The organism is Oryzobacter faecalis (genome assembly GCF_046764005.1).
Taxonomy (GTDB): Bacteria; Actinomycetota; Actinomycetes; order Actinomycetales; family Dermatophilaceae; genus Oryzobacter; species Oryzobacter faecalis.
Map to the genome: position 1 here is coordinate 1 of NZ_JBKOFW010000013.1, position 54,850 is coordinate 54,850.

The following is a 54,850-nucleotide window of genomic DNA, read 5'->3' on the forward strand; positions in this document are numbered from 1 at the left end:
TGGGAGAGTAGGACGCAGCCGGACAAACATTCCCAAAAAGGGGAGGACCACACCAGTCCTCCCCTTTTTGCATTCCCGTGGAAGGCCGCCGCGCGCAGTGCTGCGGCGGCGATCCGTATGCTGAGCCGCGACGCCCGCGCGGGCGCCGGCAGACGAAGGAGACACGACGTGCCCGAGAACGACGGACGTCAGGGCGGCAGCCGTGACGGCTCGCGCGGCAGCGGCGGCTCGGGTCGTCCTCCCCGCGGACCCTCCGGGCGGGCACCGGGCGGGGACCGCCGTCCGTCCGGCGACCGCCCGCGCGGAGGCGGCGGTGACCGTCCCTCGTCCGGTGGCCGCCCCCGACGAGGTGGTGGGGATGACCGGCCCCAGCGCGGCGGGCCGCGGTCCGAGGACCGCGCGCGTGGCGGTCGGGGCCGCGAGGAGCGCGATGACCGCGGCGGCAGCCGGCTCGCACCGAAGGGGCCGAAGCTCCCCGAGCCCAGGATTCCCGAGGGAGTGACCGGGAAGGAGCTCGACCGCTCGGTCCACCAGCAGCTGCGCACCCTGTCCAAGGAGAACGCGGAGGGCGTCGCGCAGCACCTCGTCATGGTCGCCGCCCTGCTCGAGGCCGACGAGCTCGACGCCGCCCTGGCGCACGCCGAGACGGCCGTGCGGCGCGCCGGCCGGGTCCCCGCGGCGCGTGAGGCGCTCGGCATGGTGGCGTACCGGACCGGCGACTTCGCCCGTGCCCTCACCGAGTTCCGCACCGTGCGCCGCCTCAGCGGGTCCTCGCACCTGCTGCCGCTCATGGTCGACTGCGAGCGTGGTCTCGGCCGCCACGGGCGGGCCCTCGACCTCGCCGCCAGCCCCGAGGCAGCGAGCCTGTCCGAGGCGGACCGCATCGAGCTGGCCATCGTCGTGTCCGGGGTGCGGCGCGACCTCGGCCAGGACGACGCCGCCCTCCTCGCCCTCCAGATCCCCGCCCTCAAGCGTGGCCCGAAGGCCGGCGTCCACCGGCTCCACTACGCCTACGCCGACGTCCTCGAGGCCCTGGGACGCCCCGACGAGGCCCGGGAGTGGTTCCTCAGGGCCGTCGAGGGAGATGTGGACGGCGAGACCGATGCCGTCGAACGGCTCGAGGAGCTCGACGGCATCGAGCTGACCGACACCGGCGACGACGAGCTCGACGACGTCATCGACCTCGCCGAGCTGGGGCTCGCGCCACCGGGCGCCTCGGCGCCCGCGGACGAGCCGCGCTCCGACGGGTGAGCCGGCATCCCGGAGGGCGCCCCCTCGTCGCCGGCTACGCAGCGGTCGTCTGCGACCTCGACGGCGTGGTCTACCGCGGTCCCGCGCCGGTCGAGGGGGCCGTCGAGTCGCTGTCCGCGGCGACCGTCCCCGTGCTCTACGCGACGAACAACGCCTCGCGCCCCCCGACCGTCGTCGCCGAGCACCTGCGCGAGCTCGGGCTGGACTGCACGTCCGAGCGGGTCGCGACGAGCTCGGAGGCCGGGGCGTGGCTGCTCGCCGACCGGCTCGGCCCCGGCGCCGAGGTCATGGCCGTCGGGGGCGTGGGCGTCGGCCTGGCCCTGGCCGCCGCGGGGCTCACCCCGGTGACACCGGCCGACCGGCGCTCCGGCCGGGCCCGGCCGGTGGCGGTCCTGCAGGGCTATGGGGCCGAGGTCACGGCGAGCGAGCTCGCGGAGGCCGCGTACGCCGTGCAGGGTGGCGCGCTCTGGGTCGCGACGAACACCGACGCGACGCTGCCCACGGACCGTGGGGTGGCCCCGGGCAACGGCTCGCTCGTCGCCGCGGTCGCGCGGGCGGTCGGACGCGGCCCCGACCTCGTCGCCGGGAAGCCGGAGGCGCCCCTGTACCTGCTCTGCGCCCGCCGCCTGGGGCTGGCCGTCTCGAGCGTGCTCGCCGTCGGCGACCGGCTCGACACCGACATCGAGGGCGCCGTGGCCGCGGGGGCCGACTCGCTGCTCGTCCTCACCGGCGTCGACGACCTCCAGGCCGTCCTCGAGGCCCCGCGGCACCGCCGGCCCACCTGGGTCGCGCCGGACCTCCGCGCCCTCCACGTCGACCCCTCCGCCGGGCCGGCCGGCACCGGCCTCGTCGACCTCGCGGCAGCCGTGGCCGCCGTGCACGACGCCCGGGACCGCTCGGCCGACCCCGCCGAGGTCTCCGCCCTCGCGGCCGAGGCCGAGCACGTGCTCGCGCAGGTCACGCACCGGTAGCGTGGCTCGCACAGGTGGCCGACCGGGCCGCCGCAGCGAGGAGGACCCATGGCCAAGCGATCCATCCAGGGCTTCGTCGAGCTCGCCTCCGGGCTCGGCGAGCTGACCCGCAGCCGCGCCCAGGAGGCGGCCACGGAGCTGCTCACCCTCACCGGGGTCGAGGGCTCGGGGAAGAAGGCCGCCAAGCAGGCCGGCAGGCTCGCCGAGGACCTCCTCGTCGCGGCCGAGGCCAACCGCAAGCAGGTGGTGCGGCTCGTGCGCAGCGAGGTCGAGTCGGCGATCAGCCGGGTGGACGTCGGGCGCCTCGTCAGCGAGGTCCAGGGCCTCGGGGCCACCGTCGCCGCGCTGGCCGCGCAGGTCGACGACCTCGCCCGCTCCGCCGCAGGGCGCCCGTCCTCCCCGGTGGCCAGGGTCGTCGAGGTCGAGCCGGAGCCCGCCCGCGTGGCCCCTCGTCCAGCCGCCCCCGCGCGCAAGGCCCCGGCCACGACGACTGCGAAGGCCCCGGCCAGGAAGGCGCCGGCCAGGAAGGCGCCGGCCAGGAAGGCCCCCGCCGCAAAGGCTTCGACGACGAAGGCCGCGTCGACGACCCCGGCCCGGAAGGCCCCGGCCAAGAAGACCACGAAGACGACGGCCGCGAAGACGACGCCCACGAAGGCCACGGCGAAGAAGGCCACGAAGGCCACGGCGAAGAAGGCCACGAAGGCCCCGGCGAAGAAGGCCACGAAGGCCACGGCGAAGAAGGCCACGAAGGCCCCGGCGAAGAAGGCCACGAAGGCCCCGGCGAAGAAGGCCACGAAGAGCGCGGCGAAGACCTCGGCCGGCGGGACCTCATCGTGAGCGAGCAGCACCACGACGACGACGCGCCCGACGCCACCTCGGCCGGGACCGCCGAGGACGTGCCCGCGCCCCCGGAGACCGGCGACCTCGTCATCGACGCCGCCCTGGGCGACCTCGCGGCGGCTCCGCCGGAGGACCTCGACGCCCAGCTCGCGTCGGGCGAGGCGGTGCAACGCACCCTCCAGTCACGCCTGTCCGACCTCGGCGGCTGACATCGCGCGGCTGGACGCCGAGCTGGTCCGCCGCGGTCTCGCGCGCTCCCGGGGGGAGGCGCGCGACCTCGTGGCCGGGGGAGCGGTCACGGTGGCGGGGCGCCCGGTGACCAAGGCGGCGCATCCGGTGGCCGAGGAGGACGAGCTCGCGGTCACTGCCGAGGGCCCACGCTGGGTGGGGCGGGCGGCGCACAAGCTCCTGGCCGCGCTCGAGACCTGGGCGCCGGAGGGGCTGGAGGTCGAGGGGCGCCGCTGCGTCGACGTCGGCGCCTCGACCGGGGGGTTCACCCAGGTGCTCCTCGCGGCCGGGGCCGCGCACGTCGTGGCGGTCGACGTCGGGCACGGCCAGCTCGCCGCCGAGGTGGCCGCCGACCCGCGGGTCGAGGAGCGCAGCGGCACGACGGTCAGGGGCCTGACCGCCGAGGACGTCGGCGGCCCGGCCGACCTCGTCGTCGCCGACCTGTCCTTCATCTCCTTGACCCTCGTCCTCGGCGACCTCGCGGGGCTGCTGCGGCCGGGCGCGGGAGACCTCGTCGTCCTCGTCAAGCCGCAGTTCGAGGTCGGGCGGGGGCGGCTGAACAACCAGGGCGTCGTCACCGACGTCGTGGACCGGGAGCGCGCGGTCCTCGGCGTCCTCGACGCGGTCCAGGAGCAGGGCCTGCACGTCCACGGACTGCGGACCAGCCCGATCCACGGCACGACGGGCAACACCGAGTACCTCCTGTGGGCGCGGTCGGTGCCGTCGGCCACAATGGGCGGGCAGCAGGTCCGCGCCCTCGCGCACGACCTCACGACCGACTCCCCGGGAGGCCGCCGATGACGACGACGCCGCCGCAGCGCCGCGTCCTCCTCGTCACGCACGTCGGCCGGCCCGAGGCCCAGCAGCTGGCCGCGGGCGTGGCGAGCCGGCTGATCGCCGCCGGTATCGGCGTCGTCGCGCCCTCCGACGAGCTCGTCGGCACCCCCCTCTCGACCGTCGAGGGCGTGGTCGCCGCCCCGCACGACCCCGGTGCCACCGGCCCCTGTGTCTCCGCTGCCGAGGGCTGCGAGCTCGTCGTCGTCCTCGGCGGAGACGGCACGATCCTGCGTGGTGCCGAGCTGTCCCGCGGCACGAGCGCCCCCGTCCTCGGCGTCAACCTCGGCCACGTCGGCTTCCTCGCCGAGGCCGAGCGCGAGGACCTCGACGCCACCGTCGAGCGCATCTGCGCGCAGGACTACACCGTCGAGGAGCGCACGACCCTCGAGGTCGTCGCCCGCGAGGACGGGCACGTCGTCTTCGAGTCGTGGGCGCTCAACGAGGTCACCGTCGAGAAGGCCTCGCGTGAGCGGATGCTCGAGCTCACCGTCGAGATCGACGGACGGCCGCTGTCCACCTGGGGCTGCGACGGCGTCGTCATGGCGACCCCCACGGGGTCCACCGCGTACGCGTTCTCCGCGGGCGGGCCGGTCGTGTGGCCCGACGTCGAGGCCCTCCTCGTCGTCCCGATCAGCGCCCACGCCCTGTTCTCGCGCCCCGTCGTCGTCGGCCCCACCTCGCGGCTCGTCGTCGAGGTCGTCCCGGGCACCTCGGGCAGCGGCGTCGTCTGGGCCGACGGCCGGCGCGCCGTCGACCTCCCCCCCGGTGCGCGCATCGAGGTCCAGCGGAGCACCGAACCGGTGCGCCTGGCCCGGCTCTCCACCGGAGTCTTCACCGACCGCCTCGTCGAGAAGTTCGCGCTGCCCGTGCAGGGCTGGCGCGGCGCGGCCCGGCGCCTCCAGGCCGAGGAGGACCCCGCCCCGTGATCGAGGAGATCCGGATCCGCGACCTCGGGGTCATCGACGAGGCCGTCCTGCCGCTCCACCGCGGGCTCACCGTCCTCACCGGCGAGACCGGCGCCGGCAAGACCATGGTCGTCACCGCCCTCGGGCTGCTCCTCGGCGGACGCGGCGACTCGGCCCTGGTGCGCACCGGCGCCGACCGCGCCGTCGTCGAGGGCGTGCTCGACCTCCCGGACGCCCACCCCGCCCTCGAACGGGCCGCCGATGCCGGGGGCGACACGAGTGACGGTCTCGTCCTCGTCCGCTCGGTCTCCGCCGACGGGCGTTCCCGCGCCCACGTCGGAGGACGTGCCGCGCCGGTGGGGCTGCTCGGCGAGCTCGCCGAGCACCTCGTCGCCGTCCACGGCCAGGCCGACCAGTGGCGCCTAAAACGGGCCGACCAGCACCGCGAGGTCGTCGACGCCTTCGGCGGTGCCGACCTCGCCACCGCGCTCGCCGCGTACCGCGAGGTCCACACGGCCCTGACGGCCGCGCAGGGCGAGCTCGAGCACCTGCGCGGCGCCGCGGCCGAACGGGCCCGTGAGGCCGACGCCCTGCGCGTCGGCCTCGAGCGGATCGAGGCGCTCGAGCCCCGGCCGGGGGAGGACGCCGACCTGCGGGTCGAGTCCGAGCGCCTCGGGCACGCCGAGGAGCTGCGGGCCGGGGCCGGCGACGCCCACGCCCTCCTCGCGGGCGACGACGACGCCGCGGCCGCCCCGGGCGTCCTCGACGCCCTCGCCGGCGCCTCCGCCCGTGTCGGGGCGGTCAGCGGCAGCGACCCGGCCCTGGCCGAGATCGGCACCCGACTCGACGAGCTGCGCTACCTCGCGGCCGACGTCGCCGCCGACCTCGGGTCCTACCTCGCCGACGTCGACGTCGACCCCGCCCGCCTCGAGCACGTCGAGCAGCGCCGCGCCGCGCTCGCCGAGCTGACCCGCCTCTACGGGCCGACCGTCGACGACGTCCTCGCGTGGGGGCAGCAGGCCGCGCTCCGGGTCGCCGAGCTCGAGGGGACCACCGACCGCATCGGCGGGCTCGAGGAGCACGTCCTCGCCCTCACCGCCGACCGCGAGGTCCGCGCCGCCGCCCTCACCGCGGCGCGCACCGCGGCGGCCACCGCCCTCGGGGCCCGGATCACCGACGAGCTCACCCACCTGGCGATGGGGTCGGCCACCGTCACCGTCGCCGTCGACGACGCGGGTCGCTTCGGGGCCGACGGCCGCGACGACGTCGAGATCCGCCTCGCGTCCGGCCCCGGCACCCCACCGCGCACCGTCACCCGGGCGGCCAGCGGGGGAGAGCTGAGCCGGGTCATGCTCGCCATCGAGGTCGCGACCGCCACCGACGTCAGCGCCGTGCCGACCTTCGTCTTCGACGAGGTCGACGCCGGGGTCGGAGGACGCGCCGCCCTCGACGTCGGCGCCCGGCTCGCCGCCCTCGCGCAGCACGCTCAGGTCGTCGTCGTCACCCACCTCGCGCAGGTCGCGGCCCACGCCGACCGCCACCTCGTCGTCGAGCGCTCGGACGACGGGCACGTCACCCGCAGCGGCGTCCACGCGGTCGAGGGCGACGCCCGGGTCGCCGAGCTGGCCCGCATGCTGGGGGGCAGCGGCACCGACGCGGCCCTCGAGCACGCCCGCGACCTGATGGCGCGCGCTCGCCCCTGAGCCGACGTGGCACGATGGTGCAGATGTCCATCCGCCTGCCCGCCCGTAGACACCGCGGCCCCGTCGACGGGCTCACCGGTCCCGCCCGCGTGGACCGGCGGACCAAGAACCTCACCAAGCGCCTGCGTCCCGGCGACGTCGCGGTCATCGACCACGAGGACATCGACCGGGTCAGCGCGGAGGCGCTCGTCGCGTGCCGTCCAGCCGCCGTCGTCAACGCCTCCCCCTCGATCTCGGGCCGCTACCCGAACCTCGGTCCCGAGATCCTCGTCGCCGCCGGCATCCCGCTCGTCGACCACGCCGGGCCCGAGGTCATGGCGCTCAAGGACGGCACCCCGCTGGTCGTCGAGAACGGCGCGGTCGTCAGCGAGGGGCGCACCGTCGCGACGGGCACGCTCTTGGACACCGAGGCCGTGCAGGCGGCGATGACGTCGGCGCGCGCGGGCCTGTCCGACCAGCTCGAGGCCTTCGCCGAGAACACCATGGACTACCTCCGCCGCGAGCGCGAGCTGCTCTTCGACGGCGTCGGCGTCCCGGACATCACGACCGACCTCGACGGCCGCCACGTCCTCATCGTCGTGCGCGGCTACCACTACAAGGAGGACCTCGAGACCCTCCGTCACTACATCCGCGAGTACAAGCCGATCCTCATCGGGGTCGACGGCGGCGCCGACGCCCTCATCCAGGCGCGGCACCGGCCCCACCTCATCGTCGGCGACATGGACTCGGTCTCCGACGACGCGCTGCGCTGCGGCGCCGAGATCGTCGTGCACGCCTACCGCGACGGGCGCGCACCCGGACTGGAGCGGGTCCGCTCGCTCGGTGTGGAGCCGGTCGTGTTCCCGGCCACCGGCACGAGCGAGGACGTCGCGATGCTCCTCGCGGACGACAAGGGCGCGAGCCTCATCGTCGCGGTCGGCACGCACGTGACGCTCGTCGAGTTCCTCGACAAGGGGCGCTCGGGGATGGCGAGCACCTTCCTCACCCGGTTGCGGGTCGGCGGCAAGCTCGTCGACGCCAAGGGGGTCAACCGGCTCTACCGGGCCCGCATCTCGATGTGGAGCCTCGTCCTCATGCTGGTCGTCGGGCTGCTCGCGTTGTTCGCCGCCCTGTGGTCCACCGACGGCGGCCGGGCCCTGCTCCAGGTGCTCGGCGCCCGCATCGACGACCTGTGGTCGTCCATCCAAGGAGTGTTCGGGTGATCGACTTCCGCTACCACCTCGTCTCCATCGTCTCGATCTTCCTCGCGCTGGCGGTCGGCATCGTCCTCGGCGCGGGGCCGCTCCAGGGCGAGATCGGTGACACCCTGAGCCGTGAGGTGGCCGGGCTGCGCGAGGACAAGGCGCAGCTGAACACCCAGCTCCAGCAGTCGACCGCGGCCCGCGACGGCCTCGACGACTACATCGGCGAGACCAACCCCGAGGTGCTGTCGGACGTGCTCGTCGACCGCAGGGTCGCCCTCGTCGTCCTGCCGGGGTCGGACGCGTCGGTCGCGGAGTCGAGCGCCGCGAGCCTGCGGGCGGCCGGTGCGACCGTCGCCTCGACGACGTCGGTCACCGACGCCTGGGTGACGACCGACGAGGCCACCGCAGCCTCGCGCGACGCCGCCGTCGGCGAGGCCGCGCGGGCGACCGGTGTCGACATCAGCGAGAGCGGTGCGGTCTCCCCGCGCGACGTCCTCCTCGCGGCGCTGCTGTCGGCGTCGCCGCAGCCCGGCGTCGAGCCGGTCCCGGCCGCCACGGCGGTGCAGGGGCTCGCGGCGCTCGTCGACGCCGACCTCGTCGAGGTCGACACCGAGGGCTTCCAGACCGCCGACCTCGTCGTCGTCGTGTCGGGGGTCGTCGGCTCCGGGGAGCCCGACGCGCGCGCCACGGCCGCCGAGCGCTGGGTCGACCTCGCGATCGCCCTCGACGACCGCAGCTCGGGTGCCCTCGTCGCCGCCGAGACCACGACGGCCGCCGCCGGGACGTCGGTCCTCGTCGCCGTGCGCAACGACGCGACGGCCACCCGCGGCGTCTCGACCGTCGACAACGCGGGGACCGCGCTCGGCCAGGCCAGCGTGGTCCACGGACTCGTCCAGCAGTCGGCCGGCGACGTGGGCCAGTTCGGCTTCGCCGGCGGCGCCGACGCCCCCTACGCACCGCTCCCGGCGTCGTGAGCCGGCTGAGGTCGGTCGCGGCCGCCGGGGTCGCGGCCGCTACGGCAGCCGGTGCCTTCCGTCTGCTCACCGAGCGGGTGCGCTCGTCGCGGTGGCGGCGCACGAACCACACCGGCGAGCCGGTCACCCTCCTCGAGGGTCCCGCCTACGTGCTCGGCGCCGCGGCCGGGGCGATGACGTCCGGCCCGGCCGGTGTCGTGGCGGTGCTCGGCGCCGGGGGCTTCGGTGCCCTCGACGACCTCGCCGGCGACGGCGCGAGCAAGGGCCTGAGGGGACACCTCGGTGCTGCCGCCCGGGGCGAGGTCACCACCGGCTTCGTCAAGGTCGTCGGGATCGGCGCGACGGGGCTCGTGGCCGCCGCGCTCGCCGACCGCCGGCGCGACGACGTCGGCGCGCTCGACACCCTGGTCGGCGGGGCCGTGGTGGCCGCCGCGGCCAACCTCGCGAACCTGCTCGACCTGCGCCCGGGGCGGGCGCTCAAGGCCACCGTCCTCGCTGCGACACCCCTCGCCGCCGGTTCCGCGGGCCCGGCCGCCAGGCGGGCGGCAGCGGCCGCCGGCGCGGCCCTCGGCGTCGCCGCTCCCGACCTCGCCGGGCGCGCCATGCTCGGTGACACCGGCGCCAACGCTGCCGGCGCCCTCGTCGGGACGGCCCTGCTCGACGCGAGCGGGCGTCGCGGCCGCCTCGTCGCGCTCACCGTGCTCACCGCCTTGACCCTGGCGTCGGAGAAGGTCAGCTTCACGCGTGTCATCGAGTCGACGCCGGTCCTGCGCGAGCTCGACGCGTGGGGTCGCCCCGCCCGATGAACACCCGTCGCGTCGCCACCGGGATCGCGGGAGCCGCCGGGCTCATCGCGCTGACGACGCTCCTCGCCCGTGCGGCCGGGTTCGCGCGCATCCTCGTCTTCGCCGACGCCGTGCGCGCCCGCGGTGTGGGTGAGGTCTACCAGAGCGTCAACGCCCTGCCGAACGTCCTGTTCGAGGTCGCGGCCGGCGGGGTCCTCGCCGCCGTCGCCGTGCCACTCATCGCGCACCGGCTGGGGGCGGGGGAGCGCGAGCGGGCCGACCGGCTCGCGTCGGTCCTGCTCTCGTGGGCGCTGGTCGTGCTCGTGCCCCTCGCCGGCCTGCTCTGGCTGGCGGCCCCGGCCCTCGCCGGGTGGCTCATCACCGACTTCGACCCGCGCGCCCACGAGGTCGCCACGACCCTGCTGCGGATCTTCGCCGTGCAGGTGCCGCTCTACGGGGTCGGCATCATCCTCACCGGGCTGCTCCAGGCCCACCGGCGCTTCCTCGCCGCAGCCGTCGCGCCGCTCGTGTCGTCGGTCGTCGTGCTCGGGTCCTACCTCTGGTACGGCAGCCTCACCGGTGGTGAGACCGCGCCGTCCAGGGTCTCCGACACCGCGATCGGCGTCCTCGGGTGGGGCACGACGCTCGGCGTGGTGGTCCTCTCCCTGCCCCTCGTCGTCCCCGCGCTGGCGACCGGGTGGCGGTGGCGTCCGGGGTTGCGGCTCGAGCGTGACGACGCCGTGCGGATCGGCGCGCTCGCCGGGGCGGGCGTCCTCGCCCTCGCCGCCCAGCAGGGCGCCGTCCTCGTGACGATCTGGCTCGCCAACCACTCCGGCGACCGCGGGACGTTCCCCGTCTACCAGTACGCCCAGGCCGTCTACCTCCTCCCGTACGCCGTCCTCGCGGTGCCCGTGGCCACGAGCGCCTTCCCGGCGCTCGCGGAGCGCAGTGGCGCGGGGGAGGACGCCACCGCCACCGTGGCCAGGTCGCTGCGGGCCGTCCTCGTCCTCACCGGGCTCGCGGCCGGCGTCCTCCTCGCGACCGCCCCGGCGGTCGGCGCCTTCTTCGCCGTCGTCGACGCGCGCCGCGGTGCGGACGGCGCCAGTCCGGCTGCCCTGGCCGCCCTGCCCGGTGCCCTGACCGCCTATGCGCCGGGTGTCGTGGGGTTCGGGGTCACCGCCCTGCTGACGCGTGCCCTGTACGTCCGCGGCCGGCCGCTCGACGCCGCGATGGCGGTGGCGCTCGGCTGGGCCGTGGCGGCCCTCCTCCCGCTCGTGGTCGTCGGCGCCGGACAGGGGCCGGACGCCACGCTGCGCTGGCTCGGCCTCTCGTCGACCCTCGGCATGACGGTGTCGGCGGCCGGGCTCGCCCTCCTCGTGCGCGGCACGTGGGGCCGGGAGGCGACGGCCGGGGCCGGCCGCACCGCCGGCGTCCTCGTGCTCGCCGCGGCCGCGGCACTCCTCGTCGGCGACCTCGTGACCCGAGGCCGCTCGATGGACACGCTCCTGGCGGCCGTCCTCTGGGGCGGCGCGGCGGGGGCCGTGGGGCTCCTCGTGGGGGTGGTGGTGCTCGGCGTCGGCGACCGCGCCATGATGGGGGAGGTCCTGCGACGCGGCCGGACCCGACGACGCGGAGGCTCATCGACGTGAAGGTGCTCGTCGTGCTCGGGACGAGCGCGGGCGGTGTGGGACAACATGTTCGGGGGTTGGCGACGTGGCTGACCCGGGCGGGGCACCACGTGGTCGTCTGCGCCCCCCCGGAGGTGCTCGACCGCTTCGGGCTCGCGGAGGTGGCGGCCGTGGTCGTGCCGCTCGACGTCACCGACCGCCCCCACCCGGCGCGCGACGCCCGGGCCGTGCGGGCCCTCGCCGCCCTCGCCGCCGGCGCCGACGTCGTCCACGCACACGGGCTGCGCGTCGCCGCCCTCGCGGTCCTCGCCACCGGGCGCGGCGGCCCGCCCGTGGTCTCGACCCTGCACAACGCCGCGCCGTCGGGCGCCCTCCTCGGGGTCGTCTACGCCGGGCTCGAGCGCGTCGTGGCGCGTGGGAGCGCTCTCGTCCTCGGGGTGTCCGCGGACCTCGTCGAGCGGATGCGCGCGCTCGGCGCCCGCCGCACGGCCCTCGCCGTCGTCCCGGCCCCGCCCCGCCGCGAGGCGTCCCGCGACCGTCACGTCGTGCGCTCCGAGCTCGGGGTGGCGCCCAGCACGGCGCTCGGCGTCGTCGTCGCCCGGCTGGCCCCGCAGAAGGGCCTCGACCTCCTCCTCGACGCGCACCGCGAGCTGCGCGACGACCCCGAGGTCGACCTGCTCACCGTCGTCGCCGGCGACGGCCCGCTCCACGACGCCCTCGAGGCCCGCGTCGCCGACGAACGGCTCCCCGTGCGGCTCCTCGGGCGCCGCGACGACGTGCCCGACCTCCTCGCCGCGGCGGACGTCGTCGTGTCGAGCGCCGTGTGGGAGGGGCAGCCCGTCGCCCTCCAGGAGGCGCTGCACGCCGGTGCCGCGATCGTCGCCACCGACGTGGGCGGCACCGGGGCGGTCGTCGGCGACGCGGCCCTGCTCGTGCCCGCCGCAGAACCGGTCTCGCTCTCGCGCGCCGTGCGCGACGTCGTCCTCCACGGGTCGGTCCGCGACGACCTCCGCTCCAAGGCGGTCGAGCGGGCCCAGCACCTGCCGACCGAGGACGACGCCCTCGCGGCCGCCCTCGACGCCTACCGATCCGTCGTCCGCACTCCGGGTGTCGGTCCTGAGCAGGGCGGTTCATGACGTATCGTTGAAGCCCGTGGTGCTCCAGACGACGAAACAGATCTTCGTGACCGGAGGCGTCGCCTCCTCCCTCGGCAAGGGGCTCACGGCCTCCTCCCTCGGACACCTGCTCCGGGCGCGGGGACTGCGGGTGACGATGCAGAAGCTCGACCCGTACCTCAACGTCGACCCCGGGACGATGAACCCGTTCCAGCACGGCGAGGTCTTCGTCACCGACGACGGCGCCGAGACCGACCTCGACATCGGCCACTACGAGCGCTTCCTCGACGTCAACCTCAAGGGCAGCGCGAACGTCACGACCGGCCAGGTCTACAACCGGGTCATCACCCGGGAGCGGCGCGGGGAGTACCTCGGTGACACCGTCCAGGTCATCCCGCACATCACGAACGAGCTCAAGGACCGGATGCGGGCCCAGGCGGCCGGGTCGCCCGGGGTCTCGGACGCCGACGCGCCCGACATCATCATCACCGAGATCGGCGGCACCGTGGGCGACATCGAGTCGCTGCCCTTCCTCGAGGCCGCGCGCCAGGTCCGTCACGACCTGGGCCGCGACAACGTCTTCTTCCTCCATGTCTCGCTCGTGCCCTATCTCGCGCCGAGCGGCGAGCTGAAGACCAAGCCGACCCAGCACTCGGTCGCCGCGCTGCGCCAGGTCGGCATCCAGCCCGACGCGCTCGTCCTGCGCGCCGACCGCGAGATCCCCGAGTCGATCAAGCGCAAGATCAGCCTCATGTGCGACGTCGACACCGAGGCATGCGCGGCCGCCGTCGACGCCCCGAGCATCTACGACATCCCCAAGGTCCTGCACCGGGAAGGCTTGGACGCGTACGTGATCCGCCGCCTCGGCCTCACCTTCCGCGACGTCGACTGGACCGCCTGGGACACCCTCCTCGAGCGCGTGCACGAGCCCGAGCACGAGGTCGAGGTCGCCCTCGTCGGCAAGTACATCGACCTCCCCGACGCCTACCTCTCGGTCACCGAGGCGCTGCGCGCCGGCGGGTTCCACCACGACGCGAAGGTGCGCATCCGCTGGGTGCCGTCCGACTCGTGCGAGACCGAGGCCGGCGCGACGAAGGCGCTCGGCGGGGCCGACGCGATCCTCGTCCCCGGTGGCTTCGGGGTGCGCGGCATCGAGGGCAAGGTCGGTGCCCTCCGGTGGGCGCGCGAGCGGCGCGTCCCGACGCTCGGCATCTGCCTCGGGCTGCAGTGCATGGTCATCGAGTACGCGCGCACCGTCGCCGGCATCGAGGGCGCGAGCTCGACCGAGTTCGACCCCGACACCCCCGCCCCCGTCATCGCGACGATGGAGGAGCAGAAGGCGTTCGTCGAGGGCGCGGGAGACCTCGGCGGCACGATGCGACTGGGCAGCCAGCGGGCCGTGCTCCGCGAGGGGTCGGTCGTCGCGCAGGCCTACGGTGCCACCCACGCGGACGAGCGCCACCGCCACCGCTACGAGGTGAACGAGGGCTACCGGCAGCGCCTCGAGGACGCCGGACTCGTCATCAGCGGCACGCACCCCGAGCTCGGTCTCGTCGAGTTCGTCGAGCTGCCGGCCGACGTCCACCCCTACTACGTCTCGACGCAGGCGCACCCGGAGTTCAAGTCGCGCCCGACCCGTGCCCACCCGCTCTTCGCGGGGCTGATCGGTGCGGCGATCGAGGAGCAGCGCGCGTCGCGGCTCGTCGAGGTCGAGCGGCAGCGGCACCACGAGCCCGCCGAGGCGAATGCCTGACGAGCAGGTCGCGCCGCTGCGCGACGTCGTCGAGCCGCGGCCGGTGCTGCGGTCCGAGCTGTCCTTCGAGGGGCGGGTGTGGGACGTGCGCAGCGAGCACGTGGACCTCGGCGCCGCAGGGGTCGTCGTCCGCGACTTCGTCGACCACACCGGCGCCGTGGCGGTGCTCGCCCTCGACGACGAGGAGCGGGTCGTCGTCGTCCAGCAGTACCGGCACCCCGTCGGGGCGTTCGAGTGGGAGCTGCCGGCCGGGCTCCAGGACGTCGCGGGGGAGCCGCCGGTCCGCACCGCCGCGCGCGAGCTGGCCGAGGAGGCCGACCTCACCGCGTCGCAGTGGCACCTGCTCGTCGACCACTACGCGTCGCCGGGCGGGTCGAGCGAGGCCCTGCGCGTCTTCCTCGCCCGCGGCCTCGCCGACGTCCCTGACCACGAGCGCCATGAACGCGACGGCGAGGAGCTCGGGATGCCGGTCCGTCGCGTGCCCCTCGACGACCTCGTCGAGGCGGTGCTCGCCGGCCACGTGCACAACGGGACCCTGATGATCGCGGTGCTCGCCGCAGCTCGGTTTCGGGACGGCGGATGGACGGGTCTCCGCTCCGTCGACGAGCCGTGGCCGACGATGTCCCGTCCTCGCGGGTCGCGGTCGTGAGCGGCCTGGGCCGGTCGACCGCCCCAGGCAGCGTGTGCCCGTGCGGCGGTGTGCCGCAGGGTAGTCCGTACGACTCGTGCTGCGGGCCGATCGTCGCCGGCGAGGTCGCGGCGTCGACGGCGGAGGCCCTGATGCGGTCGCGCTACTCGGCCTACGCCGTGGGCTCCGGGGACCATCTGTTCCGCACCTGGCATCCCCGGACGAGGCCCGACGACGTCGACCCCGACGGCCGCGTGCGCTGGGTCGGCCTCGACGTCATCGACTGTGTCGCAGGCGGACCCGACGATTCAGAGGGTGTCGTCGAGTTCCGTGCCCACTGGGTCTCGGACGACGACGGGCCCACCCGTCGGGGGGAGGTGCACGAGCGCAGCGCGTTCGTGCGACGGGCCGGACGCTGGGTGTACCTCCGAACGGAGTGACCGCTCAACCCGTCGCTCGTTCGTCCCGTCGTGAGTCGGACGAACGGCTGATTTCTCGTCAGTTCGCCCGGATGTGCTTGCGACACTGCCAGAGTCGTCCCAGAGCGAACGATCGGGACCCTGCATCCCGCTCGGTCGACCGGGCGACGAGGACCCTGCATCCCCGTTCTCGCCGTGGAAGGCGTTCTCCGCAGGCCGACGGGCCGCGGAGGACGCCTTCCCCTCGTTCAGGCCCCAGAACGGCCCCGAGAGACCGACCTCACGGAAGTAGTCCTTCGCCTCGGCCGGCTCCCGGCGCGTGTACCCGTACTCGAGCCGACCGGCGTACCAGCCGCGGGCGAAGCGCCACAGGGTGGCGAGGTCCATGACCTCGCCGCGGGCGTTCCCCGTCCGCGCGAGCCAGTCCGCCACGCATCCGGTGTCGCAGAACAGGTTCTGGTGGCGGCAGGTGTGGACGACGTCGTCCCACATGTGGGCAGTGGGGACGAGGAAGTGCGCCACCTGGCCGCCCGTCGGGGGGCCCTCGGTGCCGACCACCCAGGCATGGGGTCGACCGCAGCCCGGGCAACGCGTGGCGACGAGGACGGGCGCCTGGTCGGGGAGGAGGTGCGGGAGCGCGAACGAGTCCCACGCACACCCGCCCCACCACAGCGTCGACGGGCCCATGACCGAGAAGCCGAGGTTGACCGTGGCGAACGGGTGCGCCATGACGATGCGCTCGTCGGTGTCGAGGACCACGTGGCGGGTCGCGGCGAGCTCGCGCAGGCCGGCCGCCACGTCGTCGACGCGGGCTCCGACGAGGTCGGCCAGCCCGGCGGCGTCCGGGACCCGTCCGGTCGCGGCGAGCTCGCGGTAGACCGTGACCCGGAGGTGTTCGACGTCCATCGGTCCAGTCTCGGCGCCACGGGGCCCGGCCGGAAGACCCTGAGATCCCTCTCGGTCGGACCGGGGCAGATGTCGGGAACCCGAGGTCACTGGGCTGCGGGGATGGTACCCATGGGTGATGGAGCCGTCGCGCCTCGCCCGGGAGGCGCTCCGGCTCGCCCACGAGGCGGCCGACGGGGCCGGTGTCGTCCCCGAGGCGCTCGGCCTGCTCGACCGCGCGGTGGGTGCCGACGTCCTCAACAGCTCGCTGTCGCTGGACCTCGGCGGTGACGCGCGGACGGAGGTGACGATGGTGCACGCCCCGCCCCTGACGCCGAGGGAGGACGAGGAGTGGCGCCGACTCCTCCCGACGCACCCTTTCGCGGCCTCCGTCGTCACCGGCGGCCGGCGGACCGCCCGGCTCACCGACCACATGGGGCTGCGCGACCTCGAGGACCTCGAGGTGTACCAGACCCTGCTCGAGCCGCGGGGGAGCCGCTACCAGCTGGCCGCCGTCCTCGCCGCCGACGACTCCTCGGTCTCGATCCTCTCGCTGTGGCGGACCGACGAGGACTTCTCCGCCGACGAGGTCGCGGCCGTCGAGCTGGTCCGCCGCGCCCTCGCGGCGGCCCTCGACTACCGCGCCGTCGTCGACGAGCTCGCGCGGATGGCGGGGCCGACGGGCGCCGAGGACGTGCTGACGCCGCGCCAGCGGCAGGTCTGCGCCCTCGTGGCGAGAGGCCTCACCAACTCCCAGGTCGCCGCCCGCACCGGGGTCACCGAGCGGACCGTGCGCAAGCACCTCGAGGACGTCTTCGCCCGGACGGGCTGCACGAGCCGGACCGCGGTGGCGCTGTGGTGGCGCGAGCACGGCGGGGACCGTCGGGGGACCCCACGCGCCTGAGCGGTCACCGGCCCCCGGGGGGTGGCGCATCCGCCACTGGTGGCGCCCGAGCGGCCTCGGTCACCCTGAACGCACAGGATCCGGGCTCCGGGGCGGGACCGCGGGGGCCGGCGGACGAAGGAGGAGGACCACATGGGACGAGCACGCACGACACTGGCGGTCGCTGCCGTGGCCGGAGCGGCCCTCGCGCTCGCGGCGCCGGCATCCGCGGCTCCCTCGCCGAACGCCTCGTGCGTCGGCCGGGTGTTCCAGCCGCAGGCCGTGGGGGAGCCCGGGGCGGTCGCGGACCGGATCGCCGAGATCAAGGGCTTCATCGACACCTCGTTCGGCGCGGTGATCGGGGACTTCGCGCGCTGGCCCGACTGCGGCTGACCGAGCCGGCCCGGCGCCGACCGCAGGGGGTCGGTCGCCGGGCCTCCTCGCGTCACTGGTAGGAGATGAACTGCGGTGTGGGGCGGACCTGTTCGAGGGTCTGGCGGGGGGTGAGCATCGGGGTGTCCTCGTGCTCGAAGTTCTTCCACCCGAGCCAGACCCCCTTCGGGAGCCCCTTGCGCAGCTCGCCCCACGTGCCCTGCTTGGCGTGCTGAGGCCCCTGGCCGTCGGCGTGGACGACCCACTGGACCTCGTCGAGCGAGGTGTCGAGGCGCTCTCGGCCACGGATCATCGACGGCCGGAACTGGTGCAGCGTGAGGACCTTCGGGGGGAGGTCGTGCTCGCGCACGAGTGCCGCGAGCCAGGCGCCGACCTCGTTGACCTCGTCGACGTCGACCGAGCCGATCTGCTCGAGGTGCCTCTCGTCCTCGCCGAGCCGCCACTCGGGGTCGAGCGCGAGGCCGACCCACGGCCGGCGGAGGAGCTCCTCGTAGGACTTCGCCTGCTCGAGGAAGTGGGTGCGGCCCGGCTGGAGGTCGAGGACGACGTAGGTGTCCGCCCGCTCGGCCGCCTCGACCCACGGCCGCAGCTTCGAGACGGGAGCCGACGTCGAGTAGTCGCCGTCGTCGCCGGGACCGCCGGAGGCGATCGTCGCGATGATCTCGAAGGCGGGCACGACGGTGACGTCGGTGAGGGCCGCGTACTCGTCCGCGGCCCTGCGGGCGCGGCGGACGGCCTTCTCCGCCGACTGTTCCCCGAGCATCCCGAGGGAGGACGTGCCCGGGTGCCCGTAGAGCGCGACCATCATCCGCCCGGGGAAGGCGAGGAGCCCCCCGCCCGGGAGCTCGTCGGCGAAGCGCGCCGTGCGGACGCGACGCGCGAACCGCTGGGCGTCGAGGGCGGGGGCGAGCCCGAGGACGGCGGCCTCGGGGTGCGCCCGGAGCGCCTCCACGACCTCGGGCTGCGCGCGCGGGTCGGGCTGGGGGAGAGGCGTGGTCCTCGCGCCGACAGCGGCGAGGGTCGCGGCGGCCGCCGACGTCACCTCGGCCCCCTCGGCAGCGAGGACGAGGGCACCCGCACCGGGGGGCTTCCGCGGCAGGCCGGGAAGACCCGCCAGGCCGTCGTCGGAGCCGGCGTCGACGACCTCCCGGCGGCCGAGCCGCCGGGGGACGGCGGGGGTGGCCGTGGACCCGCCGCTCCGCGGCGCCACGCGGACGACGGTGCGGGTGCCGAGCCGGTCGAGCTCGGCCTCGAGCTCGGTCTCGAGCCCCTCGTCGACGACGAGCGCGGGGATGCCGAGGCGCCGGGCGACGTCGGCGCCGGCGTCCATGGAGCGGGGGTCCGTCGAGGACACGACGACCGCGGTGGACCGGGCGAGGACGGCGCGGGACACGGCGAGGGCCGCCTCGCCGGGGCGGGTGGTACCGGGGTCGAGGACGCCGCCGCCCTCCGCGCCCCTCGACACGACCTCGTGCGGGCGTCCGCGTCCCGCGCCACGGTCGGCGCCCGCCCGCGGGGCGTCGTCGCCGGTCGTGCAGGCGGCTGCCCCGGTGCTCACCCCGGCCGCGAGCACGGCCCCGGTGCGCAGCAGCGCCCGGCGCGGCACGGCGGTCGCGGCGGGTCTGGGGGTGGACGGCATCGGTCAACACTGGCACGGACACCGGCCGCGTCGTCAAACCCGTGCGCTGTCGGTCCCGGACGGTAGACAGGGTGGATGCACCTCGAGAACGTCGTCGTCGACGCGGTCGACCCCCAGCGGCTGGGCCGCTTCTGGCAGGCGCTGCTCGGCACGGCCCCGCTCACCGATGCCCCGGGCAGCTACGAGACGCGGCTGGCGGTCCCGGACGGACCGGTCCTCGACCTGTGCTTCGAGAAGGTGCCGGAGCCACCGCGGCCGGGGCCGCGGCTGCACCTCGAGGTCTCCGGCGGTGAGCGCCAGGGCGAGGTCGTCGCGCGCGCCCTCGACCTCGGCGCCCGGCACCTCGACATCGGGCAGCGTGACGTCCCGTGGGTCGTCCTCGCCGACCCCGAGGGCAACCCGTTCTGCGTCATGGAGGGGCGCCCCGAGTACGCCGCGTCGGGGCCGCTGTCCTCGCTGCCCCTCGACAGCGGCGACGTCGAGCGCGACACCCGGTTCTGGTCCGAGCTGGGCGGGTGGGTGCCCGTCGCGAGCGAGATGGCGAGCGCCCTGCGGCACCCGGGCGGCCACGGACCGCTCCTCGAGCTCTGCCCGGAGCCGGCGCCGAAGGACCCGGCCGTGAAGAACCGGGTCCACCTCGACCTCCGGCTCGACAGCGGCGAGACCCTCGAGGAGGCCGTCGAGCACCTCCGCGACCTCGGCGGCAGCGAGTGGGACCACGGGTGGGGCGAGCTGCCCTGGCGGGTGTGCCGCGACCCGTCGGGCAACGAGGTGTGCCTGCTGCCTCCGGCGCGGTAGGGCGGGGGGAACGCGGTCGAGGAGCGTGCACGGGCCTCCGTAGACTGTCCCGAGTGCCCGGGCGGGGCGCCCGCGCGGCGTCGCCCCGGCACGCGACCCGCACACCGCACCCGAACCGAAGGACCCCCCGTGCTCCGCACCCACGAGGCCGGCACCCTGCGTGCCGCCCACACCGGCCAGACCGTCACCCTCACCGGCTGGGTGGCGAAGCGGCGCGATCACGGCGGCGTGGCCTTCATCGACCTCCGTGACGGCAGCGGGGTCGTCCAGGTCGTCGCGCGCGACGAGGTGCTCACGGGTGCGGCCCACGACCTGCGCAGCGAGTACGTCGTCAAGGTCATCGGCGAGGTCGCGGCGCGCGAGGAGCGCAACGTCAACCCCGACCTGCCCACCGGTGAGGTCGAGGTCGTCGCCGCCTCGATCGAGGTCCTCAACGCCTCGGCCCCGCTGCCGTTCCAGCTCGACGAACGCGTCAGCGTCGGTGAGGAGGCCCGCCTCAAGCACCGGTACCTGGACCTGCGCCGGCCGGGCACCCAGTCGGCCGGGCACGCCATCCGGCTGCGCTCGAAGGTCAACGCCGCCGCCCGCCGCGTCCTCGGGGCGCGCGACTTCGTCGAGATCGAGACGCCGACCCTCACGCGCTCCACGCCCGAGGGCGCCCGCGACTTCCTCGTCCCGGCCCGCCTCGCGCCGGGCTCCTGGTACGCCCTCCCGCAGAGCCCGCAGCTGTTCAAGCAGCTGCTCATGGTCTCGGGGATGGAGCGGTACTACCAGATCGCCCGCTGCTACCGCGACGAGGACTTCCGCGCCGACCGCCAGCCCGAGTTCACCCAGCTGGACATCGAGATGAGCTTCGTCGAGCAGGCCGACGTCCTCGAGCTCGGCGAGGCCGTCGTCCGCGAGATCTGGTCGCTCATCGGGGTCGACCTCCACGCGCCGTTCCAGCAGATGACGTACGCCGAGGCGATGCGCCGGTTCGGCTCCGACAAGCCCGACCTGCGCTTCGGGGTCGAGCTCGTCGAGTGCACCGACTACTTCCGCGAGACCCCCTTCCGGGTGTTCCAGGCCGAGTACGTCGGCGCCGTCGTCATGCCGGGCGGCGCGAGCCAGCCGCGCAAGCAGCTCGACGCCTGGCAGGAGTGGGCCAGGCAGCGCGGGGCCCGTGGCCTCGCCTACGTCCTCGTCCAGGAGGACGGGACGCTCGCGGGCCCGGTCGCCAAGAACCTCTCCGAGGCCGAGCTGGCCGGCCTCGCGGCCCACGTCGGCGCCCAGCCGGGAGACTGCGTCTTCTTCGCCGCGGGTGCGACCAAGCCCTCGCGGGCCCTCCTCGGCGCCGCGCGCGTGGAGATCGCGCGGCGCTGCGACCTCGTCGACGAGTCCGCGTGGAGCTTCCTCTGGGTCGTCGACGCGCCGCTCTTCGAGCCGGCGTCCGAGGCCGTCGCCGCCGGTGACGTCGCCGTGGGCGGGGGCGCGTGGACCGCGGTGCACCACGCGTTCACCTCGCCCAAGGCCGAGTTCCTCGACACGTTCGACACCGACCCGGGCCCGGCCCTCGCGTACGCCTACGACATGGTCTGCAACGGCCACGAGATCGGCGGCGGCTCCATCCGTATCCACCGCCGCGACGTCCAGGAGCGGGTCTTCGCGGTCATGGGCCTGGCGCCGGAGGAGGCGCAGGAGAAGTTCGGCTTCCTCCTCGACGCCTTCCAGTTCGGCGCACCGCCGCACGGTGGCATCGCGTTCGGCTGGGACCGCATCGTCATGCTGCTCGGAGGCTTCGAGTCGATCCGCGACGTCATCGCCTTCCCGAAGTCCGGCGGCGGCTACGACCCGCTCACCGACGCGCCCGCGCCGATCACGGCGGAGCAGCGCAAGGAGGCCGGGATCGACGTCAGGCCCGAGCCGCCGGCGGCGCCCTCCGCCTGAGGGCTACCGCGCGAGGAAGTCGAGGAGGACGCGCGCCACCTCGTCGGTGTGCGAGTCGACGATGCCGTGCGGCCCGCCCGCGACGACGTGCAGCTCGGCGGAGTCGACCCGGTCGGCGACCCGCCGGCCGGACTTCTCGATCGGCACGATGGCGTCGGCGTCGCCGTGGACGACGAGCACCGGGACCGTGAGGCCGGCGACGTCGTCGTCGAAGTCGGTGGCCCAGGCGCGGATGCACTGGACGGCCGCGTGCACGTCGGCCTGCGCGGCGAGACCGAGGGCGACCTGGCGCTGCTCCTCGGTCACCTTCAGCTCCCCGTCTGCGGAGAAGAAGTTCGTGAGGAACCCGTCGAGGAAGCCCGGCGGGTCCGCGGCGAGCCCGGCCTGCATCTGGCGGATCGTCGCGTCGTCGAGGGCACCGTCGGGGTGGTCGTCGTCGAGGGTGAGGTTCGGCGGGATCGCGGCGAGGAGGGCCGCGCTGCGGACCCGTTCGGCCCCCCGGGTGCCGAGGTGGCGAACGACCTCACCGCCGCCCATCGAGAAGCCGACGAGCGTCGCGTCGGTGAGGTCGAGGTCGGTGAGGACGGCGTCGAGGTCACCCGCGAACGTGTCGTAGTCGTAGGAGGACTCCTCGCCGGGCTTGTCGGACTGCCCGAACCCGCGGCGGTCATAGGTGACGACGCGGTACCCGGCGCCGGTGAGGGCGGGGAGCAGCGGCGCCCACGAGGCGCCGCTCAGGGGCCAGCCGTGGATGAGGACGACGGGGCGTCCCTCACCCCCGGAGTCCTCGACGTGGAGATCGACCGAGCCGTTGCTGATGGTGGCCATCGTGCGCCTTTCCTCGGGGGTGGTGGTCCCACCGTAGGCACAGGTCGGGGCGAGGGGGAGGGTCGCGGTCAGCCGAACCAGCGGCTCGTCCACTCCATCCCCGTCGTGAAGCCGAGCCGGTGGTAGAGCGCCCGCGCGACCTCGTTGTCGGCGAACATGCCGAGGGCGCAGGCACCGACCTGCTCGACGGCTTCGCGGGTGAGGCGGGCCGTGACGGCTGCTCCCCACCCCTCGCCGCGCCGGGCCGTGTCGACCGCGATGCCCGCCAGGGTCGGGGTGCCGGCCTGGGAGGGCTCGCTGCCCCCGACCGCGACGAGACGGCCGTCGTCGTCGCGGATCGCGACCCAGCGCTGGCCCGGCCGGGCGAAGGGCTGGCCGTGGGTGCGCGGGGAGTGGGCCTCGAGGAACGCCTCGGTCTCCTCGCGGTCCCGCCGGTTCAGGTCCGTGACCCGGTCCTCGCCGGGGACGGGAGGAGGTGCGGTCCGGGTCCACAGCCAGTCCCAGTCGCCGCCGCGGTCGCCGACGTCGAGGCGGTCCACGACGAGGTCGACCATCCCCCGCGGGGCGCTGACGTGCCGGTTGTCCCCACCGGTCACCCAGGCGCGGACGTCAGGATCGTCGAGGAGGGTGGCGAGCCCGTCCCGGCTGCCGAGGACGGCGGTTCCCGGCACGCCGTGGTCGGAGCGGCGGTGCACCGCGACGGCACCCTCCGGCAGGGCACCCGCCGCGTAGGCGGGTGCGACGAAGCCGGCGCCGATGTCGAGGGCGAGCACGGGGTGTCCGCCGGCCGAGGCCGCGACCTCCTCCACGGTGGCGAGGCGTCGCACGGGGCCGAAGCCGTCGACGGCGGCGCCCGCGCTGCTGGTCATGGCGCCAGCGTGCCACGGGGGCCCCCGAGGCGGGAAAGTGGAGGCGGCGGGGGTTGTCGCCCTCGGCGGATAGCCTCGTGCGCGTGAGCCAGGACGGGACCGACCTGTTCGGCGCGGCGGTGGCCGACGCCGGGGGAGCGGCGTCCCCGGCGGCGCTCCCACCGCTCGCGGTCCGGATGCGGCCGCGCACCCTCGACGAGGTCCGCGGCCAGGCCGAGGTGCTGCGCCAGGGGAGCCCGCTCCGGCGGCTCATCGAGGGCAGCGGCGGCGCGGCCGGCCCGCTCTCGGCCATCCTCTGGGGGCCGCCCGGCACCGGCAAGACCACCCTCGCCCACCTCGTCGCGAGCGCCGCCGACCGCGAGTTCGTCGAGCTGTCCGCGGTCACCGCGGGCGTCAAGGACGTCCGGGCCGTCATGGAGGGCGCCCGGCGGGCCCGCGACCTGTACGGCCGCCAGACCGTGCTCTTCCTCGACGAGATCCACCGCTTCACCAAGGCCCAGCAGGACGCCCTGCTCCCGGGCGTCGAGAACCGCCAGGTCGTCCTCGTCGCCGCGACCACCGAGAACCCGTCGTTCTCCGTCATCGCCCCGCTGCTCTCGCGCGGCGTCCTCGTCACCCTCGTCCCGCTCACCGACGACGAGGTCTCCGACGTCCTCACGAGCGCGACCACCGACGAGCGCGGCCTCGCGGGCGCGTACGCCCTCGCGGACGACGCCCGCGAGCACCTCGTCCGGCTCGCCGGTGGCGACGCCCGCCGCGCCCTCACCTTCCTCGAGGCGGCGGCCGGGGTGGCCGAGGACGCCCTCGCGCCCGGCGCCGAGCGCCCCGACGTCCTCCCGGTCACCCTCGCCCAGGCCGAGCAGGCCGCCGCCCACGCCGCGGTCCGCTACGACCGCACCGGCGACCAGCACTACGACGTGGCCTCCGCCCTCATCAAGTCGATGCGCGGGTCCGACGTCGACGCCGCCCTGCACTACCTCGCGCGGATGCTCGAGGCCGGGGAGGACCCGCGGTTCATCGCACGGCGCGTCGTCATCAGCGCGTCGGAGGACGTCGGCCTGGGCGACCCCACGGCGCTGCAGACCGCGGTCGCCGCGATGCACGCCGTCGCGCAGATCGGCATGCCGGAGGCGCGGATCATCCTCGCCCAGGCCGTCGTCCACAACGCCCTGGCGCCGAAGTCGAACGCCGCCTACCTCGCCATCAACGAGGCCATCGCCGACGTCCGGGCCGGCAGGGGCGGCCCGGTCCCGCTCCACCTGCGCGGCAGCGGCTACGGCGGCGCCGGGCGGATCGCCGAGTCGGTGGCGCAGGCGTCGGGGAAGGGCAGCGCCCCGTCGTACGTGTACGCCCACGACGAGCCCGACGCCGTGGCACGTCAGCAGTACCTCCCCGACGACCTCGCCGGCACGACCGACTACTACCGACCCACCGACCGCGGGTTCGAGGCGCGCCTCCAGGAGCGGTGGCGCTGGCTGCGCGAGCGTCTCGGCCGCGGGTAGGGTCCTCGCCATGACGGTGACGCTCGGAGGGATCGCGGGACTCATCGCCGCGCTGGCATTCGCGTTCCTCGTCGTGCGGCTCGCGTCGCTCGTCGGGAAGGCCGGCCGGATCCTCGACGAGACCGCCGCGAGCGTCCGCACGACGAGCGACAACATCCAGCCGACGCTGAAGTCCCTCACCGACACCGTCGGCCTCACGAACGACCAGCTGACCCGGGTCGACGCCATCACGAGCTCGGTGAGCACGATGACGACGAACGCGTCCGCCCTGACCTCCGTCGCGGCTGCCACGGTCGGCTCCCCGCTCATCAAGGTCGCCGCCTACAGCTACGGCGTCCGCACCGCCGTGCGCGGCCTGCGCAGGGGCACCCGATGAGGCTGCGCACCGTCCTCCTCGCGGCCGCCGCGGTCGGGGTCGGGTACGCCGTGTGGCGGTTGCCGGCCACGCAGCGCTTCGTGGCGACCGTCCGCGAGGCCTCCGCCGAGCGCGAGGCCGAGCTGCGTGAGGCGGTCGAGGTCGCGGTCCGCACCGACGCCACGACCCGTGCCCCCCGCCACGCCGAGGGGGCCACCGTGCCCGACCTCGACGTCGACGCCGGCTGGGACCGCAGCGGCGAGCGGGCCCGCACCACCGCCCTCGGCGAGGGCGACCCCGGCCGCTCCCTCACGCCCGAGGAGGCGCGCGCCCTCCTCCTCGACCCCACCGGCGAGCGAGCTCCGTAGGGGCCGCGGCGCCCCCGCCCCCGACCCTCCCCACCCACCGGTGCCCCGCCGGGCGGGCATACGATGTCGCCTGCCCGTGCCGGAGGCACCCCCAGCAACGACCGAGGACTGATCCCGAAATGGAAACCGCAGAGATCCGGCGACGCTGGCTCGCGTTCTTCGAGAAGAACGGCCACACCGTCGTCCCCTCCGCGCCGCTCATCCACGACGACCCGAACCTGCTGTTCGTCAACGCCGGCATGGTGCCCTTCAAGCCCTACTTCCTCGGGCAGCAGACCCCCCAGTGGGACCGGGCCACCAGCGTGCAGAAGTGCGTCCGCACCCAGGACATCGAGGAGGTCGGCAAGACCTCCCGCCACGGCACGTTCTTCCAGATGAACGGCAACTTCTCCTTCGGCGACTACTTCAAGGAGGGGGCGATCCGCCTCGCCTGGGAGCTCGTCACCACGCCCCAGGACCGGGGCGGGTACGGCCTCGACGCCGACCGGATCTGGCCGACGGTCTACGAGGACGACGACGAGGCCTTCGGCATCTGGCGCGACACCATCGGCCTGCCCGCCGAGCGGATCACCCGGCGCGGCAAGCTCGACAACTACTGGCACATGGGCGTCCCGGGTCCCGGCGGCCCGTGCAGCGAGATCTACCTCGACCGCGGCCCCGAGTACGGCCGGGAGGGCGGCCCGGCGGTCGACGAGGACCGCTACCTGGAGTTCTGGAACCTCGTGTTCATGCAGGAGGAGCTCTCCGAGGTCCGCGCCAAGGACGACTTCGACATCGCCCGGCCGCTGCCGAAGAAGAACATCGACACGGGCATGGGCCTGGAGCGCATGGCGACGCTGCTGCAGGGCGTCGACAACCTCTACGAGATCGACGAGGTCTACCCCGTCCTCGATCACGCCGCCGAGCTCACCGGCACCCGCTACGGCGCCCACTCGGGCCACATGGTCAGCGAGTCCCACCCCGACGACGTCCGCCTGCGGGTGGTCGCCGACCACGTGCGCTCCTCGCTCATGCTCATCGGCGACGGGGTCACCCCGGGCAACGAGGGCCGGGGCTACGTGCTGCGCCGGATGCTGCGCCGCGCGGTGCGCTCGATGCGCCTCCTCGGCTACGAGGACCCCTGCCTGCCCGAACTGCTCCCCATCTCGATGGAGCGGATGCGGCAGAGCTACCCCGAGCTCGAGACCGGCTTCGAGCGCATCGCGCAGATCGCCTACGCCGAGGAGGAGGCGTTCCGCCGCACCCTCGCGGCGGGCACGACGATCCTCGACACCGCGGTCAGCCGCACCAAGGAGCAGGGCGGCACCACGCTGGCGGGTGCGCAGGCGTTCCAGCTGCACGACACCTACGGTTTCCCCATCGACCTCACCCTCGAGATGGCGGCCGAGCAGGGCCTCGAGGTCGACCGCGCGGGCTTCACCCGCCTCATGCAGGAGCAGCGCGAGCGCGCCAAGGCCGACGCGAGGGCGAAGAAGGCCGGGCACGCCAACACCGAGGTGTGGCGTGACCTCCGCGCGATCGGCGCCACCGACTTCCGGGCCTACCACGAGCTGACCAGCGAGGCCACCGTCCTCGGCCTCGTCGTCGACGGTGAGCGGGCCGAGGAGGTCGAGCCCGGGCAGCGCGCCCAGGTCGTCCTCGACCGCACCCCGTTCTACGCGGAGTCCGGCGGCCAGATCGCCGACGAGGGGGTCATCACGGCCGACGGGGTGCACCTGAAGGTGCTCGACGTCCAGCGCCCGGTCAAGGGGCTCATCGCGCACACCGTCGAGGTCGTCACGGGGCCGCTGCGCGCGGGCTCGAGCGTCCTCGCCGAGGTCGACCCCGAGTGGCGGCTCTCGGCGTGCCAGGCGCACTCCGGCACGCACGTCGTCCACGCGGCGCTGCGTCAGGTGCTCGGTCCGTCCGCGCTGCAGTCGGGCTCGTACAACAAGCCCGGCTACCTGCGGCTCGACTTCGCCTGGGGGCAGGCGCTCTCGGCGCAGACCCGCAGCGAGATCGAGGACGTCGCCAACCTCGCGGTCCGCAAGGACCTCCCGGTGTCCGCGACGTACATGCCGCTCCCGCAGGCCCGCGAGATCGGCGCGCTCGCGCTGTTCGGCGAGACCTACGACGAGGACGTCCGCGTCGTCGAGATCGGCGGTCCGTGGAGCCGTGAGCTCTGCGGTGGCACCCACGTGCAGCACTCGAGCCAGGTCGGCGCGCTCACCCTGACGGGCGAGTCGTCGGTCGGGTCCGGCGTGCGCCGCGTCGAGGCGTTCGTCGGCATCGACGCCCTCCGGTACCTCGCCCGGGAGCGGGCCATCGTCGCCGAGCTGAGCGGCCTGGTCGGCGCCCGTCCCGACGAGCTCGCCGAGCGCGTCGGCGCCATGGTGGCGCGCCTGAAGGACGCCGAGCGCGAGCTCGAGCGGGCCCGTCGCGAGCAGGTCGCCGCGGCGGCGGGGAACCTCACCGACCGGGCCCGTGACGTCAACGGCATCACCTTCCTCGGCCACGACGCCGGGGAGACCGGCGCCGACGACGTCCGCACCATGGTCCTCGACCTGCGCAACCGCCTCGGCGGCGACCGACCCAGCGTCGTCGCCGTCACCGGGGCGGCGAAGGGCCGTCCGGTCGTTGTCGTCGCCACGAACGAGGCAGCGCGCGGCCGGGGCATCAGGGCGGGGGAGCTGGTCCGCGTGGCCGCGGGCGCCCTCGGCGGCGGCGGTGGCGGCAAGGACGACATCGCGCAGGGCGGCGGCCAGGACGTGTCGAAGGTTGCCGACGCCCTCGCGGCCGTCGAGTGGCGCGTCGGGGAGCTCGCCGGCTGATGCCGGGACCCGACCCCAGCGGTCCCGAGCACGCCCCCGAGCCGGGGGTGTGGCTCGGGGTGGACGTCGGCTCGGTCCGGGTCGGTGTCGCGGTCAGCGACCCGCGCGGCGTCCTCGCGACGCCGGTCGAGACCCTGCGCCGGACCCCCGACACGGTCCCCGCGGCCGGCGACAGGGACGTCCGGGCCATCGCGGCGCTCGTCGCCGAACACGGCGCCGTGGGGGTCGTCGTCGGACTGCCCCGCTCACTCAGCGGGGACGAAGGACCCGCCGCGGACCGCGCCCGCACGTATGCTTCGGTGGTTGCGGCGTGCATCGCGCCGGTCTGGGTCCGACTCGTCGACGAGCGGCTCACGAGCGTCGATGCGCACCGCGCACTCCGGGACAGCGGGGTCGCAGGGAGGCGTCAGCGCGCCGTGGTCGACCAGGCCGCCGCCGTGCTGATCCTCCAGACGGCCCTCGACACCGGCCGCAGCACCGGCGCCCCTCCCGGGGAGCTGGTCGGACCACGACGGCGCAAGCCACGGACGAAGGACGCGAGGGCGTGACGCAGCAGCACGACTTCACCGACACGATCTTCGGTGGCCCCGAACCCGGGGGCCGGGCGCACACCCGTTCCGAGCGGCACCGGCGCAAGCCCCCGCGCCGCGGCCCACGACGCTGGCTCATCCTCCTCCTCGCCCTCGTCATCGTCGGTGGGGGCGGCTACCTCGCCGTCACGGCCCTCGCCCCGCTCGTCTCGGGCGTCATCGGCGGCGGCTCGGCCGAGGCCGAGGACTTCCCGGGCCCCGGTGAGGGCGACGTCACCATCACCATCAAGGCGGGGCAGACCGGCGAGGACATCGCGACGACGCTGCGCGACGCCGGTGTCGTCAAGACCCGGTCGGCCTACCTCGCCGCGGCCGCGGGCGACCCCCAGGCCGCGGCCGGCATCCAGCCCGGCAACTACGTGCTGCTCAAGGGCATGCGCGCCGCCGACGCCTTCGAGACCCTCAGCGACCCGGGCAACCGCGCCGTGGCCCGGACCACGATCCGCGAGGGGCTCTGGGTCAAGGAGGTCTTCGCCGCCCTGTCCAAGGGCACCGGCGTCCCGGTCAAGGACTACGAGGCCGCGGCGAAGGACCCCGAGGCGATCGGCCTGCCCCCCGAGGCCGAGGGCCGGCTCGAGGGCTGGCTGCACCCCCTCACCTACGAGTTCCCCGACGACGCCACGGCCGAGCAGCAGCTCAAGACGCTCGTCGGCGAGACCGTCAAGGCGCTCGAGAAGGCGAACGTCCCCCGGGACGAGTGGCTGCGCACCCTGACGATCGCCTCGATCATCGAGGGCGAGGTCAACGGCGACGCCGACCGACCCAAGGTCGCGCGCGTCATCCTCAACCGCCTCGAGGGCGGCCCGCCCAGCTACGGCCTGCTCCAGATGGACTCCACCGTCCACTTCATCGCGCAGGAGCGCGGCAAGGCGGGCACGACGAACGAGCAGCGGGCCAGCGACAGCCCGTACAACACGTACAAGGTCCAAGGCCTGCCCCCGGGTCCGATCGACAGCCCCGGGACGAAGTCGATCGAGGCCGCGGCCAACCCGGCCGAGGGCGACTGGTTCTTCTTCGTCACCGTCGACCCCAGCACGGGCGAGACGAAGTTCGCCGTGACCCAGGCCGAACACGACCGGAACGTGCGCGAGTTCCAGGCCTGGTGCCGCGCCAACGCCGACAAGTGCTGAGGGCGGCGGTCCTCGGGTCGCCGGTCGCGCACTCCCTCTCGCCGGTCCTGCACCGCGCGGGGTACGCCGCGGTCGGGCTCACCGACTGGGTCTACGACGCGCGCGAGGTCGACGAGGCCGGGCTGCCCGCGTTCGTCGAGGGTCTCGACGAGAGCTGGCGCGGGCTGTCGCTGACCATGCCCCTCAAGGAGGCCGCCCTGCGGGTCGCCGCCGATGCCGACCCGGTCGCCACCCGCGCGGAGGCCGCGAACACCCTGGTCCGCCGCGACGGCGGGGCCTGGCACGCCGCGAACACCGACGTCGTCGGGCTGGAGCGGGCCCTGCGACCGCACGTGGGGGAGGCACCGCGCCGCGCCCTCGTCCTCGGGGCAGGAGCGACCGCCCGGTCCGCGGTCCTCGCCCTCGCCGGGCTCGGGGTCACGACCCTCACCGTCCGCGCCCGCGACACCGCCCGGGCCGCCGACCTCCTCGCGTGGGCGCTCGACCTCGGCATCGGCGTCGTCAACGGCTCGGTCGCCGAGATCGGCCCCTGGGTGAGCACGAAGGACGACGTCGTCGTCTCGACCGTGCCCGCGGCCGCCGGCGCCGCCGTCGCCGCGACCGTGCCCGCGGCGCACGAGGGCGTCCTCCTCGACGTCGTCTACGACGGGTGGCCCACACCCCTGGCGCGCGCCGCCGCAGCCGCGGGGATGAGGGTGGTCAGCGGGCTCGACATGCTCGTCCACCAGGCCGCCGAACAGTTCCGCCTCTTCACGGGACGCGACGCCCCGGTGGAGGCGATGGCCGCGGCCGGGCGAGACGCCCTGGCGCGCCGATGACGCCCTGGTGGGTCGTGGCCCTCGCCGCCGTCGCCCTGGGCGTGGCCGGCCACCTCACCGGACGGCAGCTCGCGACCGGCGGCTACCGCATCCCCGAGGACGAGGCGACCCACCCACCCGGGAACCCCTGGTGGACCGGCCCGGCCACCGGCCTGCTCGCCGCCGTCGCCACGCTGTCCGTGGGGGGCGACGCCCGCTGGACGTCCCTGCCGGCCTACCTCCTGCTCGCCTGGCTCACGGTCGCCCTCGTGTGGATCGACCTCGACGTCCACCGCCTCCCGATCGGGCTCGTCGTGCCCGGGGGAGCGGCCGTCCTCGTCCTCCTCGGCATCGCGGCGGTCCAGGCGGGGGGCACGCGCTGGGTCCTGCCCGTCGTCGGGGCGGTCCTCATGGGCGGTGTCTACCTCCTCCTCGCGCTGCTCCCCGGCGGGGGCGTCGGGGGCGGCGACGTCCGCCTCGCGCCGGTGCTCGGGGCCCTGCTCGGGTGGCTCGGCGTCCTCCACCTCGCCGTCGGCATCGCAGCCGGTTTCCTCGTCGGCGGGATCGGGGCCCTGGCCCTGCTGCTCCTGCGCCGGGTGGGGCTGCAGTCGCCGATCGCGTACGGGCCCGCGATGTGCCTCGGGGCCTGGGTGGCGGTCGCCGGGACGTCCCGGATCCTGACCTGGCTGCTCGGTGGCTGAGACGCGCGTGGAAGGATCGACGCCATGCTGCGCTGGCTGACCGCCGGGGAGTCGCACGGGCCCGCCCTCGTCGCGACCATCGAGGGGCTGCCCGCGGGCATCGAGGTCCGGACGGCCGACATCGCCGCCGCGCTCGCCCGCCGGCGCCTGGGCTACGGCCGTGGCGCCCGCCAGAAGTTCGAGCAGGACGAGCTCGAGATCCTCGGCGGCGTCCGGCTCGGCCGCACCCTCGGCTCGCCGGTCGCGCTGCGCATCGGCAACAGCGAGTGGCCCAAGTGGCAGACCGTCATGAGCCCCGACCCCGTCGCCGACGACGAGTACGCCGCCTCCGACGACGTCAACGCCGAGAGGGAGGTCGCCCGCAACCGGCCGCTCACGCGCCCGCGGCCCGGGCACGCGGACCTCGTCGGCATGCAGAAGTACGGCTTCGACGACGCCCGCCCGGTGCTCGAGCGGGCCTCCGCGCGGGAGACCGCGGCCCGCGTCGCCCTCGGCGCCGTCGCCGCGCGCCTGCTCGAGCAGGCCTACGGCATCCGGCTCGTCTCGCACACCGTCGCCATCGGTGCGGCCGCGGTCAGGGAGGACGCTCCGCTGCCGACCGCCGACGACGTCGCCGCCCTCGACGCCGACCCCGTGCGGGCCTTCGACCCCGAGGGATCGGCGGCGATGGTCGCCGAGGTCGACGCCGCGCACCGCGACGGCGACACGCTCGGCGGGGTCGTCGAGGTCGTCGCGACGGGACTGCCCCCGGGCCTGGGGTCGCACGTGCACTGGGACCGCCGCCTCGACGCGCGGCTGGCCGCCGCCCTCATGGGCATCCAGGCGATCAAGGGGGTCGAGGTCGGCGACGGCTTCCGCACGGCCGCCCGGCGCGGGTCGGTCGCGCACGACGAGATGGAGCGGGGCGCGGACGGCGTCATCCGGCGCCGGTCCGGACGCGCCGGTGGGACGGAGGGCGGGATGTCGGTCGGCGGCCTGCTCCGCGTCCGTGCCGCCATGAAGCCCATCTCCACCGTGCCCCGCGCCCTCGCCACGGTCGACGTCGCCTCCGACGAGCCGGCCCGCGCCATCCACCAGCGCTCCGACGTCTGCGCGGTGCCCGCCGCGGGCGTCATCGCGGAGGCGATGGTCGCGCTCGTCCTCGCCGAGGCGTGCCTGGAGAAGTTCGGCGGCGACTCCGTCGCCGAGACGGCGCGCAACCACGCGGCGTACCTCGCCGCGATCCCCGCGTCGATGCGCACGTGGGACGACGCCTGATGCCGAGGGTCGTCCTCGTCGGCCCGCCGGGCTCGGGCAAGACCACCGTGGGCGCGCTCGTCGCCGCCCTGCTCGGGGTGCCCTTCCACGACACCGACGCCGCGGTCGAGGCCACGTCCGGCCGGACCATCGGCGACATCTTCGTCGAGGACGGCGAACCAGCGTTCCGCGCGCTCGAACGGGCCGAGGTCGCCCGGGCCGTCGCCGAGGAGGAGGGCGTCGTCGCGCTCGGCGGCGGGGCGCCCGTCGACCCCCGGACGCAGCAGGTCCTCGCGGGGCAGCCGGTCGTCTTCCTCGACGTCGGGATCGCCGACGCCGCGAAGCGGGTCGGGTTCGACCGGAGCCGGCCACTGCTCGCGGTGAACCCGCGGGCGTCGTGGGTGCGGCTCATGGGGGAGCGGCGCCCGGTCTACGAGGCCGTCGCCACCCACCGCGTCGACACGGCCGGACGCTCGGCCGAGGACGTCGCCGCCGAGGTCGTGGCGCTGCTGGAGGCCGTGTGACCGGGGACGAGGTGACGGTGGTCCCGGTCGGTGACGCGTACGAGGTCGTCATCGGGCGGGGGGTGTCCGACCGCGTCACCGACCTGCTCGACGGTGGCGTGCGCCAGGTGCTCCTCGTCCGGCCCGAGCCGCTGGCCCGGCTCGCGGCACCGGTGGCGGAGCGGCTGACCGCGGCCGGCCTCGTCGTCCACGAGGCCGCCGTCCCGGACACCGAGGTCGCCAAGACCGCCGGGGTGGCCGCCGGGCTCTGGGCGACCCTCGGGCAGCACGCGTTCACCCGGTCGGACGCGGTCGTGGCCGTCGGGGGCGGGACCGTCACCGACCTCGCCGGCTTCGTCGCGGCCACGTGGCTGCGCGGCGTGCAGGTCGTCCACGTGCCGACGACCCTGCTCGCCATGGTCGACGCCGCGGTCGGCGGCAAGACCGGCATCAACACCGCCGAGGGCAAGAACCTCGTCGGCGCCTTCCACGAGCCGGCCGGCGTCCTGTGCGACCTGGCCGTCCTCGACAGCCTCCCGCGGGCCGACCTCGTCGCCGGGCTGGCCGAGGTCGTCAAGGCGGGCTTCATCGCCGACCCGCGGATCCTCGAGCTCGTCGAGGCCGACCCGCAGGAGGCGCTGCGGCAGGACGGGCCGGTCCTGCGCGAGCTCGTCGAGCGGGCGGTCCGGGTCAAGGCGGACGTCGTCGCCGCCGACCTCCACGAGTCGTGGCTGCGCGAGGTCCTCAACTACGGGCACACCCTCGGGCACGCGGTCGAGCAGGTCGAGGGCTACCGCCGTCGGCACGGCGAGGCGGTCGCCATCGGGATGGTCTTCGCGGCCGAGCTCGCGCGCCGGGCCGGCAGCCTTCCCGAGGAGGTCGTGGCGCGGCACCGGTCGGTCCTGGCGTCGGTCGGGCTCCCCACGTCCTACGCCGGTGCGCGCTTCGAGGACCTCCTCGCCGTGATGCGCCGCGACAAGAAGGCGCGCGGGGCCCTCCTGCGGTTCGTCGTCCTCGAGGACGTGGGCCGGCCGGTGCGCCTCGAGGGGCCCGAGGAGGCCGACCTGGCGGCCGCGTTCGCCGCCATCGCTCAACCCCTCGCGTGAGACCCGCGCCGGGAACACGGCGTGTCGGGCCCCGGCGTGGGTTACCGTGTCCGCGGCCGGTCGGGGGGACCTCGAGCGGCTCGCCTCTCGACCTTTCCCTGAAGGACTGACATGCGCAGACAGCACCTCGCGGCCGCCGGAGCGGTCCTCACGCTCGCTCTCACCCTGGCCGCCGTGCCGGCATCGGCCGACCCCGGCTCGCTCGCCTCCTCCGACCGCTCGGGCAACCTCGGCCTCAAGCGCTCGGCGACCCTGGAGAAGAAGGACCGCCTCGACGCGCGCTCCGCCGACCTCCCGGACGACGACTACTACCGGATCTCCGGTCCCAACCGGTACGCGACCGCGGTCGCCGTGTCGCAGGAGATCGTCTGCGCCCCGACCGAGCCCGACGCCGAGTGCTACCTCGGCGGTGACGTCGAGCCGGTCGAGACCGTGTTCGTCGCCAGCGGCGCCGACTACCCCGACGCCCTCGGCGCCGGGCCCGTGGCGGCCGGCCTCGGCCCCCTGCTGCTCGTCCCCTCGAGCGGCACCGTGCCGACGATCGTCAAGGACGAGCTGGCCCGCATCCAGCCCAAGTACATCGTCATCTTCGGTGGCACCGGCGCCGTGAGCGCGGGTGTCGCCTCGCAGCTGGCGCCGTACGCCCCCTCCGGCATCGACCGCATCGCCGGCGCCAACCGCTACGAGACCGCGGCGGACGCGGCGCTCGTCAACGACGAGCTGTGGCGCAACAACGACGACGACGGGGACGGCAACCCCGACGACGTGGGTCTCGACACCGTCGTGGTCGCGAGCGGCGCGGGCTTCGCCGACGCGCTCGGTGGCGGCGGCGCCGCCGCGAACAGCCGTGGCTCGCTCATGCTGACGACGAAGGACACCCTGCCGACGTCGACGCGGGCCGCTCTCGTGCAGATCAAGCCCAAGCGCGTCATCGTCCTCGGCGGCACGGGCGTGGTCAGCACCGCGGTCGAGAACGCGATCAGGACCGCGTTGCCCGCCCCCGACACGACCGTCGTGCGCGCAGCCGGGTCGAACCGGTTCAACACCGCCATCGCGCTGTCGAAGACCGTCTTCCCGACGGGTGCGCCCGAGGTGTTCGTCGTCAACGGGTTCAACTTCCCCGACGCGCTGGCCTCCGCCCCGGCGGCCGGCGTCTGGGGCGCCTCGACGCTCGTCGCCCAGCCCACGTGCGTCCCCGCCGGGATCTACAACGAGGCCTTCCGCCTCGACCCGGACTTCGTCACCGGCTTCGGCGGCGAGGGCGTCCTCAGCGACAACGCGATCACCCTCGTCACCTGCTGACGACCGACCCAGCGTGACCCCGCGCCCGCCGGCCCCGTGCCGGCGGGCGCGGTGCGTTGCGGGCGCAGGGACGATGCCACCGCCGACGACCGGCGCGTGAGGGCGGCAAAGACCTGCGGGTGTCGCAGGGGGAGGTTACGATCCCCGCGTGCCGGCGGCCGTCGCCGGACCTGACAGTGGGGATTCCATGAGACATCGTCGTTCCAGCCTGCCCGCCGCCGCCGTCGCGGCCCTCGTCGGCCTCGGGGCCGCTCTCGGCGCGCAGGCACCCGCGGCCGCCGCCGACCGCGCGTACGAGACGCCCGAGTGGGTCGCGGCGGCGGCGAAGGGCTTCGCCGCCACCAAGGCCGCCCGCGCGGCCGCGCAGGAGCGCCTCGGCGCCGCCCGCACCACCGACGGCTACGAGGCCGTCCGCATCGCCGGGGCGAACCGCTACGCCACCGCCGTCGAGGCCAGCAAGGCGCTCTACACCGACGAGGTGCTCGCGTCGACCCCCGTGGAGGTCGCCTTCGTCGCCAACGGGCTCAACTACCCCGACGCGCTCGCGGCCACCTCGCTCGTCCCGCAGTACGGCCCCATGCTCCTCGTGCCGCCCACGGGCACCGTGCCGGGCAACGTCATGGCCGAGCTGAACCGGTTGAACCCTGACTTCGTCGTCATCATCGGCGGTACCGGCGCGGTCTCCGCGGGTGTGGAGTCCCAGCTCGCCACCGTCGCCGAGACCGACCGGGTCGACGGCGAGGACCGCTACGAGACGGCAGGCTATGCCGCCGTCATCACGGACGGCACCTACGAGGGGTCGGACCCGGAGACCCCCGAGCCCGGGGTCGACACGCTCTTCGTCGTCAGTGGCGAGAACTTCCCCGACGCCCTGGCCGCCGGCGCCGCCACCGGTCAGAACCGCGGCGCGGTCGTGCTCACCAAGCGCACCTCGCTGCCGGAGTGGACCGCCATGGCCATCGAGATGATCGAGCCGGAGCGCGTCGTGATCCTCGGCGGCACCGGGTCCGTGTCCGACACGGTCCGCTCGCAGGTCGCCTCCCTCGTGCCGGGCAAGCAGGTCGTCCGCCGCGCCGGCGCCGACCGCTTCGGCACCGCTGCCGCCGTCTCCCTCAACGAGTTCGACCGCCCCGCCTCCGGGATCATGCTCGCCAACGGCCTCACCTTCCCCGACGCCCTCTCGGCCGCCGGGTTCGGCGCGGTCGTCGAGTACCCGCTCCTCCTCGCCAAGGCCACGTGCGCCCCGAAGGCCACGGCCGACGAGGCCGCGGCCCAGACCGCGCTGCTCGGTGCGGGGACCCCGCTCGAGGTCGTCGGTGTCGGCGGCACGGGGGTCCTCTCCGGCGCCGCGCTCGCGCTGACCCGCTGCTGATCCCGGCGAGGGCTGCGACAGTTCGCAACCCACGTCGACCGGCGTCGCGAGGGACGGTTACGATCCCTCGCGACGCCGGCGGTGGTCGCCGGCCGTGACCTTGGGGAACCTCCTGATGAGAGCACGTCGCACGACCCTGTCCACATCGCTGCTCGCGGCCCTCGTCGCCGTCGGTGCTGCCGCGGGGGCTCAGGTGCCCGCGGCCGCCACCGAGCGCTCGTCCGACCTGCCGCGCTGGGCGACGGCCTCGGCCGCTGCCGACGGCGCCGCCCGCACCGCGGCCGCCCGCAAGGCGGCCACGGCTCGGGCGGGCGACGACGCGCGGGCCGCCGAGATCGCCACCGTCCGCATGGCGGGGCCGAACCGCTACGCCACCTCGGTCGCCGGCAGCAAGGCGCTCTACACCGACGAGGTCATCGCGCAGTACCCCCTCGACGTCGTCTTCGTCGCCAGCGGCACCAACTTCCCCGATGCCCTGGCCGCCACGTCCTTCGTCCGCCCGTTCGGGCCCCTGCTCCTCGTGCCCTCATCGGGGACGGTCCCCGCGGTCGTCATGAACGAGCTGCGCCGACTGAACCCCCACGACATCGTCATCGTCGGCGGTGCCGGGGCCGTCTCCAACGCGGTCGCCGCCCAGCTCGCCACGCTCGCGGCCGTCGGTCGGGTCGCGGGTCCTGACCGGTACGCCACCGCAGCCGACGTCGCCGTCATCACCGACGCGGGCTACCAGGACCCGGATCCCGAGGTCCCGCAGGGCGTCGACACCGTCTACGTCGTCAACGGCGACGCCTTCCCCGACGCGCTGGCCGCCGGATCCGCCACCGGGTGGCGACGCGGTGCCGTCGTCCTGACGAAGGCGGGCTCCCTGCCCTCGTCGTCGGCCGACGCCATCGACGCCATCGACCCCGAGCGAGTCGTCGTCGTCGGCGGTACCGGATCCGTGTCCGCGGGCGTGGTCACCACCATCAAGGCCCTGGTCCCCGGCAAGGAGGTCGTCCGCCGCTCCGGCGCCGACCGCTACGGCACGGCGGCCAAGGTGTCGGAGCTGGAGTTCATCCACCCCAACAACGGCATCGTGCTCGCGAGCGGCCTGACGTTCCCGGACGCGCTCTCGGCCGCCGCGTTCGGTGCCGTGGTCGACTACGCACTCCTCCTGTCGCGGCCCACGTGCGCACCGTCGGCCACGGTCGCCGAGGTCGAGAACTACATGCAGTACATCAGCTACCCGTTGGAGGTCGTCGGCTTCGGCGGAGAGGCCGTGCTCTCCGAGGCAGCGCTCGACGTCGTCCCCTGCTGAGCCCTGCAGGCGGCGGTCCGGGCCACGGCCGCGGGCGCGATAGGATCTGAGGCGATCCCCAGCACTCCCTCATGGGGGTGACGCGCGCCCGCGGCCTCCCGGACCGGCCCGTGGCCACCGAGCAGACGAAAGCGAAGACCACCCGTGGCATCGACCAACGACCTCAAGAACGGCCTCGTCCTCAACCTCGAGGGCCAGCTCTGGACCGTCGTCGAGTTCCAGCACGTCAAGCCCGGCAAGGGCCCGGCCTTCGTGCGCACGAAGCTGAAGAACGTCCTGTCGGGCAAGGTCGTCGACAAGACGTTCAACGCCGGCGTCAAGGTCGACACCGCGAACGTCGACAAGCGGACCATGCAGTACCTGTACAACGACGGGTCCGACTTCATCTTCATGGACGGCGACACCTACGACCAGATCCCGGTGAGCCCGGCCGTCGTCGGCGACGCGGCGAAGTACCTCCTCGAGAACCAGGACGCGATCGTGGCCCGCCACGACGGCAGCGTCCTGTACATCGAGCTCCCCGCCTCGGTCGTCCTCGAGATCACCTACACCGAGCCGGGCCTGCAGGGCGACCGCTCCACCGGCGGCACCAAGCCCGCGACCGTCGAGACCGGCGCCGAGATCCAGGTGCCGCTGTTCCTCGAGACGGGGACCAAGGTCAAGGTCGACACCCGCGACGGCTCCTACCTCGGCCGGGTCAGCTGACCCGTGGCCGCCCGCACCAAGGCCCGCAAGCGCGCGCTCGACCTCCTCTTCGAGGCCGAGCAGCGCGGGGTCAACGCCGGCGAGCTGCTCCGTGAGCGCCTTGCCGCCCCGGTGACCCAGGCCCCGCTGCCCGAGCTCACCGCCGACCTCGTCACCGGGGTCGTCGAGCGCTGGGCCCAGATCGACGAGCTCATCGCCACCTACGCGCAGGGCTGGACCCTGCAGCGCATGCCGGCCGTCGACCGCGCCATCCTGCGCCTCGGCGCCTACGAGGTCCTCTTCTCGGCCGACGTCCCGGAGCCGGTCGCCGTCAGCGAGTGGGTCGCCCTCGCGACCGAGCTGTCGACCGACGACAGCCCACGCTTCGTCAACGGCCTGCTGGGCCGCCTCGTCGAGGTCAAGCCCACCCTGGCGTGACGGGCGACGCGCTCACTCCTCGAGGCGGAACCCGATCTTCAGCCCCACCTGGTAGTGCGCCACGGCGCCGTCCTCGAGGTGCCCGCGGATCTCGGTGACCTCGAACCAGTCCAGCCCCCGCACCGTGCTCGACGCCCGCCCCACGGCGCTCGTGATGGCGTCGTCGATGGACGACGTCGAGGTCCCGACGACCTCGGTGATGCCGTACGTGTGAGCCATGCCCTCGGCCTCCGATCCGGGGCGCCGCGGTGGCGCCCTGCGCCGATCCTCCTCCCGTGGGGCCGCTGCGTCACCCCGTGGTCGCGGGCTCCCGTCGCCGCCGGCGGCCGGTGAGGAGGCCGACGAGCCACTCGAGCGGACCGCGTCCGACGAGCCGCGCCCACAGGATGCCGACGGCGGCCATCCCCGGGACGACGACGAGCCACCCGGGGTAGTCGTTCCCGGCCGGGCGCAGCCCGCCCGGGGCCCACAGGGCGAGGACGCCGACGTGCAGGACGTACAGGCTCAGGGCCACGACGCCGAGCGCCCGCAGCCCGCCGAGGACCGCCCCGACGGCCGCTGGGGGACGTCGGAGCGTGGCGAGGAGGACGACGGCGACGTACGCGAGGGCGACGAGCCCGACGTCGTGGAGGGTGTCGGGCCAGCTGCCGCTGACGAAGTCGGAGTCCGGGCGGAGACGCTGGAGGACGGGTGCCACGAGCCAGGCGACCGGTGCCACCGCCAGCAGCCCCCACAGGAGCCGGTCGCGGCGGGCGCCGTGGCGCAGGAGCAGGGCGCCGGCGAGGAAGAAGGGCAGGAGGTTGGTCAGCCGGTAGTGGTCGTCGAGGACGACCCAGCGGGCGAGCACGGCCGCCGGCGCGTCCGGGTCGGGGAAGGTGCCCGCGAGTGCGGAGCGGGCCCAGGCGTTGAGCGGCGCGCTGACGACGACGACCAGGGCGGTGAGGCCCGCCAGCACACGGGTCGGCAGGAGGACGAGGGGCGCCCCGACGAGGAGGAGGACGCCGAGGTGCCCGAGCACCACCGCCACCCACGACCCCCACGTGGCGACCCAGACGCCGAGGAGCACGAGGAAGAGCGCCCGGACGCCCTGCTGGACGAGCATCCGCGGGCGGTCCCCCGGCGGTGTCCGCTGGGCGACGAGCTGCGCGGCCATCCCCATGACGAGGGCGAACAGCGGCGAGGCGACGTCGTTGACGTTGTACATGACGAAGTCGGCGGCACTCGGCGCGTGGGGGAGGAAGGGGACGGCGTGCGCGACGAGCATGGCGAGGATCGCCACACCGCGCAGGACGTCGGGCACGAGCAGCCGCGCACCCCCCGCGGCGCCGACCTCGCCCGGGACCGTCGGTGTCCTCGCCTCGCCCGTCGTCGCCGGCATCAGGGCAGGTCGACCGGGACCGGGGTGGGGGTCGCAGGCTCCGGCACGGTGCTCATGGCGCTCACCGTAGCCACGCCACGGGCTCGCGCAGGGAGGACGGCCGGGCTCGACCTCAGGTCGGGCTCAGCGGTGGCCGGCGGCCGCGAAGACCACCTCGGGCCACGGGGAGGCGGCGATGAAGCGGCGGTACGTCTCGGCGTCGGCGTCGCGCGGGGGGAACAGCGGGGCGGTGACGACGGACCGGTCCGAGCCCGGGGCGTCCGCACAGGACGCGTCACGGCGGGTGGTGGGCGGGACGGATGTCTGCACGGGGGCCTCCTCACGGCGCTCGGGCGGTGACCACCATTCCATCACATCGTGTTGGGTTCTGCATAGTAGTTCGTTATGACTAGGCCAGGGGGCCCGATCGGGTGGGGCCGGCCGGGCCTCGTGGCCGGTCCCACCCGGCGGGCCGTGTCGGGGGAGGACGTCGCCCCGGGTTAGAGTGGCGTCCGCCAGACATCCTTTAACGACCTGTCCCGTGAGGCAGGGAAGGAGGTCCGCGTCGATGACGCGCGCCGACAGCAGCAGCGTGCCCCCCGGGCACCCCCTCGACCCCAGTGGCCGCGACGTCCTCACCGCAGGTGACGTTGCCCGGGCCCTGCGGCGCATCGCCCACGAGATCCTCGAGCACAACAAGGGTGCCGACGGCCTCGTCCTCCTCGGCATCCCCAGCCGCGGCGTCGAGCTCGCCAGCCGGCTCGTCGACCTCATCCGCGAGGTCGAGGGCACCGAGGTGCCCGTGGGGTCCCTCGACATCACGATGCACCGCGACGACCTGCGCCACCAGCCCACCCGCGCGCCGATGGCCACGCGCATCCCGAGCGGCGGCATCGACGACAAGGTCGTCGTCCTCGTCGACGACGTCCTGTACTCGGGTCGCACCATCCGAGCCGCCCTCGACGCCCTGTCCGACCTGGGCCGCCCCCGCGCCGTGCGCCTCGCGGTCCTCGTCGACCGCGGCCACCGGGAGCTGCCGATCCGGGCCGACCACGTCGGCAAGAACCTCCCGACGAGCCACACCGAGAAGGTGCAGGTGCGCCTGTCCGGCCACGACGGCATCGACGACGTCGTCCGCATCGCCGGGGGTGAGCCGCGGTGAACCGCCACCTGCTCTCCAGCGCCGACCTCAGCCGCGACGACGTCCGCATGCTCCTCGCCACCGCCACCGAGATGCACGAGGTGCAGCGCCGCGACGTCAAGAAGCTGCCCACCCTGCGCGGGCGCACCGTCATCAACCTGTTCTTCGAGGACTCCACCCGCACCCGCAGCAGCTTCGAGATCGCCGGCAAGTGGATGTCGGCGGACACCATCAACATCACCGGCAAGGGGTCCAGCGCGAGCAAGGGGGAGTCCCTGCGCGACACGGTCCGCACCATCGACGCGATGTCGGTCGACGCCCTCGTCATCCGGCACATGGCGAGCGGGGCGGCGCACCAGGTGGCGCAGTGGGTCGACGCGAGCGTCGTCAACGCCGGTGACGGCACCCACGAGCACCCCACCCAGGCCCTCCTCGACGCGTACACGATGGAGCAGCGGATGGGCGACCTCGACGGCCGCCGCGTCGCGATCGTCGGCGACCTCACCCACAGCCGCGTGTTCCGCTCCAACGCCATCACGCTGCGCACCCTCGGCGCCCACGTCACCCTCGTCGCACCGCCGACGCTCATGCCCAGCGGGATCGGCCCGTGGGCCTCGGCCGAGCAGATGGAGACCACCGACGACCTCGACGCCGTCCTCGCCTCCGGACCCGACGCGGTGATGATGCTGCGCGTCCAGCGCGAACGGATGAGTGGCGGCTTCTTCCCGACCCCCCGCGAGTACACCGTGGGGTTCGGGCTCACCCGCGACCGCCTCCGCGCGCTCGCCGACGCCAACCCGGAGGCCGTCATCTGCCACCCCGGCCCGATGAACCGCGGCCTCGAGATCAGCGCCGACGCCGCCGACGCCGCGCGCAGCCTCGTGCTCGACCAGGTGAGTGCGGGGGTGGCGGTCCGGATGTCCGTCCTCTACCACCTCCTCGCGGGAGAGGGGGCCGCGGCGTGAGCGGGCAGCGCGACCTCCTCCTCACCGGCGCCACCTGGTACGCCGCGGACGGCACGCCCACGACCGGCGACGTCCTCCTGCGGGACGGCCGGATCGCGGCGGCCGGTGCCGACGTCGAGGCGCCGAGGGGCACCGAGGCCGTCGACACCGACGGGCTCGTCCTCCTCCCGGGCCTTGTCGACCTCCACACCCACCTGCGCGAGCCGGGCCGCGAGGACGCCGAGACGATCGCGAGCGGCTCGCGGGCCGCGGCGGTCGGCGGCTTCACCGCGGTCCTGGCGATGGCGAACACGAGCCCCGTCACCGACACGGCCGAGGCCGCCGAGCGCGTCCTCGACCTCGGGCGCGCCGCGGGCCTCGTCGACGTCGTCCCGGTCGGGGCGGTGACCAAGGGGCTGGAGGGCGCCGAGCTCGCCGAGCTGGGGCTGATGCACCGCAGCCGCGCCGGGGTCCAGGTCTTCTCCGACGACGGGCGCTGCGTGGCCGACGGCCGGGTCATGCGCCGGGCGCTCGAGTACGTGCGGGCCTTCGGCGGCGTCGTCAGCCAGCACAGCCAGGACCCCACCCTCGCCGGGCCGCAGGCGTGCTGCCACGAGGGCGAGCTCTCCGGGCGGCTCGGGCTGCCGGGGTGGCCCAGCGTCGCCGAGTCGGCGGTCATCGCCCGTGACGTCATGCTCGCCGAGCACACGAACAGCCGGATCCACGTGGCGCACGTCAGCACCGCCGAGGGGCTCGACGTCATCCGCTGGGCCAAGGCGCGCGGCATCCGGGTCACCGCCGAGGTCACCCCGCACCACCTGGCGCTGGGCACCGACCTGCTCACGGGGTACGACCCTGTCTACAAGGTCAACCCGCCGCTGCGACCCACCGAGGACCAGGAGGCGCTGCGCGACGCGCTCGTCGACGGCACCGTCGACGCCGTCGCCACCGACCACGCGCCGCACGCCCGGCACGACAAGGAGCACGCGTTCGTCGACGCGGCCTTCGGGATGCTGGGCCTGGAGACCTCGTTCGCGGTCGTCCACGACCTCCTCGTGCGCGAGGGCCGGCTCGGGTGGCACGACCTGACCCGCGTCATGTCCTCGGGCCCTGCCCGCATCGCCGGGCTCGCCGACCACGGCCGCCCGGTGGCCGAGGGCGAGCCGGCGAACCTCGTCCTCGTCGACCCCGCCGCCACGGTCACCGTCGACCGCGACGCCTCGCAGTCCCTGTCCCGCAACACCCCGTGGCACGGCCGGTCGCTGACCGGAGCGGTCCACACGACGATCCTGCGCGGGCGAGTCACCGCGCGAGGAGGGGAGCCCACCGCATGCTGACCACCCGGGAGCCCGCCGTCCTCGTCCTCGAGGACGGCCGCACCTTCACCGGCCGCGCCTACGGCCACCGCGGTTCCACGGTCGGCGAGGCCGTCTTCTCCACCGGCATGACCGGCTACCAGGAGACCCTCACCGACCCGAGCTACCACCGCCAGGTCGTCGTCATGACGGCGCCGCACGTCGGCAACACCGGCTGGAACGACGAGGACGACGAGTCGGGCCGCATCTGGGTCGCCGGCTACGTCGTCCGTGACCCCGCACTGCGCCCGTCGAGCTGGCGCTCGCGCCGCTCCCTCGAGGACGAGCTCGACGCCCAGGGCGTCGTCGGCATCTGCGACCTCGACACCCGAGCCCTGACCCGCCACCTGCGCGAGCGCGGGGCGATGCGGGTCGGCATCTTCTCCGGCGAGGCCGCCACCGCCCCGCGCGAGCGGCTGCTCACGACCGTCATCGACGCCCCGCAGATGGCCGGCTCGGCGCTCGCCGAGGAGGTCGCCACCACGCAGGCCTACGTCGTCCCGGCGGTGGGGGAGCGGCGGTTCACCGTCGCGGCCGTCGACCTCGGCATCAAGTCGATGACGCCGCGGATGATGGCCGAGCGCGGCATCGAGGTCCACGTCCTGCCGGCGACGACGACGATCTCGCAGCTTCGCGAGCTCGCCCCGGACGGCGTCTTCCTCTCCAACGGCCCGGGCGACCCGGCGACCGCCGACGTCCAGGCCCAGCTGGTCCGCGACGTCCTCGGCGACGGGACGCCGTACTTCGGCATCTGCTTCGGCAACCAGATCCTCGGCCGGGCCCTCGGGTTCGGCACGTACAAGCTCAAGTACGGGCACCGCGGCATCAACCAGCCGGTCATGGACCGCACGACCGGCAAGGTCGAGGTCACCGCGCACAACCACGGGTTCGCCGTCGACGCGCCCCTCGACCGCGAGAGCGACACCCCGTTCGGGAAGGTCCGCGTCAGCCACGTCTGCCTCAACGACGACGTCGTCGAGGGCCTCGAGTGCCTCGACGTGCCGGCCTTCTCGGTCCAGTACCACCCGGAGGCCGCGGCCGGCCCGCACGACGCCGCCTACCTCTTCGACCGGTTCGTGCAGCTCATGGAAGGACGGACCGCCTGATGCCGAAGCGTGACGACATCAGGAGCGTCCTCGTCATCGGGTCGGGGCCGATCGTCATCGGCCAGGCCTGCGAGTTCGACTACTCCGGCACCCAGGCGTGCCGGGTGCTGCGGGAGGAGGGCATCCGGGTCGTCCTCGTGAACTCCAACCCGGCGACGATCATGACCGACCCCGAGTTCGCCGACGCGACCTACGTCGAGCCGATCACCCCGGAGGTCGTCGAGGCCATCATCGCCAAGGAGCGCCCCGATGCGGTCCTCGCGACCCTCGGTGGCCAGACGGCGCTCAACTGCGCGATGGACCTCCACGAGCGCGGTGTCCTCCAGAAGTACGACGCGCCCCTCATCGGCGCCAACGTCGAGGCGATCCAGCTCGGCGAGGACCGCGAGAAGTTCAAGGGGGTCGTCGAGCGCTGCGGCGCCGAGTCGGCCCGCTCGCACATCTGCCACACGATGGACGAGGTCATGGCCGCCGCCGACGACCTCGGCTACCCGGTCGTCGTGCGGCCGTCGTTCACGATGGGCGGGCTCGGCTCGGGCTTCGCGTACACGCCCGACGAGCTGCGCCGCATCGCCGGTGCCGGCCTGCAGTACTCACCGGTCACCGAGGTGCTCCTCGAGGAGTCGATCCTCGGGTGGAAGGAATACGAGCTCGAGGTCATGCGCGACCACGCCGACAACGTCGTCGTCGTCTGCTCGATCGAGAACCTCGACCCGATGGGCGTCCACACCGGCGACTCCATCACCGTCGCCCCGGCCCTCACCCTGACCGACCGTGAGTACCAGCGGCTGCGCGACATCGGCATCGCGGTGATCCGCGAGGTCGGCGTCGACACCGGCGGCTGCAACATCCAGTTCGCGGTCAACCCCGAGGACGGCCGCATCATCGTCATCGAGATGAACCCCCGGGTCTCCCGCTCGTCGGCGCTCGCGTCGAAGGCCACCGGGTTCCCCATCGCGAAGATCGCCGCGAAGATGGCGATCGGCTACACCCTCGACGAGGTGCCGAACGACATCACCCAGGAGACCCCTGCGTCGTTCGAGCCGACGCTCGACTACGTCGTCGTCAAGGTGCCTCGGTTCGCGTTCGAGAAGTTCCCCGCGGCCGACGACACCCTGACGACGACGATGAAGTCGGTCGGCGAGGCGATGTCGATCGGGCGCTCGTTCACCGAGGCCCTCCAGAAGGCACTGCGGTCCCTGGAGAAGAAGGGCAGCAGCTTCCACTGGGACGGCCCCACGCCGACGACCGAGGAGGCGCGCGCCCTGCTCGCCGAGGCGAAGCGGCCCACCGACGGGCGCATCGTCCTCGTCCAGCAGGCGCTGCGCGGCGGGCTGTCGGTCGAGGAGGTCCACGAGGTCACGAGGATCGACCCCTGGTTCCTCGACCAGATGCGGCTCGTCGAGGACGTCGCCGAGGCCGTCGCGCAGGCCGGTGAGCTGACGCCCGAGCTGCTGCGGCTGGCCAAGCGCCACGGCTTCTCCGACGCCCAGCTCGCCTCCCTCCGGGGGATGCCCGAGGCCGTCGTGCGCGGGGTGCGCCACGCCCTCGGGGTGCGGCCGGTCTACAAGACGGTCGACACGTGCGCCGCCGAGTTCGCCGCCCGGACGCCGTACCACTACAGCGCCTACGACGAGGAGGACGAGGTCGCCCCGCGCGAGCGTCCGGCCGTCATCATCCTCGGCTCGGGCCCGAACCGGATCGGGCAGGGCGTCGAGTTCGACTACTCCTGCGTCCACGCCAGCTTCGCCCTGCGCGACGTCGGCTACGACACCGTGATGGTCAACTGCAACCCCGAGACGGTCTCCACCGACTACGACACGAGCAGCCGCCTCTACTTCGAGCCGCTGACCCTTGAGGACGTCCTCGAGGTCGTCCACGCCGAGGCCAAGGCCGGGCCGATCGCGGGCGTCATCGTCCAGCTCGGCGGGCAGACCCCGCTCGGCCTCGCCAAGGCGCTCAAGGCGGAGGGCGTGCCGATCGTCGGCACCTCACCGGAGGCCATCGACCTCGCCGAGGACCGCGGGGCGTTCGGGCGCGTGCTGGCCGAGGCCGGGCTGCCCGCGCCGAAGCACGGCACGGCCTACAGCGCGGCCGAGGCCGTCGAGATCGCCCGCGAGATCGGCTACCCCGTCCTCGTGCGGCCCTCGTACGTCCTCGGCGGCCGCGGGATGGAGATCGTCTTCGACGACGAGACCCTCTCGGGCTACGTCGAGCGCGCGACCGTCGCCAGCCCGGAGCACCCGGTGCTCGTCGACCGGTTCCTCGACGACGCCATCGAGATCGACGTCGACGTCCTGTACGACGGGGAGGAGATGTACCTCGGCGGGATCATGGAGCACATCGAGGAGGCCGGCATCCACTCCGGTGACTCGTCGTGCACCCTGCCGCCGGTCACGCTCGGAGCCTCCGAGCTGGAGCGGGTGCGGGAGTCCACCCTGAAGCTGGCCCGGGGGATCGGGGTGCGGGGCCTGATGAACGTCCAGTTCGCCCTGGCCCAGGACATCCTCTACGTCCTCGAGGCCAACCCCCGGGCGTCGCGCACGGTGCCCTTCGTCGCCAAGGCCACGGGCGTCGCCCTGGCGAACGCCGCGAGCCGGATCATGCTGGGCGCCACCATCGCCCAGCTCCGTGACGAGGGCGTGCTGCCGAAGCACACCGACGGCGGGCGGATGCCGGCGCACGCGCCGATGTCGGTCAAGGAGGCCGTGCTCCCGTTCAAGCGGTTCCGCACCGCCGACGGCCTCGTCGTCGACAGCCTGCTCGGACCCGAGATGCGGTCCACCGGTGAGGTCATGGGCATCGACCGCGACTTCGGGCGCGCGTTCGCCAAGGCCCAGCTCGGCGCGATCAGTGGACTGCCCACCAAGGGAACGGTGTTCGTCTCGGTGGCGAACCGCGACAAGCGCGCCATCATCTTCCCGGTGAAGCGGCTCGTCGACCTCGGGTTCAAGATCGTGTCGACGTCGGGCACCGCGGACGTGCTGCGGCGCAACGCGATCGAGGCCGAGGTCGTCCTCAAGCACGCCGAGCGCGGCGACTCCGGCCGCAGCATCGTCGACTGGATCAACGCCGGCGAGGTCGACATGGTCGTCAACAGCCCGAGCGGTCCGAGTGCCTCGGCGCGCGCCGACGGGTACGCGATCCGCGCGGCGGCCGCGGCCACCGACACCCCCATCATCACCACCGTCCAGCAGCTCGCGGCGGCCGTGCAGGCCATCGAGTCGCAGCTGGCGGGTGGGCTCGAGGTCACCTCGCTGCAGGACCACGCGGCCGCCCTCGACCTGTTCGGCGTGGGGGTGGACGCGTGAGGGACGTCGTCCAGGTCACGGGCGAGCTGGTGGCGAACCGGCGCGCCGGCGCCTACCACCACCTGACCGTGGTGGCCCCCGGCCTCGCCGAGCTCGCGAAGCCGGGACAGTTCGTCGCGCTCGCGGTCGGGGGTGAGACGTCGGCGAACCTGTTGCGTCGGTGCTTCTCGATCCACCGGGTCAAGCCGTCGGGGACGTTCGGCGGCACGGTCGACGTCGTCATCGCCGCGCACGGGCCCGGGACGCAGTGGCTGACGCAGCTGCGGGCGCACGACCCGGTCGACGTCGTCGGCCCGCTCGGGCGCCCCTTCCCGCTGCCCGCCGAGCCGGTCGCCTGCGTCCTCGTCGGAGGCGGCTACGGGTCGGCACCGCTGTTCTGGCTCGCGGAGGCGCTGCGCGAACGCGGCTGCCACGTCGAGATGGTCCTCGGCGCGGCCTCCGAGGACCGCCTCTTCGGCGTCGTCGAGGCACGGCGCACGGCCGACGGCGTCACGGTGACGACCGACGACGGGTCCGCCGGCCGGCGCGGCTGGGTCAGCGACGTCCTCGGTGAGGTCGTCGACCGCACCGGCGCCGGCGTCGTCTACGCCTGTGGCCCGATGGCGATGCTCAGGTCGGTCACCGAGATCGCCGCGGCCCACGGCGCGGTCGCCCAGGTGGCGGTCGAGGAGTCGATGGCGTGCGGCATCGGTGTGTGCATGACCTGCGTCATGCCCGTCACCGGCAACGACGGGGTCACCCGGATGGTCCGCTCCTGTGTGGAGGGTCCGGTGTTCCGGGGCGACCGGGTGCGGTGGGACGCCTTCGCCGACGGCGTCTGCCGGGTCCCCGCCGACACGCTCGGCGCTCCGCGGGTGGGTGGTCACTGATGATCGACCTGCGCACCGACCTCGCCGGGATGGCGCTGCCCAACCCCGTGATGACGGCCTCCGGCTGCGCCGCGAACGGCAGGGAGCTGCACCGGTTCTTCCCGGTCTCCGAGCTCGGAGCCTTCGTGACGAAGACGGTCATGGCCGACCCGCGGGCCGGGCGCGGTACGCCGCGCATGGCGGAGACGGCGTCCGGGATGCTCAACTCGATCGGCCTCCAGGGGCCGGGCATCGACGCCTTCCTCGACAAGGACCTCGCCTGGCTGCACGAGGTGGGCGCCCGCGTCCTCGTCTCGATCGCGGGCAACACCGAGGAGGAGTTCGGGTTCGTCGCGAAGAAGCTCGCGGCGCACCCGTCGTTCGCGGCGGCGGTCGGGGTCGAGGTCAACATCTCCTGCCCCAACGTCGCCAACCGCGGCCTCGTCTTCGCGTGCGACCCACTGTCATCGCAGCGGGTCGTCCGGATCGTCCGCGACGCCCTGCCACCGGGGACGATCGTCTTCGCCAAGCTCACCCCCGACGTCACCGACATCGTCACCGTCGCCGAGGCCGCCCTGCGGGCCGGCGCCGACGGGCTGACGATGATCAACACCCTCCTCGGCATGGTCATCGACACCGACCTGCTCCGCCCGCAGCTCGCGGGGGTCACGGGCGGGCTCTCCGGCCCGGCGGTCCGCCCGGTGGCGGTGCGCGCCCTCTGGCAGGTGACCGCGGCGATGCGGTCGGGCCGGATCCCGTGGGCGCCGCTCATCGGTGTCGGGGGAGTGCGCACGGGGCGCGACGCCCTCGAGCTCGTCGCCGCCGGCGCCTCGGCCGTGCAGGTCGGGACCGCGACGTTCAACGACCCGTCGCGCCCGCGCCGCGTCGTCGACGAGCTCGAGGCCGAGATCTCCCGCCACGGCTTCACGAAGTTCGCCGACGTCGTCGGCATCGCCCACGAGAGGACGGCAGCACCGTGACCGCTTCCACGACACCGACCTTCGGCACGCGCCTGCGCGCCGCGATGGACACCCACGGACCGCTGTGCGTGGGCATCGACCCGCACCGTGCGCTCGTCGAGTCGTGGGGCCTGGGGTACGACCTCGCCGGCCTCGAGCGGTTCGCCTTGACGTGCGTCGAGGCCTTCGCCGGTCGGGTCGCCGCCGTCAAGCCGCAGTCGGCCTTCTTCGAGGTGTTCGGGTCGCGCGGCGTGGCCGTCCTCGAGAGGGTCCTCGCCGACCTCCGGGACTCGGGGACGCTGACGGTCCTCGACGCCAAGCGCGGCGACATCGGGTCGACGATGGAGGCGTACGCGCAGGCGTTCCTCGGCGACGAGGGCCCGGGCCGCGCCGACGCCCTCACGGTGAGCCCGTACCTCGGGTACGGTGCGCTGCGGCCGGCCATCGACCTCGCCGCGGCCACCGGGCGCGGGGTCTTCGTCCTCGCCCTCACCTCCAACCCCGAGGGTCCCTCGGTGCAGCACGCCGACGCGGGCGGCGCCAGCGTGGCCGCGGGCGTCGTCGCCGGGGCCGCCGCCGACAACGCCGGCGCGGCCGCCCGTGGCGAGCTGGGGCACGTCGGCCTCGTCGTGGGTGCCACCGTCGGCGACGCCGTCGACCGGCTCGGCCTCGACCTGGCCGGCTCCGCCGCACCGCTGCTGGCACCCGGGCTCGGAGCGCAGGGAGCGGGTCCGGGTGACCTGCGGGCCGTGTTCGGCGACGCCCTCGGCCAGGTCCTCCCGAACGTCTCCCGCTCGGTCCTCGCCGCCGGCCCGTCGGTCGCCGCCCTCGCCGAGGCCGCCGTCCGCGAGGCCGACGCCGTCGCCGCCGCGGTGCGTGCCTCGGTCTGACCCTCGACGGGGTCCGGCGCGCCCGAGGGCGGTCGGGCTCACGTCTGGACGTGCGCGCTATGGTCGGAGGGTCCCGCCGGGTGTTGAGCAGCCAGCGCCCGCACGTCCACGAAGGAACGACCCCGTGGCTCTTCCGTCGCTCACCCCCGAACAGCGTGCCGCCGCCCTCGAGAAGGCTGCGGCCTCCCGCCGGGAGCGCGCCGAGGTGAAGCACCGCCTCAAGCACTCAGGTGCCTCGCTCTCCCAGGTCATCGACTCCGGCCGCTCGAACGACGTCATCGGCAAGATGCGCGTCTCGGCCCTCCTCGAGTCCATGCCCGGCGTCGGCCGGGTCCGTGCCCGCCAGATCATGGAGGAGGTCGGCATCTCCGAGAGCCGCCGCGTCCGTGGCCTGGGCCAGAACCAGGTCGCCGCACTGCTCGACCGCTTCGGGCGGTCGTGACCGCACGCTCCCGTCTCACCGTCCTCGCCGGGCCGACCGCCGTCGGCAAGGGGACCGTCGCGGCGTACGTCCGCGAGCACCACCCCGAGGTGTGGCTGTCGGTCTCCGCGACCACCCGCCGCCCCCGGCCCGGCGAGGTCGACGGCGTCCACTACCACTTCGTGGGTGACGCCGAGTTCGACCGCATGGCCCGCGACGGCGAGCTCCTCGAGTGGGCCGTCGTCCACGGCCGCGCCAAGTACGGCACGCCGCGCCGTCCCGTCGAGGAGGCTCTGGCGGCCGGGCGGCCGGCCCTGCTCGAGATCGACCTGCAGGGTGCCCGCCAGGTCCGGGCGTCGATGCCCGGTGCGTTCTTCGTCTTCCTCGAGCCCCCGAGCTGGGACGAGCTGGTCCGCCGCCTCGTCGGCCGCGGTACCGAGGACGCCGAGGAGCGGGAGGCCCGGCTGGGCACCGCACGCCTCGAGCTGGCGGCCGCCGCCGAGTTCGACGTGGTCGTCACGAACGACGACGTTCGGCGTGCGGCCGAGGAACTCGTATCATTGATGAGAACCCCCGTCACCGAGAGCAAGTGAGTCCCAGCGTGTCCGGAACCGTGGCCGAGCCCATCGGCATCACCAACCCCCCGATCGACGAGCTCCTCGAGCGCGCCGACAGCAAGTACGCGCTCGTGCTCTACTCCGCGAAGCGGGCCCGCCAGATCAACGCGTACTACGCGCAGCTCCAGGAGGGACTGCTCGAGTACGTCGGCCCGCTCGTCGACTCCGAGGTCCACGAGAAGCCGATGTCGATCGCCCTCCGCGAGATCAACGAGGGCCTGCTGACCTCGACGCCGACCACCGAGGACTGACCGGGTGAAGGTCGTCCTCGGTGTCGCCGGGGGCATCGCGGCGTACAAGGCCTGCACGCTCCTGCGCCTGCTCACCGAGGCCGGCCACGACGTCACCGTCGTCCCCACCGCCGCGGCGCTGCACTTCGTCGGCGAGGCCACGTGGTCGGCCCTGTCCGGCAAGAAGGTCCACACCGACGTGTGGTCCGACATCACCGAGGTGCCGCACGTGCGGATCGGCCAGGAGGCCGACCTCGTCGTCGTCGCGCCGGCGACCGCCGACCTGCTCGCTCGCGCCGCGACCGGCCAGGCCGACGACCTCCTCACCAACGTCCTGCTGACCGCGCGCTGCCCGGTCGTCATGGCCCCCGCCATGCACACCGAGATGTGGGAGCACGCGGCCACCCAGGCCAACGTGGCCACCCTCACCGAGCGCGGCGTCCACGTCGTCCCGCCCGCGTCGGGGCGCCTCACTGGTCGCGACACGGGTCCGGGACGCCTTCCGGAGCCCGAGGAGCTCTACGCCGTCGTCGAGCGCGAGCTCGCGCGGGCGGGGGGTGCGTCGCGTCCTGGCGCCCCGGCCGGACCGGCCGGACGGGCCCCCGACGCGACGTCCCGGCGCGGCGACCTCAGCGGCCGCCGCGTCGTCATCAGCGCCGGCGGGACCCGTGAGCCCCTCGACCCGGTGCGCTTCCTCGGCAACCGCTCGTCGGGCAAGCAGGGCCACGCCCTCGCCGAGGCCGCGGCCCGGCGCGGTGCGTCGGTGCTGCTCGTGTCGTCCTCGTCGCTGCCGGCACCGGCCGGTGTCGAGGTCGTCCCGGTCGAGACCGCCCTCGAGCTCGAGGCCGCCGTGACCGCCGCCGCGGCGGAGGCCGACGTCATCGTCATGGCCGCCGCCGTCGCCGACTTCCGGCCGGCCGCCTACGCCCGACACAAGATCAAGAAGTCCCACTCGGCCGCGCTCGACGGGCCCGAGGACGAGTCGGCGCCCGTCGTCGAGCTCGTCCGCAACCCCGACGTCCTCGCCGGGCTCGTCCGGGCACGCGGTGCGGCCACGTCGCCCGTCATCGTGGGGTTCGCCGCCGAGACCGGTGACGACACCGGGTCCGTCCTCGACCACGGCCGGGCGAAGCTGGCCCGCAAGGGCTGCGACCTCCTCGTCGTCAACGAGGTCGGCAACGGGGTGACCTTCGGTCAGGACTCCAGCACGGTGCACCTGCTGCGCCGTGGCTCCGACGCGGTCACCGACGTCGGTCCGGCCCCGAAGTCGGTCGTCGCCGACGCCGTGTGGGACGCCGTGCTCGACCTGCTCTGACCGGCGCGACCGTTCCGGGGGAGCCCGCCGCCGTGCCGTTGCCGGCGTCGTCTCGATGACGTGAGCCCGGCGCTCGGCTGTCCGCTGCCACCCGCTGGTCGCACCGACCACCTCGCCTCGCGCCGGGCCTCCTTCACAAGCGCCCGGACGGCGTCCCGCGCGGCTTGGTTCCGTTGCCTGCTCAACACCCGCTTGGGCGCCGACGCCCACCTCGCCTTCCGCTCGGCCTCCCTCACAGGCGCCTGGGCGGCGTCCCGCTCCGCGTCGTTCCGTTGCCCGCTCACCATCCGCTGTTCGCACCGCCAGCCTCGCCTTCCGTTCGGCCTCCTTCTCAGGCGCCTGGACGGAGTCCCGCTCCGCGTCGTTTTTGTTGCCCGCTCACCATCCGCTGTTCGCACCGCCAGCCTCGCCTCCCGTCCCGGCGTGCTCCACGAACTGCGTAGACGCGTCGCCCCCCTCCCCGCCCACCGCGAACGTGGGTGAAGATCGTCGCTGGGCCGACGATTCTCACCCACGTTCGCCCGACGCAGGGCGGTGCGGAGGCGGGCGCGCACCGCCGCAGGTCGCCGCGCGAATTCGGCTGTGGGTCATCCACATTCACGCTATCGAACACTTGTGCTAATGGTCGTCGGCGGGTAGGCTCGCAGGTACAGGGGAGGGGGACAGCATGAGCAGCACCGCACCAGCGACCAGCAGCCGCACCGGGCATCCGAGCGAGCTGCT

At 74.5% G+C, this 54,850-nt stretch carries 53 protein-coding genes and 1 pseudogene; 47 read left to right on the forward strand and 7 right to left on the reverse strand.

The annotated features are described in order from the left end of the window. Nucleotides 1–498 precede the first annotated feature (498 nt). The 15 genes from ACK8HX_RS16620 (at nucleotide 499) to ACK8HX_RS16690 (ending at nucleotide 15,242) form a co-directional block, all read left to right on the forward strand. Nucleotides 499–1,251, forward strand: a complete 753-nt coding sequence (locus ACK8HX_RS16620; protein ID WP_411941831.1) for a tetratricopeptide repeat protein — start codon at nucleotides 499–501, stop codon at nucleotides 1,249–1,251. Then, nucleotides 1,248–2,222 (forward strand): HAD-IIA family hydrolase, encoded by a 975-nt coding sequence (locus ACK8HX_RS16625; RefSeq protein WP_411941832.1) that lies wholly within the window; start codon nucleotides 1,248–1,250, stop codon nucleotides 2,220–2,222. The genes ACK8HX_RS16620 and ACK8HX_RS16625 overlap by 4 nt, the downstream gene beginning before the upstream one ends. A gap of 48 nt (nucleotides 2,223–2,270) precedes the next feature. Continuing rightward, nucleotides 2,271–3,059, forward strand: a complete 789-nt coding sequence (locus ACK8HX_RS16630) for a hypothetical protein (protein WP_411941833.1) — start codon at nucleotides 2,271–2,273, stop codon at nucleotides 3,057–3,059. Continuing rightward, the gene (locus ACK8HX_RS16635; protein ID WP_411941834.1) at nucleotides 3,056–3,271 is read left to right on the forward strand and encodes a hypothetical protein; all 216 of its coding nucleotides are present in this window, start codon (nucleotides 3,056–3,058) and stop codon (nucleotides 3,269–3,271) included. Before ACK8HX_RS16630 ends, ACK8HX_RS16635 begins: the two co-directional genes overlap by 4 nt. Nucleotides 3,272–3,281: 10 nt before the next feature. Next, on the forward strand, nucleotides 3,282–4,091 hold the full coding sequence (locus tag ACK8HX_RS16640; RefSeq protein ID WP_411941880.1) for a TlyA family RNA methyltransferase: 810 nt from the start codon (nucleotides 3,282–3,284) through the stop codon (nucleotides 4,089–4,091). Further along, complete coding sequence (locus ACK8HX_RS16645; protein ID WP_411941835.1) at nucleotides 4,088–5,053, forward strand: NAD kinase; 966 nt, start codon at nucleotides 4,088–4,090, stop codon at nucleotides 5,051–5,053. Before ACK8HX_RS16640 ends, ACK8HX_RS16645 begins: the two co-directional genes overlap by 4 nt. Next, the gene (gene recN, locus ACK8HX_RS16650; RefSeq protein ID WP_411941836.1) at nucleotides 5,050–6,735 is read left to right on the forward strand and encodes a DNA repair protein RecN; all 1,686 of its coding nucleotides are present in this window, start codon (nucleotides 5,050–5,052) and stop codon (nucleotides 6,733–6,735) included. Before ACK8HX_RS16645 ends, recN begins: the two co-directional genes overlap by 4 nt. A gap of 23 nt (nucleotides 6,736–6,758) precedes the next feature. Then, nucleotides 6,759–7,937, forward strand: a complete 1,179-nt coding sequence (gene steA / locus ACK8HX_RS16655; protein WP_411941837.1) for a putative cytokinetic ring protein SteA — start codon at nucleotides 6,759–6,761, stop codon at nucleotides 7,935–7,937. Next, entirely contained in the window at nucleotides 7,934–8,893 is a 960-nt protein-coding gene (locus tag ACK8HX_RS16660; protein WP_411941838.1) for a copper transporter, read from the forward strand. Before steA ends, ACK8HX_RS16660 begins: the two co-directional genes overlap by 4 nt. Further along, nucleotides 8,890–9,699 (forward strand): hypothetical protein, encoded by an 810-nt coding sequence (locus tag ACK8HX_RS16665; RefSeq protein WP_411941839.1) that lies wholly within the window; start codon nucleotides 8,890–8,892, stop codon nucleotides 9,697–9,699. Before ACK8HX_RS16660 ends, ACK8HX_RS16665 begins: the two co-directional genes overlap by 4 nt. Continuing rightward, a complete protein-coding gene (gene murJ, locus ACK8HX_RS16670) occupies nucleotides 9,696–11,327 on the forward strand; it encodes a murein biosynthesis integral membrane protein MurJ (protein WP_411941840.1) in 1,632 nt (543 codons plus the stop codon). The genes ACK8HX_RS16665 and murJ overlap by 4 nt, the downstream gene beginning before the upstream one ends. Further along, nucleotides 11,324–12,442 (forward strand): glycosyltransferase family 4 protein, encoded by a 1,119-nt coding sequence (locus ACK8HX_RS16675; RefSeq protein ID WP_411941841.1) that lies wholly within the window; start codon nucleotides 11,324–11,326, stop codon nucleotides 12,440–12,442. The genes murJ and ACK8HX_RS16675 overlap by 4 nt, the downstream gene beginning before the upstream one ends. Before the next feature lie 19 nt (nucleotides 12,443–12,461). Then, a complete protein-coding gene (locus tag ACK8HX_RS16680) occupies nucleotides 12,462–14,174 on the forward strand; it encodes a CTP synthase (RefSeq protein WP_411941881.1) in 1,713 nt (570 codons plus the stop codon). After that, entirely contained in the window at nucleotides 14,167–14,823 is a 657-nt protein-coding gene (locus tag ACK8HX_RS16685; protein WP_411941842.1) for an NUDIX domain-containing protein, read from the forward strand. The genes ACK8HX_RS16680 and ACK8HX_RS16685 overlap by 8 nt, the downstream gene beginning before the upstream one ends. 131 nt (nucleotides 14,824–14,954) lie before the next feature. Then, complete coding sequence (locus ACK8HX_RS16690; protein ID WP_411941843.1) at nucleotides 14,955–15,242, forward strand: YchJ family protein; 288 nt, start codon at nucleotides 14,955–14,957, stop codon at nucleotides 15,240–15,242. 336 nt (nucleotides 15,243–15,578) lie between these two features. Here the strand turns inward: ACK8HX_RS16690 and merB are convergent. Continuing rightward, a pseudogene (gene merB, locus ACK8HX_RS16695) lies at nucleotides 15,579–16,127 on the reverse strand (organomercurial lyase); the annotation flags it as partial. Between the two features lie 118 nt (nucleotides 16,128–16,245). Between merB and ACK8HX_RS16700 the strand changes: the two are divergent. Further along, nucleotides 16,246–17,010 (forward strand): response regulator transcription factor, encoded by a 765-nt coding sequence (locus ACK8HX_RS16700; RefSeq protein ID WP_411941844.1) that lies wholly within the window; start codon nucleotides 16,246–16,248, stop codon nucleotides 17,008–17,010. Nucleotides 17,011–17,142: 132 nt separating this feature from the next. After that, nucleotides 17,143–17,382 carry a hypothetical protein gene (locus ACK8HX_RS16705; protein WP_411941845.1) on the forward strand — a complete coding sequence of 80 codons (240 nt, stop codon included), beginning with the start codon at nucleotides 17,143–17,145 and terminating at the stop codon, nucleotides 17,380–17,382. 52 nt (nucleotides 17,383–17,434) lie between these two features. Here ACK8HX_RS16705 and ACK8HX_RS16710 read toward each other — a convergent pair whose 3' ends face one another. Continuing rightward, nucleotides 17,435–19,021, reverse strand: a complete 1,587-nt coding sequence (locus tag ACK8HX_RS16710) for a serine/threonine-protein kinase (protein ID WP_411941846.1) — start codon at nucleotides 19,019–19,021, stop codon at nucleotides 17,435–17,437. A gap of 75 nt (nucleotides 19,022–19,096) precedes the next feature. On the opposite strand from ACK8HX_RS16710, the gene ACK8HX_RS16715 reads away from it, so the two are divergent. Beyond that, nucleotides 19,097–19,819, forward strand: a complete 723-nt coding sequence (locus tag ACK8HX_RS16715; RefSeq protein WP_411941847.1) for a VOC family protein — start codon at nucleotides 19,097–19,099, stop codon at nucleotides 19,817–19,819. A 129-nt stretch (nucleotides 19,820–19,948) separates the two neighbouring features. Next, entirely contained in the window at nucleotides 19,949–21,745 is a 1,797-nt protein-coding gene (aspS, locus tag ACK8HX_RS16720) for an aspartate--tRNA ligase (RefSeq protein WP_411941848.1), read from the forward strand. Nucleotides 21,746–21,748: 3 nt separating this feature from the next. On the opposite strand, the gene ACK8HX_RS16725 is transcribed toward aspS, so the two are convergent. Both ACK8HX_RS16725 and ACK8HX_RS16730 read right to left on the reverse strand, forming a co-directional pair. After that, entirely contained in the window at nucleotides 21,749–22,573 is an 825-nt protein-coding gene (locus ACK8HX_RS16725; protein WP_411941849.1) for an alpha/beta fold hydrolase, read from the reverse strand. A gap of 68 nt (nucleotides 22,574–22,641) precedes the next feature. Continuing rightward, entirely contained in the window at nucleotides 22,642–23,442 is an 801-nt protein-coding gene (locus ACK8HX_RS16730; RefSeq protein WP_411941850.1) for a GNAT family N-acetyltransferase, read from the reverse strand. Between the two features lie 83 nt (nucleotides 23,443–23,525). On the opposite strand from ACK8HX_RS16730, the gene ACK8HX_RS16735 reads away from it, so the two are divergent. The 16 genes from ACK8HX_RS16735 (at nucleotide 23,526) to nusB (ending at nucleotide 39,633) form a co-directional block, all read left to right on the forward strand. Beyond that, nucleotides 23,526–24,944: a replication-associated recombination protein A gene (locus tag ACK8HX_RS16735; protein WP_411941851.1), complete on the forward strand. Its 1,419-nt coding sequence runs from the start codon at nucleotides 23,526–23,528 to the stop codon at nucleotides 24,942–24,944. 16 nt (nucleotides 24,945–24,960) lie between these two features. Next, on the forward strand, nucleotides 24,961–25,320 hold the full coding sequence (locus ACK8HX_RS16740; protein ID WP_411941882.1) for a DUF948 domain-containing protein: 360 nt from the start codon (nucleotides 24,961–24,963) through the stop codon (nucleotides 25,318–25,320). Beyond that, nucleotides 25,317–25,667 (forward strand): hypothetical protein, encoded by a 351-nt coding sequence (locus ACK8HX_RS16745; protein WP_411941852.1) that lies wholly within the window; start codon nucleotides 25,317–25,319, stop codon nucleotides 25,665–25,667. The genes ACK8HX_RS16740 and ACK8HX_RS16745 overlap by 4 nt, the downstream gene beginning before the upstream one ends. A gap of 119 nt (nucleotides 25,668–25,786) precedes the next feature. After that, nucleotides 25,787–28,477, forward strand: a complete 2,691-nt coding sequence (gene alaS / locus ACK8HX_RS16750) for an alanine--tRNA ligase (protein WP_411941853.1) — start codon at nucleotides 25,787–25,789, stop codon at nucleotides 28,475–28,477. Beyond that, nucleotides 28,477–29,025 (forward strand): Holliday junction resolvase RuvX, encoded by a 549-nt coding sequence (gene ruvX / locus ACK8HX_RS16755; protein ID WP_411941854.1) that lies wholly within the window; start codon nucleotides 28,477–28,479, stop codon nucleotides 29,023–29,025. Before alaS ends, ruvX begins: the two co-directional genes overlap by 1 nt. Further along, nucleotides 29,022–30,197 carry an endolytic transglycosylase MltG gene (gene mltG / locus ACK8HX_RS16760; RefSeq protein WP_411941855.1) on the forward strand — a complete coding sequence of 392 codons (1,176 nt, stop codon included), beginning with the start codon at nucleotides 29,022–29,024 and terminating at the stop codon, nucleotides 30,195–30,197. The genes ruvX and mltG overlap by 4 nt, the downstream gene beginning before the upstream one ends. Further along, on the forward strand, nucleotides 30,191–31,015 hold the full coding sequence (locus tag ACK8HX_RS16765) for a shikimate dehydrogenase (protein WP_411941856.1): 825 nt from the start codon (nucleotides 30,191–30,193) through the stop codon (nucleotides 31,013–31,015). The genes mltG and ACK8HX_RS16765 overlap by 7 nt, the downstream gene beginning before the upstream one ends. Then, a complete protein-coding gene (locus tag ACK8HX_RS16770; protein ID WP_411941857.1) occupies nucleotides 31,012–31,695 on the forward strand; it encodes a prepilin peptidase in 684 nt (227 codons plus the stop codon). The genes ACK8HX_RS16765 and ACK8HX_RS16770 overlap by 4 nt, the downstream gene beginning before the upstream one ends. Before the next feature lie 24 nt (nucleotides 31,696–31,719). Then, complete coding sequence (aroC, locus tag ACK8HX_RS16775) at nucleotides 31,720–32,952, forward strand: chorismate synthase (RefSeq protein ID WP_411941858.1); 1,233 nt, start codon at nucleotides 31,720–31,722, stop codon at nucleotides 32,950–32,952. Further along, nucleotides 32,952–33,455, forward strand: a complete 504-nt coding sequence (locus tag ACK8HX_RS16780; protein WP_411941883.1) for a shikimate kinase — start codon at nucleotides 32,952–32,954, stop codon at nucleotides 33,453–33,455. Before aroC ends, ACK8HX_RS16780 begins: the two co-directional genes overlap by 1 nt. Then, nucleotides 33,452–34,540, forward strand: coding sequence for a 3-dehydroquinate synthase (gene aroB / locus ACK8HX_RS16785; RefSeq protein WP_411941859.1), 1,089 nt, complete (start codon nucleotides 33,452–33,454; stop codon nucleotides 34,538–34,540). The genes ACK8HX_RS16780 and aroB overlap by 4 nt, the downstream gene beginning before the upstream one ends. Before the next feature lie 111 nt (nucleotides 34,541–34,651). Next, on the forward strand, nucleotides 34,652–35,842 hold the full coding sequence (locus ACK8HX_RS16790; protein WP_411941860.1) for a cell wall-binding repeat-containing protein: 1,191 nt from the start codon (nucleotides 34,652–34,654) through the stop codon (nucleotides 35,840–35,842). 187 nt (nucleotides 35,843–36,029) lie between these two features. Then, nucleotides 36,030–37,214: a cell wall-binding repeat-containing protein gene (locus ACK8HX_RS16795; protein WP_411941861.1), complete on the forward strand. Its 1,185-nt coding sequence runs from the start codon at nucleotides 36,030–36,032 to the stop codon at nucleotides 37,212–37,214. 115 nt (nucleotides 37,215–37,329) lie between these two features. After that, nucleotides 37,330–38,511: a cell wall-binding repeat-containing protein gene (locus ACK8HX_RS16800; RefSeq protein WP_411941862.1), complete on the forward strand. Its 1,182-nt coding sequence runs from the start codon at nucleotides 37,330–37,332 to the stop codon at nucleotides 38,509–38,511. A gap of 144 nt (nucleotides 38,512–38,655) precedes the next feature. After that, on the forward strand, nucleotides 38,656–39,216 hold the full coding sequence (gene efp, locus ACK8HX_RS16805) for an elongation factor P (RefSeq protein ID WP_411941863.1): 561 nt from the start codon (nucleotides 38,656–38,658) through the stop codon (nucleotides 39,214–39,216). Between the two features lie 3 nt (nucleotides 39,217–39,219). Beyond that, nucleotides 39,220–39,633: a transcription antitermination factor NusB gene (nusB, locus tag ACK8HX_RS16810; RefSeq protein ID WP_411941864.1), complete on the forward strand. Its 414-nt coding sequence runs from the start codon at nucleotides 39,220–39,222 to the stop codon at nucleotides 39,631–39,633. A 12-nt stretch (nucleotides 39,634–39,645) separates the two neighbouring features. On the opposite strand, the gene ACK8HX_RS16815 is transcribed toward nusB, so the two are convergent. The 3 genes from ACK8HX_RS16815 to ACK8HX_RS16825 form a co-directional block, all read right to left on the reverse strand. After that, nucleotides 39,646–39,852, reverse strand: a complete 207-nt coding sequence (locus ACK8HX_RS16815; RefSeq protein ID WP_411941865.1) for a dodecin — start codon at nucleotides 39,850–39,852, stop codon at nucleotides 39,646–39,648. 70 nt (nucleotides 39,853–39,922) lie between these two features. Beyond that, complete coding sequence (locus ACK8HX_RS16820; RefSeq protein WP_411941866.1) at nucleotides 39,923–41,011, reverse strand: DUF418 domain-containing protein; 1,089 nt, start codon at nucleotides 41,009–41,011, stop codon at nucleotides 39,923–39,925. Nucleotides 41,012–41,134: 123 nt separating this feature from the next. Further along, nucleotides 41,135–41,320, reverse strand: a complete 186-nt coding sequence (locus tag ACK8HX_RS16825; protein WP_411941867.1) for a hypothetical protein — start codon at nucleotides 41,318–41,320, stop codon at nucleotides 41,135–41,137. A 238-nt stretch (nucleotides 41,321–41,558) separates the two neighbouring features. Between ACK8HX_RS16825 and pyrR the strand changes: the two genes are divergently transcribed. From pyrR to ACK8HX_RS16885, 12 genes are all read left to right on the forward strand, one after another. Then, nucleotides 41,559–42,152, forward strand: coding sequence for a bifunctional pyr operon transcriptional regulator/uracil phosphoribosyltransferase PyrR (pyrR, locus tag ACK8HX_RS16830; RefSeq protein ID WP_411941868.1), 594 nt, complete (start codon nucleotides 41,559–41,561; stop codon nucleotides 42,150–42,152). After that, on the forward strand, nucleotides 42,149–43,096 hold the full coding sequence (locus ACK8HX_RS16835) for an aspartate carbamoyltransferase catalytic subunit (RefSeq protein ID WP_411941869.1): 948 nt from the start codon (nucleotides 42,149–42,151) through the stop codon (nucleotides 43,094–43,096). Before pyrR ends, ACK8HX_RS16835 begins: the two co-directional genes overlap by 4 nt. Next, nucleotides 43,093–44,412, forward strand: coding sequence for a dihydroorotase (locus ACK8HX_RS16840; protein ID WP_411941870.1), 1,320 nt, complete (start codon nucleotides 43,093–43,095; stop codon nucleotides 44,410–44,412). The genes ACK8HX_RS16835 and ACK8HX_RS16840 overlap by 4 nt, the downstream gene beginning before the upstream one ends. Then, nucleotides 44,406–45,536, forward strand: coding sequence for a glutamine-hydrolyzing carbamoyl-phosphate synthase small subunit (carA, locus tag ACK8HX_RS16845; protein ID WP_411941871.1), 1,131 nt, complete (start codon nucleotides 44,406–44,408; stop codon nucleotides 45,534–45,536). Before ACK8HX_RS16840 ends, carA begins: the two co-directional genes overlap by 7 nt. Next, entirely contained in the window at nucleotides 45,536–48,847 is a 3,312-nt protein-coding gene (carB, locus tag ACK8HX_RS16850) for a carbamoyl-phosphate synthase large subunit (RefSeq protein WP_411941872.1), read from the forward strand. Before carA ends, carB begins: the two co-directional genes overlap by 1 nt. Then, entirely contained in the window at nucleotides 48,844–49,716 is an 873-nt protein-coding gene (locus ACK8HX_RS16855; protein WP_411941873.1) for a dihydroorotate dehydrogenase electron transfer subunit, read from the forward strand. Before carB ends, ACK8HX_RS16855 begins: the two co-directional genes overlap by 4 nt. Further along, nucleotides 49,716–50,675: a dihydroorotate dehydrogenase gene (locus ACK8HX_RS16860; protein ID WP_411941874.1), complete on the forward strand. Its 960-nt coding sequence runs from the start codon at nucleotides 49,716–49,718 to the stop codon at nucleotides 50,673–50,675. Before ACK8HX_RS16855 ends, ACK8HX_RS16860 begins: the two co-directional genes overlap by 1 nt. Further along, nucleotides 50,672–51,544 carry an orotidine-5'-phosphate decarboxylase gene (pyrF, locus tag ACK8HX_RS16865; RefSeq protein WP_411941875.1) on the forward strand — a complete coding sequence of 291 codons (873 nt, stop codon included), beginning with the start codon at nucleotides 50,672–50,674 and terminating at the stop codon, nucleotides 51,542–51,544. The genes ACK8HX_RS16860 and pyrF overlap by 4 nt, the downstream gene beginning before the upstream one ends. Nucleotides 51,545–51,668: 124 nt before the next feature. Further along, nucleotides 51,669–51,986: an integration host factor, actinobacterial type gene (gene mihF / locus ACK8HX_RS16870; RefSeq protein WP_411941876.1), complete on the forward strand. Its 318-nt coding sequence runs from the start codon at nucleotides 51,669–51,671 to the stop codon at nucleotides 51,984–51,986. Next, nucleotides 51,983–52,558, forward strand: a complete 576-nt coding sequence (gene gmk / locus ACK8HX_RS16875) for a guanylate kinase (protein WP_411941877.1) — start codon at nucleotides 51,983–51,985, stop codon at nucleotides 52,556–52,558. The genes mihF and gmk overlap by 4 nt, the downstream gene beginning before the upstream one ends. Nucleotides 52,559–52,566: 8 nt before the next feature. Continuing rightward, nucleotides 52,567–52,833, forward strand: a complete 267-nt coding sequence (gene rpoZ / locus ACK8HX_RS16880; RefSeq protein ID WP_411941878.1) for a DNA-directed RNA polymerase subunit omega — start codon at nucleotides 52,567–52,569, stop codon at nucleotides 52,831–52,833. 4 nt (nucleotides 52,834–52,837) lie between these two features. Next, on the forward strand, nucleotides 52,838–54,127 hold the full coding sequence (locus tag ACK8HX_RS16885; RefSeq protein ID WP_411941879.1) for a bifunctional phosphopantothenoylcysteine decarboxylase/phosphopantothenate synthase: 1,290 nt from the start codon (nucleotides 52,838–52,840) through the stop codon (nucleotides 54,125–54,127). Nucleotides 54,128–54,850: the final 723 nt, after the last annotated feature.

Bases quoted from the DNA above. Each gene is read 5' to 3' on its own strand.
- ACK8HX_RS16630 (WP_411941833.1), top strand. From the start codon at position 2,271: ATGGCCAAGCGATCCATCCAGGGCTTCGTCGAGCTCGCCTCCGGGCTC.
- ACK8HX_RS16645 (WP_411941835.1), top strand. From the start codon at position 4,088: ATGACGACGACGCCGCCGCAGCGCCGCGTCCTCCTCGTCACGCACGTC.
- steA (WP_411941837.1), top strand. From the start codon at position 6,759: ATGTCCATCCGCCTGCCCGCCCGTAGACACCGCGGCCCCGTCGACGGG.
- murJ (WP_411941840.1), top strand. From the start codon at position 9,696: ATGAACACCCGTCGCGTCGCCACCGGGATCGCGGGAGCCGCCGGGCTC.
- ACK8HX_RS16685 (WP_411941842.1), top strand. From the start codon at position 14,167: ATGCCTGACGAGCAGGTCGCGCCGCTGCGCGACGTCGTCGAGCCGCGG.
- ACK8HX_RS16690 (WP_411941843.1), top strand. From the start codon at position 14,955: ATGCGGTCGCGCTACTCGGCCTACGCCGTGGGCTCCGGGGACCATCTG.
- ACK8HX_RS16700 (WP_411941844.1), top strand. From the start codon at position 16,246: ATGGAGCCGTCGCGCCTCGCCCGGGAGGCGCTCCGGCTCGCCCACGAG.
- ACK8HX_RS16705 (WP_411941845.1), top strand. From the start codon at position 17,143: ATGGGACGAGCACGCACGACACTGGCGGTCGCTGCCGTGGCCGGAGCG.
- ACK8HX_RS16710 (WP_411941846.1), bottom strand. From the start codon at position 19,021: ATGCCGTCCACCCCCAGACCCGCCGCGACCGCCGTGCCGCGCCGGGCG.
- ACK8HX_RS16715 (WP_411941847.1), top strand. From the start codon at position 19,097: ATGCACCTCGAGAACGTCGTCGTCGACGCGGTCGACCCCCAGCGGCTG.
- ACK8HX_RS16725 (WP_411941849.1), bottom strand. From the start codon at position 22,573: ATGGCCACCATCAGCAACGGCTCGGTCGATCTCCACGTCGAGGACTCC.
- ACK8HX_RS16730 (WP_411941850.1), bottom strand. From the start codon at position 23,442: ATGACCAGCAGCGCGGGCGCCGCCGTCGACGGCTTCGGCCCCGTGCGA.
- ACK8HX_RS16745 (WP_411941852.1), top strand. From the start codon at position 25,317: ATGAGGCTGCGCACCGTCCTCCTCGCGGCCGCCGCGGTCGGGGTCGGG.
- alaS (WP_411941853.1), top strand. From the start codon at position 25,787: ATGGAAACCGCAGAGATCCGGCGACGCTGGCTCGCGTTCTTCGAGAAG.
- ruvX (WP_411941854.1), top strand. From the start codon at position 28,477: ATGCCGGGACCCGACCCCAGCGGTCCCGAGCACGCCCCCGAGCCGGGG.
- ACK8HX_RS16770 (WP_411941857.1), top strand. From the start codon at position 31,012: ATGACGCCCTGGTGGGTCGTGGCCCTCGCCGCCGTCGCCCTGGGCGTG.
- aroC (WP_411941858.1), top strand. From the start codon at position 31,720: ATGCTGCGCTGGCTGACCGCCGGGGAGTCGCACGGGCCCGCCCTCGTC.
- ACK8HX_RS16780 (WP_411941883.1), top strand. From the start codon at position 32,952: ATGCCGAGGGTCGTCCTCGTCGGCCCGCCGGGCTCGGGCAAGACCACC.
- ACK8HX_RS16790 (WP_411941860.1), top strand. From the start codon at position 34,652: ATGCGCAGACAGCACCTCGCGGCCGCCGGAGCGGTCCTCACGCTCGCT.
- ACK8HX_RS16795 (WP_411941861.1), top strand. From the start codon at position 36,030: ATGAGACATCGTCGTTCCAGCCTGCCCGCCGCCGCCGTCGCGGCCCTC.
- ACK8HX_RS16800 (WP_411941862.1), top strand. From the start codon at position 37,330: ATGAGAGCACGTCGCACGACCCTGTCCACATCGCTGCTCGCGGCCCTC.
- ACK8HX_RS16815 (WP_411941865.1), bottom strand. From the start codon at position 39,852: ATGGCTCACACGTACGGCATCACCGAGGTCGTCGGGACCTCGACGTCG.
- ACK8HX_RS16820 (WP_411941866.1), bottom strand. From the start codon at position 41,011: ATGCCGGCGACGACGGGCGAGGCGAGGACACCGACGGTCCCGGGCGAG.
- pyrR (WP_411941868.1), top strand. From the start codon at position 41,559: ATGACGCGCGCCGACAGCAGCAGCGTGCCCCCCGGGCACCCCCTCGAC.
- carA (WP_411941871.1), top strand. From the start codon at position 44,406: ATGCTGACCACCCGGGAGCCCGCCGTCCTCGTCCTCGAGGACGGCCGC.
- carB (WP_411941872.1), top strand. From the start codon at position 45,536: ATGCCGAAGCGTGACGACATCAGGAGCGTCCTCGTCATCGGGTCGGGG.
- ACK8HX_RS16860 (WP_411941874.1), top strand. From the start codon at position 49,716: ATGATCGACCTGCGCACCGACCTCGCCGGGATGGCGCTGCCCAACCCC.